The 57,671-nt window shown below is 40.0% G+C and carries 50 protein-coding genes and 1 tRNA gene (2 of these 51 cut by a window edge); 14 read left to right on the top strand and 37 right to left on the bottom strand.

Going from position 1 to position 57,671, the window contains the following annotated elements; translation table 11 throughout:
* From RT422_RS03545 to RT422_RS03630, 18 genes are all read right to left on the bottom strand, one after another.
* A protein-coding gene (locus RT422_RS03545; RefSeq protein WP_313421303.1) for a capsule assembly Wzi family protein crosses the window boundary here: on the bottom strand, window positions 1-1,212 show its 5' portion. It extends 225 nt beyond the left edge of the window; the window shows 1,212 of its 1,437 coding nt (coding positions 1-1,212); the start codon lies at window positions 1,210-1,212; the stop codon falls past the left edge of the window.
* A gap of 14 nt (window positions 1,213-1,226) precedes the next feature.
* Window positions 1,227-2,441, bottom strand: coding sequence for a DegT/DnrJ/EryC1/StrS aminotransferase family protein (locus RT422_RS03550; protein ID WP_313421304.1), 1,215 nt, complete (start codon window positions 2,439-2,441; stop codon window positions 1,227-1,229).
* A gap of 43 nt (window positions 2,442-2,484) precedes the next feature.
* Complete coding sequence (locus RT422_RS03555; RefSeq protein WP_313421305.1) at window positions 2,485-3,150, bottom strand: acetyltransferase; 666 nt, start codon at window positions 3,148-3,150, stop codon at window positions 2,485-2,487.
* Window positions 3,140-3,742 carry a sugar transferase gene (locus RT422_RS03560; protein WP_313421419.1) on the bottom strand — a complete coding sequence of 201 codons (603 nt, stop codon included), beginning with the start codon at window positions 3,740-3,742 and terminating at the stop codon, window positions 3,140-3,142. The genes RT422_RS03555 and RT422_RS03560 overlap by 11 nt, the downstream gene beginning before the upstream one ends.
* A gap of 51 nt (window positions 3,743-3,793) precedes the next feature.
* The gene (locus tag RT422_RS03565) at window positions 3,794-4,921 is read right to left on the bottom strand and encodes a glycosyltransferase family 4 protein (RefSeq protein WP_313421306.1); all 1,128 of its coding nucleotides are present in this window, start codon (window positions 4,919-4,921) and stop codon (window positions 3,794-3,796) included.
* Window positions 4,911-6,014: a glycosyltransferase gene (locus RT422_RS03570; protein ID WP_313421307.1), complete on the bottom strand. Its 1,104-nt coding sequence runs from the start codon at window positions 6,012-6,014 to the stop codon at window positions 4,911-4,913. The genes RT422_RS03565 and RT422_RS03570 overlap by 11 nt, the downstream gene beginning before the upstream one ends.
* Window positions 6,015-6,016: 2 nt before the next feature.
* Complete coding sequence (locus tag RT422_RS03575) at window positions 6,017-6,844, bottom strand: glycosyltransferase family 2 protein (RefSeq protein ID WP_313421308.1); 828 nt, start codon at window positions 6,842-6,844, stop codon at window positions 6,017-6,019.
* Window positions 6,834-7,868 carry an EpsG family protein gene (locus RT422_RS03580; protein ID WP_284034123.1) on the bottom strand — a complete coding sequence of 345 codons (1,035 nt, stop codon included), beginning with the start codon at window positions 7,866-7,868 and terminating at the stop codon, window positions 6,834-6,836. The genes RT422_RS03575 and RT422_RS03580 overlap by 11 nt, the downstream gene beginning before the upstream one ends.
* A gap of 79 nt (window positions 7,869-7,947) precedes the next feature.
* Complete coding sequence (locus RT422_RS03585; RefSeq protein ID WP_313421310.1) at window positions 7,948-9,045, bottom strand: glycosyltransferase; 1,098 nt, start codon at window positions 9,043-9,045, stop codon at window positions 7,948-7,950.
* A gap of 124 nt (window positions 9,046-9,169) precedes the next feature.
* On the bottom strand, window positions 9,170-10,174 hold the full coding sequence (locus RT422_RS03590) for a glycosyltransferase family 2 protein (protein WP_313421311.1): 1,005 nt from the start codon (window positions 10,172-10,174) through the stop codon (window positions 9,170-9,172).
* A 118-nt stretch (window positions 10,175-10,292) separates the two neighbouring features.
* Entirely contained in the window at window positions 10,293-11,285 is a 993-nt protein-coding gene (locus RT422_RS03595; RefSeq protein WP_313421313.1) for a glycosyltransferase, read from the bottom strand.
* A 227-nt stretch (window positions 11,286-11,512) separates the two neighbouring features.
* Window positions 11,513-12,799 (bottom strand): oligosaccharide flippase family protein, encoded by a 1,287-nt coding sequence (locus tag RT422_RS03600; RefSeq protein ID WP_313421314.1) that lies wholly within the window; start codon window positions 12,797-12,799, stop codon window positions 11,513-11,515.
* Complete coding sequence (locus RT422_RS03605; protein WP_313379376.1) at window positions 12,799-13,770, bottom strand: capsular polysaccharide synthesis protein; 972 nt, start codon at window positions 13,768-13,770, stop codon at window positions 12,799-12,801. Before RT422_RS03605 ends, RT422_RS03600 begins: the two co-directional genes overlap by 1 nt.
* 109 nt (window positions 13,771-13,879) lie before the next feature.
* Window positions 13,880-15,817, bottom strand: a complete 1,938-nt coding sequence (locus RT422_RS03610) for a nucleoside-diphosphate sugar epimerase/dehydratase (RefSeq protein WP_313421315.1) — start codon at window positions 15,815-15,817, stop codon at window positions 13,880-13,882.
* A gap of 44 nt (window positions 15,818-15,861) precedes the next feature.
* Window positions 15,862-18,030, bottom strand: coding sequence for a polysaccharide biosynthesis tyrosine autokinase (locus tag RT422_RS03615; protein WP_313421316.1), 2,169 nt, complete (start codon window positions 18,028-18,030; stop codon window positions 15,862-15,864).
* Between the two features lie 100 nt (window positions 18,031-18,130).
* Window positions 18,131-18,562 carry a low molecular weight protein-tyrosine-phosphatase gene (locus tag RT422_RS03620; protein WP_313421318.1) on the bottom strand — a complete coding sequence of 144 codons (432 nt, stop codon included), beginning with the start codon at window positions 18,560-18,562 and terminating at the stop codon, window positions 18,131-18,133.
* Between the two features lie 17 nt (window positions 18,563-18,579).
* Entirely contained in the window at window positions 18,580-19,611 is a 1,032-nt protein-coding gene (locus RT422_RS03625) for a polysaccharide biosynthesis/export family protein (RefSeq protein ID WP_313421319.1), read from the bottom strand.
* 394 nt (window positions 19,612-20,005) lie between these two features.
* Window positions 20,006-20,092: transfer RNA gene (locus RT422_RS03630), tRNA-Leu, on the bottom strand.
* A gap of 241 nt (window positions 20,093-20,333) precedes the next feature.
* On the opposite strand from RT422_RS03630, the gene modA reads away from it, so the two are divergent.
* On the top strand, window positions 20,334-21,275 hold the full coding sequence (gene modA / locus RT422_RS03635; protein WP_313421320.1) for a molybdate ABC transporter substrate-binding protein: 942 nt from the start codon (window positions 20,334-20,336) through the stop codon (window positions 21,273-21,275).
* A gap of 40 nt (window positions 21,276-21,315) precedes the next feature.
* Here the strand turns inward: modA and RT422_RS03640 are convergent, their stop codons facing one another.
* The 4 genes from RT422_RS03640 to RT422_RS03655 form a co-directional block, all read right to left on the bottom strand.
* Complete coding sequence (locus RT422_RS03640; RefSeq protein WP_309592663.1) at window positions 21,316-21,735, bottom strand: HIT family protein; 420 nt, start codon at window positions 21,733-21,735, stop codon at window positions 21,316-21,318.
* Between the two features lie 70 nt (window positions 21,736-21,805).
* Window positions 21,806-23,149, bottom strand: a complete 1,344-nt coding sequence (locus RT422_RS03645) for a serine hydrolase domain-containing protein (protein WP_313421321.1) — start codon at window positions 23,147-23,149, stop codon at window positions 21,806-21,808.
* Between the two features lie 114 nt (window positions 23,150-23,263).
* A complete protein-coding gene (locus RT422_RS03650) occupies window positions 23,264-24,160 on the bottom strand; it encodes a MaoC family dehydratase (RefSeq protein ID WP_313421322.1) in 897 nt (298 codons plus the stop codon).
* Between the two features lie 259 nt (window positions 24,161-24,419).
* A complete protein-coding gene (locus tag RT422_RS03655; RefSeq protein ID WP_313421323.1) occupies window positions 24,420-25,802 on the bottom strand; it encodes a 3-oxoacyl-ACP reductase in 1,383 nt (460 codons plus the stop codon).
* A gap of 362 nt (window positions 25,803-26,164) precedes the next feature.
* Here RT422_RS03655 and RT422_RS03660 point away from each other — a divergent pair, with 362 nt between their 5' ends.
* Window positions 26,165-27,478, top strand: a complete 1,314-nt coding sequence (locus RT422_RS03660; protein ID WP_282841174.1) for an acetyl-CoA C-acetyltransferase — start codon at window positions 26,165-26,167, stop codon at window positions 27,476-27,478.
* A 146-nt stretch (window positions 27,479-27,624) separates the two neighbouring features.
* Here the strand turns inward: RT422_RS03660 and RT422_RS03665 are convergent, their stop codons facing one another.
* Window positions 27,625-27,915 carry a YeaC family protein gene (locus tag RT422_RS03665; protein ID WP_036595824.1) on the bottom strand — a complete coding sequence of 97 codons (291 nt, stop codon included), beginning with the start codon at window positions 27,913-27,915 and terminating at the stop codon, window positions 27,625-27,627.
* A gap of 252 nt (window positions 27,916-28,167) precedes the next feature.
* On the opposite strand from RT422_RS03665, the gene RT422_RS03670 reads away from it, so the two are divergent.
* Window positions 28,168-30,204: a DUF4105 domain-containing protein gene (locus RT422_RS03670; RefSeq protein ID WP_313421324.1), complete on the top strand. Its 2,037-nt coding sequence runs from the start codon at window positions 28,168-28,170 to the stop codon at window positions 30,202-30,204.
* Between the two features lie 36 nt (window positions 30,205-30,240).
* Here RT422_RS03670 and RT422_RS03675 read toward each other — a convergent pair whose 3' ends face one another.
* The 4 genes from RT422_RS03675 to RT422_RS03690 all read right to left on the bottom strand — a co-directional run bounded on the left by RT422_RS03675 (window position 30,241) and on the right by RT422_RS03690 (window position 34,796).
* Window positions 30,241-31,197, bottom strand: coding sequence for an AEC family transporter (locus RT422_RS03675; RefSeq protein WP_313421326.1), 957 nt, complete (start codon window positions 31,195-31,197; stop codon window positions 30,241-30,243).
* An 83-nt stretch (window positions 31,198-31,280) separates the two neighbouring features.
* Window positions 31,281-33,167 carry a tRNA uridine-5-carboxymethylaminomethyl(34) synthesis enzyme MnmG gene (gene mnmG / locus RT422_RS03680; RefSeq protein WP_313421327.1) on the bottom strand — a complete coding sequence of 629 codons (1,887 nt, stop codon included), beginning with the start codon at window positions 33,165-33,167 and terminating at the stop codon, window positions 31,281-31,283.
* 221 nt (window positions 33,168-33,388) lie between these two features.
* Window positions 33,389-33,673 carry a hypothetical protein gene (locus tag RT422_RS03685; protein WP_313421328.1) on the bottom strand — a complete coding sequence of 95 codons (285 nt, stop codon included), beginning with the start codon at window positions 33,671-33,673 and terminating at the stop codon, window positions 33,389-33,391.
* 208 nt (window positions 33,674-33,881) lie between these two features.
* Window positions 33,882-34,796 (bottom strand): DUF3025 domain-containing protein, encoded by a 915-nt coding sequence (locus RT422_RS03690; RefSeq protein WP_313421329.1) that lies wholly within the window; start codon window positions 34,794-34,796, stop codon window positions 33,882-33,884.
* Between the two features lie 300 nt (window positions 34,797-35,096).
* Here RT422_RS03690 and RT422_RS03695 point away from each other — a divergent pair, with 300 nt between their 5' ends.
* The gene (locus RT422_RS03695; RefSeq protein WP_313421330.1) at window positions 35,097-36,041 is read left to right on the top strand and encodes an RDD family protein; all 945 of its coding nucleotides are present in this window, start codon (window positions 35,097-35,099) and stop codon (window positions 36,039-36,041) included.
* On the opposite strand, the gene RT422_RS03700 is transcribed toward RT422_RS03695, so the two are convergent.
* On the bottom strand, window positions 36,038-36,676 hold the full coding sequence (locus RT422_RS03700; RefSeq protein WP_313421332.1) for a methyltransferase domain-containing protein: 639 nt from the start codon (window positions 36,674-36,676) through the stop codon (window positions 36,038-36,040). The genes RT422_RS03695 and RT422_RS03700 overlap by 4 nt on opposite strands.
* Window positions 36,677-36,766: 90 nt before the next feature.
* Between RT422_RS03700 and RT422_RS03705 the strand changes: the two genes are divergently transcribed.
* Window positions 36,767-36,979: a DNA gyrase inhibitor YacG gene (locus RT422_RS03705; RefSeq protein WP_284034145.1), complete on the top strand. Its 213-nt coding sequence runs from the start codon at window positions 36,767-36,769 to the stop codon at window positions 36,977-36,979.
* An 82-nt stretch (window positions 36,980-37,061) separates the two neighbouring features.
* On the top strand, window positions 37,062-38,249 hold the full coding sequence (locus tag RT422_RS03710) for an aspartate aminotransferase family protein (protein WP_313421333.1): 1,188 nt from the start codon (window positions 37,062-37,064) through the stop codon (window positions 38,247-38,249).
* Window positions 38,250-38,377: 128 nt separating this feature from the next.
* Here RT422_RS03710 and RT422_RS03715 read toward each other — a convergent pair whose 3' ends face one another.
* Window positions 38,378-38,857 (bottom strand): YqhA family protein, encoded by a 480-nt coding sequence (locus tag RT422_RS03715; protein ID WP_313421334.1) that lies wholly within the window; start codon window positions 38,855-38,857, stop codon window positions 38,378-38,380.
* Window positions 38,858-38,952: 95 nt separating this feature from the next.
* The gene (locus tag RT422_RS03720; protein WP_313421335.1) at window positions 38,953-39,954 is read right to left on the bottom strand and encodes a TerC family protein; all 1,002 of its coding nucleotides are present in this window, start codon (window positions 39,952-39,954) and stop codon (window positions 38,953-38,955) included.
* Window positions 39,955-40,354: 400 nt separating this feature from the next.
* Here RT422_RS03720 and dinB point away from each other — a divergent pair, with 400 nt between their 5' ends.
* On the top strand, window positions 40,355-41,410 hold the full coding sequence (gene dinB / locus RT422_RS03725; RefSeq protein WP_313421336.1) for a DNA polymerase IV: 1,056 nt from the start codon (window positions 40,355-40,357) through the stop codon (window positions 41,408-41,410).
* Window positions 41,411-41,574: 164 nt separating this feature from the next.
* Here the strand turns inward: dinB and acnB are convergent, their stop codons facing one another.
* Window positions 41,575-44,175 carry a bifunctional aconitate hydratase 2/2-methylisocitrate dehydratase gene (gene acnB / locus RT422_RS03730; RefSeq protein WP_313421337.1) on the bottom strand — a complete coding sequence of 867 codons (2,601 nt, stop codon included), beginning with the start codon at window positions 44,173-44,175 and terminating at the stop codon, window positions 41,575-41,577.
* 390 nt (window positions 44,176-44,565) lie between these two features.
* Between acnB and lipA the strand changes: the two genes are divergently transcribed.
* The 5 genes from lipA (at window position 44,566) to RT422_RS03755 (ending at window position 49,157) form a co-directional block, all read left to right on the top strand.
* Entirely contained in the window at window positions 44,566-45,639 is a 1,074-nt protein-coding gene (lipA, locus tag RT422_RS03735) for a lipoyl synthase (protein WP_313421338.1), read from the top strand.
* Window positions 45,640-45,751: 112 nt separating this feature from the next.
* The gene (locus RT422_RS03740) at window positions 45,752-46,639 is read left to right on the top strand and encodes an alpha/beta hydrolase (RefSeq protein ID WP_313421339.1); all 888 of its coding nucleotides are present in this window, start codon (window positions 45,752-45,754) and stop codon (window positions 46,637-46,639) included.
* A 196-nt stretch (window positions 46,640-46,835) separates the two neighbouring features.
* Window positions 46,836-47,270 (top strand): RNA-binding S4 domain-containing protein, encoded by a 435-nt coding sequence (locus tag RT422_RS03745; protein WP_144917770.1) that lies wholly within the window; start codon window positions 46,836-46,838, stop codon window positions 47,268-47,270.
* 125 nt (window positions 47,271-47,395) lie between these two features.
* Complete coding sequence (gene murB / locus RT422_RS03750) at window positions 47,396-48,505, top strand: UDP-N-acetylmuramate dehydrogenase (protein WP_313421340.1); 1,110 nt, start codon at window positions 47,396-47,398, stop codon at window positions 48,503-48,505.
* The gene (locus RT422_RS03755; RefSeq protein WP_313421341.1) at window positions 48,480-49,157 is read left to right on the top strand and encodes a YdcF family protein; all 678 of its coding nucleotides are present in this window, start codon (window positions 48,480-48,482) and stop codon (window positions 49,155-49,157) included. Before murB ends, RT422_RS03755 begins: the two co-directional genes overlap by 26 nt.
* A 9-nt stretch (window positions 49,158-49,166) precedes the next feature.
* Here RT422_RS03755 and RT422_RS03760 read toward each other — a convergent pair whose 3' ends face one another.
* Window positions 49,167-49,490 carry a rhodanese-like domain-containing protein gene (locus tag RT422_RS03760; RefSeq protein WP_313421342.1) on the bottom strand — a complete coding sequence of 108 codons (324 nt, stop codon included), beginning with the start codon at window positions 49,488-49,490 and terminating at the stop codon, window positions 49,167-49,169.
* Window positions 49,491-49,775: 285 nt separating this feature from the next.
* Between RT422_RS03760 and ccoS the strand changes: the two genes are divergently transcribed.
* Both ccoS and RT422_RS03770 read left to right on the top strand, forming a co-directional pair.
* Window positions 49,776-50,006, top strand: coding sequence for a cbb3-type cytochrome oxidase assembly protein CcoS (gene ccoS, locus RT422_RS03765; protein WP_007117308.1), 231 nt, complete (start codon window positions 49,776-49,778; stop codon window positions 50,004-50,006).
* Between the two features lie 89 nt (window positions 50,007-50,095).
* On the top strand, window positions 50,096-51,034 hold the full coding sequence (locus RT422_RS03770) for a sulfite exporter TauE/SafE family protein (protein WP_313421343.1): 939 nt from the start codon (window positions 50,096-50,098) through the stop codon (window positions 51,032-51,034).
* A gap of 444 nt (window positions 51,035-51,478) precedes the next feature.
* Here RT422_RS03770 and RT422_RS03775 read toward each other — a convergent pair whose 3' ends face one another.
* From RT422_RS03775 to RT422_RS03795, 5 genes are all read right to left on the bottom strand, one after another.
* Complete coding sequence (locus RT422_RS03775) at window positions 51,479-51,658, bottom strand: oxidoreductase-like domain-containing protein (RefSeq protein ID WP_060994725.1); 180 nt, start codon at window positions 51,656-51,658, stop codon at window positions 51,479-51,481.
* Window positions 51,659-51,727: 69 nt separating this feature from the next.
* The gene (mfd, locus tag RT422_RS03780) at window positions 51,728-55,330 is read right to left on the bottom strand and encodes a transcription-repair coupling factor (RefSeq protein ID WP_313421344.1); all 3,603 of its coding nucleotides are present in this window, start codon (window positions 55,328-55,330) and stop codon (window positions 51,728-51,730) included.
* A gap of 223 nt (window positions 55,331-55,553) precedes the next feature.
* Window positions 55,554-56,810, bottom strand: coding sequence for an alanine racemase (alr, locus tag RT422_RS03785; protein ID WP_313421345.1), 1,257 nt, complete (start codon window positions 56,808-56,810; stop codon window positions 55,554-55,556).
* 166 nt (window positions 56,811-56,976) lie between these two features.
* Window positions 56,977-57,492 carry a ribonuclease E activity regulator RraA gene (gene rraA, locus RT422_RS03790; RefSeq protein WP_313421346.1) on the bottom strand — a complete coding sequence of 172 codons (516 nt, stop codon included), beginning with the start codon at window positions 57,490-57,492 and terminating at the stop codon, window positions 56,977-56,979.
* Window positions 57,493-57,536: 44 nt separating this feature from the next.
* Window positions 57,537-57,671, bottom strand: the 3' portion of a protein-coding gene (locus tag RT422_RS03795; RefSeq protein WP_313421347.1) for an NAD(P)H-binding protein. The gene runs 579 nt beyond the window's last position; only the last 135 of its 714 coding nucleotides appear in the window; the start codon falls outside the window, past its right edge; it ends in the stop codon at window positions 57,537-57,539.

Below are 57,671 nucleotides of genomic sequence, written 5' to 3' on the forward strand. Positions count from 1 at the left end.
AGCGTTAATATTACCTGATAGCCCCACACTAATGATTTCACCATCCCCACCAATCGGATGACCTAGCGGCAAGCCCTTTTGATAATAACCATCTTTATAAATGCTATGGGTGTAAATAGTATTGGTTTTATCAAGGTCATAGTAAGTATTCGCCCATTCTGCATGCCAGAGCCAAGGCTGTTGAAACAGCGGGATCGTACCTTTTAACCCCCCCAAATAAGCGTGTTTACTTGGCAAACCACCTGCTTCATCTTCCCCAATAAATTCACCATACACACTCACCGGCAAATTCACCAACGGTTTTAAATTTAGCTGTGCATCAATTCCTGCGATTTGGTTTGAAGGATCTTCATCTTCGCCGCCATTATCATATTTACCGATTAAAGCCTTACCTAAAGATTTTAGGCTTTCAGACTTATTATCGCCACCCCACATCAAGGAACGCGATGCGCCGATTTGAAACGCTTCATGCGGCTGAAAACTCGCTCGCATGCCAATCAATTTAGTGTGAGGCTCTGCCTTATAGTCTTGTAATTGACCGGCAGTAATCTGGTAATTAAAATTACCCAGTTTTGATAATACAGGAAAATTAATAGGGGTATTATTGGCGCGCTGCATTAAAAAGCCTGTGACAGGTTTAGCCGCATCACTGCGAATTAAACTGCCATCAACCCCGTTGCCCCACCATACAGGAATACTCCCAAAGGCAATGCGATGATTGCCTAATTTGGTACCGATGTAGCTGCCATCAAGATTCGATGACTTGCTAGGCTCATCATCTTCGACATTTAAGGTGCCTTGAATTTTATAATCAATGTTCTCACCTGCATGACTATGAGAAATACTAACACCCAAAGGCGTCACCGTATTGCCTTCTGTATTAAATCCGCTAAACACCGCGCGCTCGTCACCATTCACGTTGCTCACTATTTGTAGCTTGGATACATCGTTGGCTTCAAGCTTTTGCTTAACTTGACTAATTAACAGTTTATCATTGTCTGATTTGGGCTGCGCTTGACTCAAAGCTGTCTCTATAGCATCTGAACTAATCGGCCAAGTTGATATATCAACATTTACAACGCCGTTGATTTTTAAAATCTCAAGTGTTTGACGTAGATCACTATCAATTTGAACTAATTGACCTGCCTGACTAAATTGTGAGAGTCCAAGTAGTACACCCAATGAAAGATATTTAACCGTTTTATTTGTCATACGAGGCTCACAGTTTATTTATTGGCATTGAATAGAGTGGTTAGTACATCAACAGTGGTAGTTGCAATCGTTTGCATTTCAGTTACTGTCAATGTCGGGTGTATTAAAAACATCAAGCTTGTTTCCCCTAATTCTTTAGCAACTGTCAATCGCGCGTTAGGACGTGATGGATGATTGTCAAATGCTTTTTCTAAATAAATTTCTGAACAAGAGCCAGAGAAACAAGGAATTTTTTTCTCATTAAGCGCATTTAAAATACTATCTCGATTGATATTCTCTGGCAAGTTTTCTGGTCTGACATATACATAATATTTATAATACGCATGGACAGAATCGCCACCCATGACTTGGTGAAATTCTATATCGGGTATACGTAAAAATTGTCGCTCATCTGCAAACTGTGTTAGAGCTTCACGCAAAATTTTGGCGTTCTGTGTACGAATATTGGTCCACTCAGCCATTTTTTTAAGCTGAATACGACCAATCACCGCTTGCATTTCCATCATGCGCCAATTGGTACCAAAGCTGTCATGTAACCAGCGAAAACCCGGTGGATGTTGTTCATGATAAATACTATCGTAGTTTTTACCGTGGTCTTTATACTCCCACATTTTTTGCCATAATGCTTTGTCATTGGTCGTGACCATGCCACCTTCGCCACCTGTGGTCATGATTTTATCTTGACAAAAACTCCAAGCACCAATATGACCAATACTACCCACTGGTTTACCTTTGTACTTGGCGCCATGCGCTTGGGCACAGTCTTCGATGACCCATAGGTTATGCTGCTTGGCAAGTGCCATAATCTCATCCATATCGCAAGGCCAGCCAGCTAGATGCACGCAAATGATGGCTTTGGTTTTATCCGTGATTTTTGGTGCAATTGTCGTGGCAGAAATATTACCCGTATTGTTATCTACATCTGCAAACACCGGCATCGCGCCAGCATTGACGACGGTTGAAACACTGGCGATAAAACTACGGGGCGTGACAATCACTTCGTCACCCTCGCCAATACCCATGGCTTGTAACGCAACATCGAGTGCTAATGTACCATTTGCCAGCGCCACTGCGTAGTCTGTCCCTGCCCATGCGGCAAATTCTTTTTCAAACTCTCGACATTCTTTGCCCGTCCAGTAGTTGACTTTATTGGACAATAGCACCTGTGACACGGCATCGGCTTCTTCTTGGGTAAAGCTAGGCCAGGGTGAAAACTGGTTGTTTAACATGTTTTATATTCTCATATTTTTGAAAATGAAGTTAACGATTTTTTTAATTTTTAATCAAAGGTCTTGCGGGGTTGCCGACGACAGTTACGCCAGCAGGTACATCTTTAGTGACGACGGCACCCATGCCAACGATAGCGCCTTTACCAATTATTAACGGCTTATCTGGTGTACCTTGACGTAGCACCGCGCCTGTTCCAATATAAGCATGGTCTTCGATATGCACATTACCATTGCAACTAACGCGTGGCGCAAAAGTGACAAAATCACCAATCACACAATCATGGGCGATATAACTAAAATAATTAGCATGAAAATAATTACCAATCTGAATATTTGAGGTAAAGTGTACGTAGTTGCACAAAACTGCGCCTTCACCTATATTTACCTCATCCATCTTAATCATTGTGTCTGCATAAACAGACCAAGGTTTTATTCCTAGTAAATCGAGTTTCAACACAAGTTTTTCTCGAATTCTACTATTGGCTATTGCAACAGCAACATATTTATCTTGAGCTGCTAAATTTATAAATTCTTCAAAGTTATACACTTTATGACCATTAATTAAGGCACTGCTTGCTCCATCATCAATGAATACAAGTTCATAACCTGGTGCAGCAAGACAGCTTAATTGTTTTCTAGCTAAGGGCATAACACCACGGCCAAAGCCGCTTGCCCCATAAATAGCATACAATATTTTATTACTGCTCATTTTTTTTTCCAGTAAAACGAGTCATGGTAACTTCTTCAGACTGGTTAATACCGTCTTTGATAATGACTTTTATAACGGTTTTTAGCAATATTTTCATATCTAACAAAAATGTTTGATGCTCAACATACCAGGTGTCAAGCTTGAACTTATCTTCCCAACTTAAACTATTGCGACCATTGACTTGGGCGTAACCTGTTACCCCTGGACGCACGTTATGACGCTTGGCTTGTTCAGCGTTATATAAAGGTAAATATTCCATCAGTAGTGGTCTAGGACCAACCAAACTCATATCTCCTTTGAGGACATTCCAAAGCTCAGGCAACTCATCAAGGCTACTGGCACGCAGTTTTTTACCAAATTCAGTCAAGCGTTCGCTATTTGGCAGAGCGTTACCCTCTTTATCAGTCGCATCTTTCATGGTGCGAAACTTAACCATCTCAAACGGCTTTCCATGCAGGCCTGGGCGTACCTGACGAAATAGCACAGGCGAGCCCATCTCTTTTTTGACTTTATACGCCGTAATCGCAAGCACAGGCGATAGCACCACAAGGGCAGACGCAGAAGCAGCAATATCAAAGGCACGTTTTAGCATAATTTTCTCGGTATTAAGCATAATTAAACCTAAAATGAATATTCAAACTATTTAATTAAATTGGGAATAAAATAATATAGCTTGTTTTAGCACGTCATTGTGGTCATATTTCTTCATTACTTCCTCACGACAAGCATTTTTCATTTCAATTAGTTGCTCTTTGATAACTAACATATGATTCATTTTTTCTTGCAAATCCTGCACATTCTTTGGGTTAACAAAAAAACCATTTATACCCTGTGTTACTATCTCTGAATGACCTGTTATATTTGATACTAGAACAGGGACTTTCATCAAGTTAGCTTCTAGTACGGCAACCCCAAAACCTTCTCTATGAGAAGGCGAAACAAATAAGTCCATAATACTTAGAAATTTCTTTACATCTTTTTGAAAGCCCACTTCAATGATATTTGGATTACTTTTAATGATTTGAAGCGTTTTTTGGCTAAGCGGGTCTAAATCTGGCTCATATTTACCAACCAATATTAATTTTATATCCTTTTGCTCCAGTTGATTAAAAGCTCCTACTAATTCTTCTATCCCCTTGTCTTTGACTAATCTGCCAACAAAACCAAATACAAAGTCATTCTCACTGATTCCATATTCTTCACGAATAATTTTGGAATTATAATTATGGTTAGAGAATTCATTGATATCTAGCCCATTAGCACTACCATTATGAATTACTCTCACTGGCTTTTTAGTTAATTGTTGTTCAACTTTCTGTTTTATTCCATGACTAACCGCAACAATATCAGTTGCGCAAAAGCAATTAAGTTTTTCAAAGTTAACTAATAACTGCCTTTTTTTTCCTACTGCTCCTTCATAGCGCAAGCCATGAATATAATAAATGCGGGTTGGTACTCTAGTTAGATAACCACTGGTTAGACCCAGTAATGAAGCTTTTGGTGTATTACAGTGAATAATCTGCGGTCTCTCCTTAACAAATAGATATAAAAATTTTAACAAACCTGAAATATCATCTTTAAGTGAGATATCTCTTTTCATAGCGATAGTTTTATACTTAACGTTTTCACGTTGAGCTATTTTTTTAAGAACATTATCGGGAGAACTGATTAGCGTTACGTCAAATTCTTTTGAAAGCTCATTTATTTGTCCCTTAAAAAAATTGAGTGACATCGGAACAGTTGTCGTTAAAAAAAATTTTTTAGGCTTCATTCTTCTTCTCTAATACTTTTTTGTATTCACTAATATAATTATCAACCATTACATCTAAGCTATAGTTTTGTGCTCGTTGATAGCATCTTTGACTAATTTCTTCATAGTATTTTTCATCTGAACCAAGCTTCAGAATATATTCTGCTAACTTTTTATCATCACCAACTTCAAATAATATACCTGCACCTTCTATAACTTTATTCATACCCTCAACATCTGTAGCCACGACAGGCTTTTTCGCTGCCATAGCTTCAACAATCGATAAACCAAAACCCTCATAGTGCGAGCTTAGTACATTAATGTCTGAACACTTTATTACACTATAAATATCAGCCCTATTACCAAGAAAAAATGCTCTATTATCAAGCTTTAATGATTTCACTAATTCTTGGCAATTATTTTTTTCTACCCCATCGCCACACATAATTAATTTAAATTGGGTAGGTAAATGAATTAACGCTCTTATAAGCGTTTGATAATCTTTTTGTCGTGAAAATCTTGCTGCCATTAGAATAATAATATTAGTATCTGATAACCCAATTTCAGATCTGGGCAATGGGGTAGCTGAGGTTATTTTATTCAATTCTACGCCATTAATAATAATCTTGATTTTATTCTCATCTATATTTAAGTTGTTCAGTAAAAAATCTTTTACTTCGGGAGTAATGGCAAAAGCTTTGGTAAATCTTGAATATATAAAATTCTCTGCATATCTAAAGAAAAAGTTAACGGCTCTTCGATTAAATGCACTATGTTCCGTAAATACTATTGGTGCAGCCCTTTTATTAAATAGTGAAGCAAGTGCAACTATATAAGAAGTAGGAAAAATATGCACATGAACTAAATCATATTTATCTAAATAATTTGAAACAAGTTTTATATATTTTGGATAGTAACGGTTTATATCCACACCTAAGCTATGAACTTTTATATTTTCGTTCAATAGCTCATCCAAAAAATGGCTAGGTTTGCCATCTATTAATAATAATTCGACTTCAATACCTTTTTCTGATAATTTTCTGCATAGGTTGACAACAAACCTTGCACCTCCACTCGTTGCAGGTAAGCTATCAATAACTTGAAGTATCTTCATATTTAAATATATTCCCTGTAATGTTTTTTTTGCTTGAATAAGATTTTGTTCCTTCTTTCCTTTAAAGCCTCATTTTTTAAAATAACTTCAAAAAACCAATAAGTGGGTACAGCAATCGAAGAAGTAACTAATACCCTTATCCAAAACTTATTTAATGGGTATTTGTTATTTAAATAAATTAGGGAGGGTATTACCTTAATATATTTTGGGTAATAACAAGAGCCAAATTCTCTATAAAACAATAAGGGTTCACTTATCATCCTAAAATTGCTTTTTGATTTCGTTCTAAACCATAACTCAGCATCTTCAATACGTATTGCTTTTTCATCATATGGATTATCTAGAAACCATTGCTTTTTTGCCATAATTGTTGGATGGATAAAATGTTCAACTTTAGTCATCCCAGAATTTTCCCTATATCTCATTCCAAAGACCGAGTCATTTTCATCAATAACATAGGCATTCGTACCTAACACATCAATATTAGGATTATCTTTAAGTATCTGTAATTGCGTCTCTAACCTTTTTGGATGCATGATGTCATCCGCATCCATTCTGGCAATATACTCGCCATTGGATAACGTTGCCAACTCATTAAGTCTTGCTCCCAAGCCTTTATTTTTACCGTCAGAAAAAACTTTGATTCTATTATCCTGTTGCTCAAAACCTTTAGCTATTTTAAGCGATCCATCATTTGAACCATCATCTAACAGTAGTAATTCCCATTTGTCATAAGACTGACTAATCACAGACTCAATAGCCTTAGATAAGAACTTTTCAGCATTAAAAAAAGGAATGCCAACACTAATCAAATCTTTATCAGCTTGCATAAAATTTAAACCCTACGTAAATTAAAATAAGCATTAAAATATAATGAATTCTAATTTTAGCTTTTAAATATGGTGAATAAAACAAAGGTATGAGTAAAAAAGGGATAATCACCCAAGAGAATAACCCCCATCGGTCAGAGAAAGGCAATTGAAAAGCCAAAAATAGCAACCAACTGGCAATAATATAATATATTAAAATGACATTATATTGTTTTTTTAACTCTATCTCTGTAAGGTTTTTTCTAATATATAGCGCTATTAGTAGAAAAAAAGTATTAAATACAACGAACTGGGGTTTAAATCCAACGACATAATCATAAGTTTCACCATTAAGATAACTAGAACGTCCATCACTTCCTAATAATTGGCTCAAAGATGGTGCAATATTTAAAAACCCAATATTAAGAAATGCTAGCAGAATTACCGAAAAATACAGTAATACAAGGAAGTAAATCAATTTACCACTTTTGGTAGATAGATAATATGACAAAGCTACTAGTAGTATAGGAATAATAGAAGTTAAATGGAAAGCTACCGCAACTAAACTATATATTATGATTTTAATTTTATTATCTTTCTTAAGTAACAAGGTAAATGCATAAAGTAAAATAGCTAATGAAACTCCCTGTCTTATTACATTAATACTCATACTAGAAAAAAAGAAAAAAGACATAAAAGCAAATAAGGCCATTAAAAGATTAGCTTGATATAATAAACTATAATTTTTTAAAGCTTTATAAATAAAATAAAAAAATATTATAGAAACTGAAGATAAAAAATAAGTAAAATTTAAGTCAAAATGCTGAAGTAATAACGCTATTAACTGAAATAGAAATTCACTACTAAAATTCAATTCTGGTTTCTGCATCCATAACAAAAAAAGGTAATTTCCTGTATCGGTTCCCACATTATATGCTCTAAAACCTGTAATTAAAGTTAATACAATTACAGGCAACCACACTAAGTAATTTGATAACTTATTTTGTACTAAGATATCTTCCTTAATCTCAGAAGACAGAGCCATTAAAACACCTAGATAGGCAGTTAAAATGTAGATGGCATTATAGCACCATTGGTATGTAGCATTCTCTAGTAACATTACCTTATTTGGATTCCATATTTATATAAAGATTTAATAACTTTTCTGAATTTTTCTTTATATCAAAACCTTGTTTAGCTAACAAATCTATATAGCCTACTGGAGGTTTTAAAGAAAGGTTAAAACCTTTTATCTTATTTAGCCAATTATGCATTTTATTTAAGTTTTCGTATTCAATTAAGTCAATCCCCAAATCAACTTCTCTTGATATATTGATTGAAATTAATGACGGTAATCCTATCGCTTGACTTTCCACCAATACGACAGGAAAACCTTCATGGAGCGACGGCATCAACATTAACTCCGCTCCTGCCATTAACTCTGGCACATCATCTCTAACGCCTAGTAAATGTACTTGTTCTGATAACTCATATTCTATTATTAAATCTCGAATTTTACTTTCCAAACCGCCTTGCCCAACAATAAAAAAAGTAAATTCAAAACCTTGTTCTCTCAACGCTTTGGCAATTTTCAATGAAAATTCATGATTTTTTACTTCAGTTAATCTGCCAACTTGGATAAGTCTAAGCCCTTTATGTGGCAATACGTTATCCCAGTAACTTTTTTGAGTTGTTGCAACATCGGCATATTTTTTTAAATCTATCGCATTTTTTAATATCAAGACGTCATCTGCAGTGCCATACAGATATTGGGCAGCTTCAACCCCACAAGCTATTCGATAAGTTGCTAATTGTTGGATGGTTTTCTTTGCCCATCTTTCATATAGCTCTTTTATTTTTGAATTTTTCCCATTACTAGTATTATGAGAATGGGAAATTCTATGCTTGATTCCTGCACTTTTAGCAGCCATTAAGTGAAAGGCATTATTTAGCAGGACATGAGAATGTATTATTTGATATTCGGGATGGGTTTTTAAAAATTTCTGTAATTTAAACATGCGACTTATAGAGTCTTTAGCCACGATTGGAATAATCTTGCCACCCATTGCAATGATTTCATCATCATAATCACCCTTGTCATAAGTAAAAGTAACAAAGTCAAATTGTACTTTCGAACGGTCAATATGACGGTATAGATTCATGAGCATGGTCTCAGCCCCTGCTCTGTCCATTTTACCCATGATATGAAGAATACGTTTCATTTTATGACTCTATAATTAATTTTTTTATCTAAGCAAACTTGTGTACTAAAGATTTTAATTAGTGGATATAAAGGTTTCTAAATTGGTACATAAGTACTAATTCAAAATTATTTTAGTATACGATTTAACTTCTTAATTGAGCTAAAAGTGCGATTAAATATTTAGCTTTAAACTTGATTAAAATAAAATAAATTTTATCTTGAACAGTAAGAGGACTATAGAATTTGTAAAACTGCCTTAAGTCTTTGTCATTCAACATTTTGTCTATATATACAATTTTTTGAATAAAATTAAACTGGTTTTTAAACCTAAATAAGTTCAAGACACAGTATCTTAAGCCACTTACCAAGTCATTTGCTAATATCCCTTCCTTATTTTCAAAAGTCCACGCCTGAAGAAATTTAATTAATGCCGAATGCCTTAATTTTATCCAATCAAAACTTTTTTCATGAAATTGCTTAGTAAGCGTTATTACTGGACGTTGAACATAATGCACATAAGCTTTTTGATTAAATAAAATTCTATCTGAATGTTGGTACACCTTGGCATTAAATAGTATATCTTCAAATAATGATATTCCATTTATAAAGCTTATATTATTTTGGTTTAAGTACTGCTTACGATAAATTTTATTCCATGCATAACCTAGAATATTTAACATATAAGGTGATAGATGAATAGCTTCACCATTTAGCCAAATATTATCTTCAGGTAAATGTTTAACTTGTTTAATTAATTTTTCCTCTTCATCCACATTATCTTGATAAAATCCAAAAACCACGAAATCCAAATTATCTTGAATAATAATTTTTAAGTTTTCTTCTAATAATGATGGTACTATCCAATCATCTGAGTCTAAAAAATAAATAAAATCACCCGTTGCTATATTAAGTCCATAATTTCTAGCATCAGATATGCCCCCATTTGGCTTGGTATAAACCTTTACTCTACTATCTGCTTTTTCGAATTCTCTTGCAATAGCTTCGCTATTATCTTTTGAGCCATCAATCACAATGATTAACTCAAAGTTTTTATAGGTCTGATTAAGTACAGACTTAATAGAGGATACTATATAATTTTCTACATTATACACTGGCATTACAATTGAAACTTTCTGCTGTAAATGCATGATTGTTCTCACTAACTTCTATCTATCAATAATAATATTTTTCAATGAAGGTAAATTAATTTTTAAATAAAAATTCATTAAATAATACTTTATTATACAATTTAGATTACTTAGTACTTTAACTAGCCATTTTTTGCTTCTTTAGTTTATGATGTAGCCAAATCCACCCTATAAATATGAAACCATGTTGATAAAAGTTATGATAGCCTTGACGTTGTATCAAATTTAGATCAACCCTATTTTCCAAATCTCTTAATGGAAAATAATTTTTCATTACTTGTAAAGGTTTCATGTTGAATTTGTTAACACTGTCAGTAATATAATCAGCTAAACAATATATATAAGTTATTGCATACAGCTTATTACTCAGTATTTTTTCATAGGAGTAGTTAATCACAAATTCATAACTTAATTTCTGTTTCTTTATATTACTTAGATTTACAGCTCTGAGACTACTTTCAGCATTACTTCGATAATAATAACTTACCATTTTAGAAAAATATAAGTTACGAGCTCTAATAATTACATCCGTCATAAATATAATATCTTCAAAATAAATACCTGGGATAAATCTTTTATCTGCAAATACTTCTCTTTTGAAAATATATAACCATGGGTACCAATTATGCTGATTAAAAATTCTTTGTTTTACTTCTTGAGTATTTTCAACATAACCCTCTTGATCAGATAAATAAATTCTAAAATTAGTATCGTTAGGTTTCCTTAGAAAACGCTCTGCTTCACAGCATATTACATCAGGTTGATAAGTATCAATTATTTCTACGACCTGTTTAAAATAATTTTCAGGTAAAATATCATCAGAATCTACGAAAGCCACGTAACTACCGATAGCAATATCTAAGGCGGTATTTCTGGCGACACTCTGCCCTTGATTTTTTTGACTAAGAACTTTAAATTGATTAGATTTAATTTTTGGCAAGTTTAAAATAATATCATCAAGTACTTTTTTTGAATTATCCGTTGACCCATCATCAACAATAATTACCTCAACTTCCTCAGTAATCTGACTTTTTATACTATTAATACACTCTACAATATAATTTTCAACATTGTACATTGGTATTACTAAACTTAATTTAATCCGTGACATCTTCCTACCTTATCTGTCATTATATTTTACTAGATTTCTAAAACCCTTTTTAACACTATTAATTAAAAATGTTTTATATTTCTTATTTAGACCAAATATACATGATATAAAAGTGTAATCATTTTTCTTAAGTAGAATTCATACTCATTCTCTATAATTAATTTAAAAATTTTTAAAGTTTTTTGAATAAGTACGTTATCGTACGCAGTAAAATTTTAATCATTAAGTTATTTAGCGCTCCTAAATCCAATTGTTTGCAATAGTATTTCTTTTGCCCTCAAAGGTTTATAAAATAGATTAATTATAAAGCTTGAAATAAACTCAGTGATAATAATTGCGTAAGCGCCGCCAATAACGCCATAAAGTCTTACGAAAATATATGTAAGTGGTACATTAATTACACAGGAAAATACCATCTTATTAGCTAAGAATTTATAACCCCCATATTTTAATGTCAATCTAAAGAAGAAAAAACCCATCACCGAAAAATAGTTTGCTAACAGTAGATAATAAAATATTTTAATTGAAGGTATAAACGGATCACCATATAATTTAGTAATAATGAATTTGCCAAAAAAGCTCAATATTATAATAATAAAAATACAAAAAATACTAATACTTCTAAATAATTTTACTGATTTTTGTATTGATTTTTCCTCATCCCTTTCATTATAGATGCCTGATAGATAGGACATCATTAGTGTAACAGGCACAAAATACCAACAACCTGCTAAAGTTGAGGCAACTGCATAATACCCGACTTCTTTGGTACTTTCAAATGTAGCTAAAATTAAATTGGAGCATTGCGTATAAATTGTAACTGATAAGCTTGATAACACTAAAGGTGCACCAACCTTTAAAAAATATTTATAATAACTCACGAAATGGATACGCTTAAAGTTGCTACTTTGCAGTTTAATTTTAGAATTAAAAATTGCCTGTCTTAATAAAAAAGGAATAAAAGCAGAAAGAATTATTGGAATTGATAATAATTCAATAGGTAAGTCAAAATACACTAATAGGTATCTTAGAATCAAACTAATTAAGATACCAACTAAGTTTGCGATCACATTATACTTAGAAAGCAAAATCGCATCTAAATGAATAGCCCTAATATCGATTACGCCAATATAAACCGCTAAACACGTGGCAACAAAAAACACTGTATGTTGACCACTACCAAACAAATAAAACCAGCTTAGCGTTAAAATTGAGAGAGGGATATAAATACTGCTTATAATATAGATTGCATTTATAATCAATTGATCATTTTGATAAGATTTCTTGCTTGCCTGCTTAAAATAAATTTGATCGATGCCTAATATTGCTACCGCTCTTACAATAGCAAAAATAGTACCTGCAAGTGCTAGCTCTCCATATACCGAAGGCCCTATATATTTTGCCACTAAGGAAGTGACAAATATTAAGCCAAAAAAACTTATACCTTTTTCACTTACCATCCATAAAGAATTTTTTAATCGTCCATTTAATATCTTCTTTAGACTATTTTTCATTAGCGTTTCTTATCTTTATATAACGAGCCGTAAATACTATTTGCATTAATTAATTTACTTTGTAGTAAATACTTTAAGAACGTACGTTCAATGGACGTAATCTTGACAATTGGTAATCCATTGGTCTTCTCTTTATCTTTAAAAGCTAAATAACTATTAATCTTGATAGCCTTCCATTTCACATTTTCATGAATCAAAAAAGCATTATTTTCGCACTTTCGAAGATAAAAATTGTATTGAGTGGGATGGTTTAATAACACTAATTGGGCAGCTAAATAAGCCAAGAGATAATCAGGTCTATCTATAGATTGTGAAATCTGAGTATAATTTGAATTTTCCTTTAATTTAAAAAAATATTTTTTTGCGCCCATAGTCAATAAAGGCGCTAATGCCTCATACCATTTTTTTATAAATTCACTATTTGGCGGGGCAGCCAAAAACCAATTTTCTATAATCGGTCGAGAAAAATCAGTCGTTGATTTTTCACGATAAAAAGCAATCAAATCAAAATTATTAATATTATCAATTTGTAAAAACCAGGAAAGCGGTTTTAATAATATCGTAGTAATATCTAGCCAAATACCCCCATACTTATAAAGCAGCGCCAATCTAATTAAATCACTTTTATTGGCAATAGGGATTTCAATATTTTCATCAAATACCAACTCATCTAAATATAAATTTAAATTCTTAAAAGTTACTAAATTTAATTGATATTCAGGATTATCAATTTCTATACGTTCTTTAAATAGATTAACCTCTGCAGGAATATTTTCACTATCCCAAAACATCCAGATTATTTTTGGTATATCAGGATTTTTTTTATTATGATTTTTGATAACAATATCTTTTTCTAATTGTTCTTGATAAGCTAGATGAGAAAAATCCTTAAAGTTAAATGTTATCTTTTCTTTTAAAAAGATTACGTATTCATAAAGACCTAATTTTTTTAACAGTTGAGCCTTATTCATTGCAGTTAAACCATATTAAATATATAAAATTTTAGATTTGAATATAGATTTTATTAAATTAAATAAGCTAAAATTATTACTAATTTTCTATATTATAGATGCTTATTAGCTAAGGATTACTTCTATTCCTATATCCCTCAACAAAATATTCAAATTCTTGCCTTAGCCAATATAAATCTTTTTCATTATTATATTGTTCGATAATATGGTCTATGAAATTATCAAGTTCAATCTTAGCAAAACTACGTTCTCGAGCTCGCATGATTAATGGATGCTGGGTGGATTCGATATTATCACCATCAATAATAAGCTCTTCATACAGTTTTTCACCCGGTCTCAGGCCTGCAATGACTATTTCAATATCACCATTGGGGTTATGTTGGTCTTTAACTTTAAGTCCACTCAACGTAATCATACGCTTGGCCAAGTCCATAATCTTGACTGGCTCACCCATATCCAGCACAAACACCTCGCCACCATGCGCCATCGCCCCTGCTTGGATAACCAGCTGGGCAGCCTCAGGAATCGTCATAAAATACCTTGTCACGTCTGGATGCGTCAGGGTGATAGGCCCGCCTGCGGCAATTTGCTTATTAAACAGCGGTACGACAGAACCTGATGAACCTAACACGTTACCAAATCTTACCATACTGATAGTGGTTGTTGATTGGTCTGCAGCCATCGCTTGACACGCCAACTCTGCCATGCGTTTGGTCGCGCCCATGACATTGGTTGGTCGGACGGCTTTATCCGTTGAAATTGCAACAAAGGTTTCGACACCCGCGCTGACTGCGCCTTGTAGCGTATTAAACGTACCAACAAAATTATTGATTACACCCTCGTATTCGTTACTTTCGACGATAGGGACATGTTTATAAGCGGCTGCATGGTAGATGGTTTGAACGTGGTACTGGTTGCATAGCAGTTCAATAAGTTTTTGATTGGTAACACTGCCTAGATGAACATGAAGTGGCGTCACAGTTGGTAGTTGTCTTTCCTGCTGCATATTTTTGGCAAGTTTTTGCAATTCACTATGTATGGCATAAAGCGCATATTCAGATAACTCAAACAATACCAGTGCTTTGGGTTGCTGCTTTAAAATTTGGCGACATAATTCACTGCCGATTGAACCGCCCGCTCCTGTCACCATCACAACTTTATCTTTGATGTTCTTGGCAAGCAGCGATGTGTCCGGTTTAACCGTATTTCGTTGTAGCACATCTAGCACATCAACCGGTTTAATATCTGATAATTTAATTCGACCACTGGTGATTTCTTCCAAACTTGGAATTTCACTAATTTTAACTGGCACGTTTTCTAGTTGCTTGACAATACGCTCTTGGATATGACGCTGATGGCTGGGTAATACAAAGAACACATGATTAACCTCTAAGTCTGTAATTAAAGACTCAAGGTCATCTTTTGGATACACCTTAACCCCTAATACCCTAGCCCCAATAAAATTATCATTGACATCGATAATCCCAACTATTTTAAATTGGTGCGTTTGATGCAGCACATGCATCAAATCTTTGGTGATATGACCCACACCGTAAATCAATACATTTTCTTTTTTTTGTGTATAAAATTCAGGATGCAATGTTCTTGAAATAATAAATTGCAAAACAATTCGGCTATTCCATATCCATAAATAAAACAAAAAAACATGAATAGCGGTCGCCGCTCTCGGAATCTCAGGGGTTACTCCTAAAAAAATCAGTATTTGACTAATTAATAGATAACCTAGCAAAACTAGCAGCGCCCAGCGCATACGCTCATCTTGAAAAACTCGGATAACATGCGAGTAAAACTTGGTAACCGCTAAAAAGATAACAGGTAAAGCACCAAGTAGCATAATTGACAAGATATTGGTATGAAAATCAAATTTTGCATAGCGTAGGGCAATCGCTAAAACCAACGTAATAATAGATGCAATATAATCTATCACAAACAGACTTACTACTTTTAGCCAGCGAGGCTGCTCAATCGCATTAGATAATACGGTAAAAGCTAAAGGCGTTTTAGTAGCGTTAGTTGTATTACTCATATAAAACCTAGTAGATGATATGGTTATGCTTGATTGTTATATCATTAGTTCTTTGATTTGTATTCATAACCATAGTGATAATTATAGGCACCAATTAAAGACTGCTTGGCATCATTAAAGATAATACCTTCAACATTCACGTTGGACTTGTTCAATCTTTCAATCGCATAATTAACCTGTCTAACAGTGGAAACCTCATAACGAGTGACGAATAAGACTGAATCAACTAACTGTCCTATGGATAACGTATCTGAAGTGCCCAATACTGGAGAGGTATCAATAATAATATAATCATAGAACTGTCGATAAAAATTGAGTAATGCTTCCATTTTTCCATTTAAGAACAATTCTGAAGCGTGGCTATGCCCTTTGCCTCTAGGTATAAAATGCAGATTTTCATATAGCGTGGTTTGAATCATATAACTGCTATTAGCCGCATCAATCGTATCATCAACCAAATAATCGACCAATCCATTAATATTTGGCAAATTAAATCTATCTTGTAGATGACCTAACCTTGCATCTGCGTCTATCAACAAGACTTTCTTATTTGCCATAGCCATAGCGACCGCAAGATTGGCAGAAATAAATGATTTACCAATATCAGGTCCCGCACCCGTAATTAATAGAATATCACAATCAGTTTTTTTAGCATTGAATATCAGATGAGTTCTGAGTGATTTAAAACCTTCACTGACAACTCCCTCAGGTTCAATTTGCTCAACTAATGGAAACTTTCTAGCCTTGTTCTTTAATTGTCGTGTTAAACGCGATGAATGAGGAATGACACCAATAACCGGAATATCCGTATTGTTCTCTAGTTCTTCTAAATTTTTCACGCCCGCAAATAGCAATGATTTTAAGAATGCTAGTCCGATGCCTAGCATTAACCCTAAAAGGGTCGCGATTAGAACAATTTGCGCTTTTTTTGGTGCAATAGGTTCATAGGTGTTAATAGGTAAATCTATGATGCGTACATTACCCAATTGTCCAGATTTGACAATTTGTAATTGCTCGTAATTTTTGAGCATATTTAAATAAATCTCATTGCTAATCTTAACGTCACTCGATAATTCTAAAAACTGACGTTGAACCTCTGGAATACGCGTAATATTTTGCTGAAGTGAATTTCCCTTATCTTTTAATTCCTGAATCTGCATATTTAATTGCTTTAATACCGGATATTCATCCGTATAGCGCTCGGATAATTCTGCTCGTTTTAGCTCAAGTTCACGAAGATTGGTTTCAATCTCAGATCTTACTTTGATAGCTAGTTCAGCTTCTTTATCAATATCAACTGTCGCATTTTGTTCGCGGAAATTATTAAATTTTGCTTCAGCTTCGGCAAGTTTTGATTTGAGTTTAGGCAGTTGCTCTTGCATAAACGCGAGAGTTTTAGTCGTTTCCGCGCTACTTTTATCAAGATTTTGCGTTTCATACATTTTAACGATGCGCGTTAAAGTATGGGTGATTTCATCTTGATTAGCGCCTGTAAGAGAAGCGTCTAAAATGCCTGTTTGTTTACCTTTTTCAGCCACCGCAAGATTTGCTCTAAGGTTTTCTATCGCCTTAGCCGGTGTAAGTTTACTCAAGTTATAAGAATAACCGGGGGCTAATGAGGTGACTTGAATATCAATGTTACCCGCACTCGTTTTAAAACGTGATGCCGTTGCAACTTTACCGGTAAACTCTGCGCCATCAGGAGAGATCAGTTTAAAATTTTGGCTGTCAATTGCTGTCAACACGAAACTCTTGTTTTGATAAGCTAATGGTACATTAAATTCAGCTATCCACAATCCAACCTTTAAATTACCCACCCCATTGTCTGTATGACTAACTAGAACACTTTTCTTGGTAAGTAATTTGTCTAAAAAACTGTCTTTTACTTGATTGACATTTAAATCCAAATGCAATTGGTTAATGACAGGCCACAGAATCATGCGAGAATTGATGATTTCTACTTCTGTTTGCGCAGAGCCATCTTGAGCGTTTAGAAGACCTACAACGTCCTCCCCTAAAGCAGATACGCCTGAAGATTTTTTGTCAACTTGGATCAATGAGTTTGTTTTATAGATAGGCGTTGCCGATTGAGCATAATAGAGACCGCCTAATAAACCAAGTAACAGCATTGATAAAATTAATTTCCAATGATTTAATAAGACCGCGATTAACGCTCTTAAATCAATTTCATCATCATTTACTTTCTGATCCATGCTCACTCACTTGATTCTAAACTACGATAAAATACATTTTAATTGTTACAGAATAAATAAATCTTTCTTATAATTTCGAAAAACTCGCTAGCGTCAAAATTTACGCTAATTTATCCTTCCAACTTTCTACGGCTTTATTGAGCAATTCGCGGCTTTCATAAAATTTCTCAATAGGTAGCTTATAAGGATCGGCTACATTTTCATTTATCCAATGACCAATCCGATATACTTTTCCACGTTGGCTTGAGTAATTTTGTTTCATCCAATTCTCTTGATCTTTGGACATACACAGTACTAAATCAAAGGTTTGCATCAATTCTTGGGTAAGCTGCTGGGCGCGATGATTACGAATGTCAACATGCCATTCATCCATCACTTGAATGGCTTTGTCATCTGCCCCTTCGCCCACTAGTGCACTTAAGCCTGCTGATTTAACGACTAGACTAGGATGTTGTTTCTGTAATAGCGCTTCACCGATAGGGCTGCGGCATATATTACCGACGCATACCACTAAAATTTTTTTAAATGACATCGTTAATTTCCATTCGTTTAAAAGGTTCTAGCAATATTTGCAATTGAAGAGGTTGGCAATATTTGACTAATTACACGATTCCAACGTGTCAGACCAGTTGGGTCGACATACACGACATCACCCGGCTGCATTTTGAATCGATTTGCAACCGAAAAATTTGTAATGGAAGTTAAATCAATATGATAGATATTTGACTCGTTTTGGTAGCTATTTTCTCTTAGTACGTATACCTTTTTGGCATTTGCAGAGGTAGGCACCATACCGTTGGCTTCCCCAATCGCGCTAATCAAACTCAACCCATTATCAGGAATTTGGATGGTACTGGGTTTAGTAAACTCACCCATTACCGTGACTTTATGATTGGTAATATCACCGACTTTGATGGTATCACCATTTCTCAAATATAGCGAATTTGGGGAATACCCAGCGTTTTGTAGTGATTTAAAACCAAAGTTATATCTTCTACCGTCGCGTATCAGCTGAATGTTATTGGTATCTGAGGTATTAATGGTGCCGCCTGCCATACTGATTGCGGTATAGAGATTGACTGGCTGATCCGCGATATCATATTGTCCAGGCGATTTTACCTGCCCATCAACATAGAACTTATGCCCACGATAGGAAATAACCCGTACTTGCGGGTCTGGGTGTTTAAGATAGCGAGATAAACGGCTTGCTATTTGGTTGGTAAGTTGTGACACTGTTAACCCTTCAGCTTTCACTCGCCCTATCATTGGAAACTGCAAAAAACCACTCTGGTCGACCAGGTAGCCGTTGGCATAAATATTATTCCCTGTGGATTGCACGACAGGTGTGATTTCAGGATATGCTGGTAAGGATATTGCAACCACATCGCCTTTTGCAATTGTACTATAGGTTGCAGCGGATTTTGAGACAGGCGGAAATGAGATTGTTCTCTGCCCTAATAGATTAGGTGCTGGAATGTTATTTGCGGTTAATTCGGTTACATTAAAACGAATGCCATTATCTGCTACAAATGACACGGGTTGGTCGGGTATTGTCGATTCAGGCAATTTACCAACATTCATACCGCTAGTAATCGCTGTCTTAGAGCTGCATCCAGCAAGTGAAAGTGCAAAGATGATAGGAGATAATTTTATAAGCTTTGCTAACATGTGACAATCTCGTAAAATAAAAAGCAAAATCTAACAGTTCTAATAGATATGGTGCGTAATTGTAATAAAAGTTGAATGCTACAAGCTTGTAAATTTTGTAAATTTAAGTAAGTGATATAGCCATCATGACCTATCACTTTATCATGTTAACTATTGAGAAAAGCGTTAACTCTTATTTTCAATAATATTTAATCCATTATAGCATTATAGATTTGCTTGATAAACAATTAAAAATAATACCTTAATCATTCTTTTATGAAGCAATTTTAGTTCAAAAAAAAAGCCCCTGTTATCAGGAGCTTTAATTTGGTACCAGTGGTCGGACTCGAACCGACACGCTTTTAAAGGCAACGGATTTTGAATCCGTCGTGTCTACCAATTTCACCACACTGGCATGGATGGCTATAGCTTTTTAGCTTATCTCTAATCGGCTATGTGGGGTGGTATTTTAGCAACTTTATTTTTTTTTGCAACAACTTTTTCAATTATTTCTCCCTCAAAACAAAAAATACGTAAAAAATAATTTTTCAATAAAATCGATACGTTTTTTACACACTCACTTACTACTTTGTATAGTATTCTTGCCCGCCACTTAATCATAATATCGCTAAAACTAGGGTAAAATTTGTTAATTTATGACTTTTAATCAACCTGCCTCGAACTTTTTCAATAGGATGCTATTTATTGTCACAGCATTAATGGCGGGTTGTAATTCTTCAAATAACAATCAAAATTCAACGGCGGCCAATAACCAATCTCGCAAAGAACCTGCCAAAGCTATTTCAACCAATGCGCCTGTTGCCTCTTCACCCAAAGCGACTGAAACTCTACGTATTGCCGCTTTTTCCAATCTTCGCATGGTATTGCCTATCTTGGTATCAGATTTTAACCATAATTACCCGAATATAAAGATTCAAATTACTTTTGCGCCTAATACTGCGCTTTATAATACGGTAAATGCCAATCCACAAAACTTTGATATTTATTTATCGGGTAACCAGACTTACCCAAAGCGAATGCTTGCCAATGTTAAGGGCGTTAAATCTTCGCCTTTTACTTATACCCGTGGTCAGTTAGTGCTTTATAGTCATAAATACCCTATGGACATTAGCCCTACTACCACGCTCGATCAGTTGATGCTCGACAATAAACCCTTTAGTTTAGCGATAGCTAATCCAGAGAATTTAGCTTATGGGGTGGCAGCAGAAGCCTGGTTGGTCAATCAAAACCTTTATAATAATATCAAGCCCAAGATTATTTATACCAATACCCTAGATGAAACTTTTGCGTTAACGGATAGTGGGAAAGCAGATTTTGGATTTGTAAGCCTCTCGCAAGTATTGAATAAACCCAATAACATTGCTCTGCAAAATGTGAATACGCTAAGCAATAACTACTTGATACTGCCTAAAAATAGTTATCCGCCAATTCTGCAAGATGGCATTATTTTGAATCAACCTGACACCAGTCAAATTTTTGTGGATTATCTAAAGTCGGTAAAAGCACAAGATGTTTTAACCGATGCGGGGTTTTTGCCGATTTGTACCTCCACCACTATCTTACCTGCTTGCAAATAGGGGGTTGGGTGTTAATTATCCGCTACTTGCAAGTCGCGAATTAATTTGCAATCGCTGATTTTAATTGATTAGCCAGCGCTGCTAGACGCTCATGATCGCCTTGACGATTTTCATGCAATCCAAGATGATAAATACTGCTTGGAATCAAATGAACGTGGTAATGAAATACCGATTGTCCTGCCTCAGCATTATTTAACTGCATCTGCACAATACCTTGGCGATTAAATACCTTGCGCTGCGCTGCCATGACTTTTTGCGCGGTGCTGAAAACTGCCGCTATATAATCGGTTGGCATATCCGACAATTCAACGGCCTCACATTTTGGAATCACTAAAACATGCCCTTCTGCCATCGGCATGATATCCATGAAGGCAAGCGTTTTGTCATCTTCATAAACTTTATGGCTAGGAATCTCACCACGAAGAATTTTGGCAAAAATATTTTGAGTGTCATACGGCATTGATTACATTCCTTTTACTGTTTAAATGGGGCTAAGAAACAAGACTAAGAAAAAAGCCTTAGCAATTAGGCTAAGCAAAAAAATCTAATATGGTTTCATTCAAGATAAATTGGCGATCATCACCCAGCATAGTGACATCATAATTATGTACAAAGCTCACTGCTAATGCGCGACTGGGATCACACCAGGCCATAGACCCATTATACCCCATATGTCCAAATGCATCAGACACATCATGGAACAGACTAAACACACGATGATAACCGAGTCGCCACGCCATTACCGCTGGCATGATTTTGTCAAATTGCTCATTGTGAATGGTTGAAAGCGCCTTAAAAACAGCAGAATTGATTAGCGTTTTACCTTGCCAAATACCGCGATTTGCAAGCATAGCATAGACTGTTGCCAGTGCTATCGCACTGGCTACTCCATTTGCGGCAGGAATTTTCGCCTGCAGTGTGACAGGGTGATAGTAATTAAATTGTCTGCTACCGATGGGTACCAGCGCAGATTTATAGTCTTCGATATTGATATTAGCAGGTTGAAAATACAGCGCGTTAATGGCCTGCGTTGTCAAAGGAGAGCCCGATTGAGACAATGTTAACCACTCGGGGTAAAAAGGCAAGGATTGATAAAATTGTAGCGTTGAGTCAGCATCTTGAGTGAGTAAAGGTTTAGCTTGAGTCTCTTTGGCACGTATTTGACCTGCCACCTGTTCAACTTTGTCTTTGGGTACCCCAAAGTAAGCTTGACCGATCAAATCGAGCGGTTCCAATAAATAATATTCTAGGGCTTGCTGCAGGGGCAATTGGGTTACTTTTTCAATCAGCCCACCCAATACCCAGCCTGATACCAAGGCACTATAAGCGGCGCTAGAATCCGCACTGGATTGAGTCGACTGATTAACAGAATCTTTATTAACTGAACCACTACCTGAACTATGCGTATTAGTTGGACTATTTAATGCCATTTGCTCAACATTACTGAGCATCAGTTGCCAATTTAGCATGTCTTTGGCGTGTTCGGTAATACTGACAATATTAAATAATCCTGACTCGTGCGTTAGCATATCACGCAAAGTGACGCTATCTTTGCCATTTTGGGCAAATGCTGGCCAATAACTAGCCAGAGTTTTGTCATAGGCTAAAAGGTTTTGACTCACCAAAATATGAATCAACGTAACCAGTATCCCCTTACCTGTCGAAAAATTCAGCGACAATGTGGATGGCTGCCAAGGGGTAATTCGCTGGTTAGTTTTATCAATATTTGCGATACCGTGAGCCAGTTGAGTAACCGCTTTACCTTCATGAAAAATAACCAGACTGCAGCCACCTACCTTTTGATTAAGATCAAATTGTGATAACAGTTGTGCTAGGTGTTGATTGAGCGCTTGATAATCCATTAAATCCTTCATTGCTTCAATAGCATCCTAAAAAACCATTTCCTAAAAACCATTGTGCTAAAAAACACCTTGCTAAAAAAATAGCCGCTTAACATTGAACCCTTATTGACCTTCTTTTTATCGCTATTATTTAGCCTGCGCTTGGGTGATTTTCCCTATCAAATTGGCTTTTGGTGTAGTGGCATCATACACACCAAAATCCACCTGCTCGTCACGATTATCAAATTTTGCGATAAACTCCACTTCAGAGGGCAAAAAAATCGGCAATTTAAACGTCACATCACAGGTAAAGCTCTCTGGCAAATCACCTAATGCACCCAAGCATTTGGCTTTTGTCCACATACCATGGGCAATGGCTTTTGGAAAACCAAATGCTTTGGCGGATAAAGGATGCAAATGAATCAGATTAAAATCCCCAGAGATAAACGCATAGCGACGCCCAATATCTTCGGGAATTTCCCAAAATTCATGCATATCATTACTATCAATTGTGGGCTTGGGTTCTACTTGCGTCGTCGATGCTTTGTGAGTCGTTTTTTTGCTTTTTTGGCGTGATAAATACGTCGAAGTCCCTTCCCACACCAGCTCGTCTTTTTCAAAAACTTTAGTCACAAAATCAAATTGCTTACCACGATCGTGGTCGCGCAGGTTAGCAAAGCTTACTGCCATTTTAAAAATTGCGCTATCTTTAATGCGCCGATATTGGGTAACAGTATTTTGCACATGAATCAAGCCTAGCATGGCAAAGGGAAATGGCTCTTTGACCATCATGTTCATCTGTAACGACTGTGATAGCACCGCAAAATACGTCGGCGGCACGTAGCTATTATTTTCAAAACCACAAATCCTGCGGTAATCGGCTAAGTTATCATGGTCGATTTCAAGCGTATTGACGCTATAAGTAGCGCTAGGCAGCACGGCCTCGGTCGATTTGTCTTGGTCGCCAATGGGTAAAAAACTTTTGATAATATTGGCATAGGTGGTGTGCGGTTTTGGCAAACGACTAAAATTTTGGTCTGACATACAGACTGTCCTTACTTTTTTACTTTTTAAGCTTGAGCCAACAAATGGCTATTTGATTAGATAGTATTCGGGGTATATTCCATTACTTTTCATTACCGTCAGATCTCAAAATCTGAGAACTTAGTTTATTATAATCGAATGTCACAATCTAATTGTTGATTTTTTGCATAAAGCTTAGTTTAAGTTTGACTTAGAAAAAATGATTAAAAAAAATCAGTAGCGATATTCTCGATACTGATTTTTTTCAGCCCGTCAATAATTACGCACCCAACACACTTTGACCACAGACGCGGACAATGTTGCCATTGACGCCGCCCGATGCGGGGCAAGCCAGCCAAGCAATGGTCTCAGCCACATCAATCGGCAAACCGCCCTGGCTCATTGAGTTCATCCTGCGACCGGCTTCTCGAATCGCAAAAGGTATGGCAGCGGTCATTTGGGTTTCGATAAACCCTGGCGCTACCGCGTTGATGGTAATACCGTTCTTTAATGTAGGCGCAGTCGCTTGTACCGCACCAATCACGCCAGCTTTGCTCATGGCATAATTGGTCTGTCCCAAATTGCCCGCAATACCGCTAATGGATGATACACAGACGATTCTGGCGTTTTCATTGAAACTACCATGACTGAGTAAATAATCATCGATTTTTTCTTCTGCATTGAGATTGACGTTCATGACGGCATCCCACATGCTATCATCCATTTTTGCCAATGTCTTATCACGCGTTATGCCTGCATTGTGCACAATACCATCTAAGCCGCCACGTTTGGCTGCCGCTGCGGCTATTTTTTCACCGGCATCGTCGGCTGTGATATCTAATGTTAAGGTAGAGCCGCCTATCTCACCTGCCACTTTTTGCAAGTCCGATTGCTGGGCAGCCACATCAACACAAATGACATGTGCGCCATCACGCGATAATACCTTTGCGATGGCTTCGCCAATACCTCGGCTCGCGCCAGTCACTACCAGTGTTTTATCTTTTAAAGGTTTTTGCCAATCAACCATGACTGGGTTGCCTTCGCCAACTCTCACTACTTGACCTGACACATAAGCAGAACGTGGTGAGGCAAAAAAACGTAAAGTAGATTCAAGGTTTTGCGCCGCATTTGGGTCTACATAGATAAGTTGGCTTGTGATACCGCGCTTAAATTCTTTACCGACGGATTTAACAAATCCTTCTAAAGCACGCTGGGCTGCTGCCTGTGCAATACTGGTGCATTTTTCAGGTGGCAAGCCAATGACGATAACGCGACCTGAGCGGTCAATCGAACGCGCAATCGGATGAAAGAAGTTGTAAACTTGTTTAAGCTCATGGGTTGTGTTGATACCTGAAGCATCAAAAACAGCCACTTTAAAATACTGATTCGCGCCAAACTGCTCGGCTTCAATCTGCGCATTCTGTAAAGCATCACGCGCTGACTCATTGGCGTCTAGATAGACATCCGCTTGCACATTGGCTAATACTTTGGCAATGTCATTTGCCAGGACAGCGTTTTCACTGACCCCAAAAATGACACTGCCGGTAATAGGTGCTTGACCTTCTTTATAACGCTCAAGGTTGATTGGTATCGGTAAACCCAAATTTTGGGCAATCTTACGTCCCAATGGATTTTGAACGAATTGGGAATAATGGTCTGACATAAGGACTCCTTTGAATAGTTAGTTTTGCTTAGGCTATTAGATAAGGCTCAATTAAAAAGTAAGTTAAACACTCAATTAAACACAGCTGCTAAACATAGATACTGTACATAGATACTGTGTAAATTTTATACCAATCAAACAACCTTGAACAGTCATATCAAATAAAATTTTATTGGTTTTATTAATTTATATAAATTATTGTTATATATATACCTTTAATGGATATTTTTGTCTGCGTTTTATGGTAACATCACTGCAACTTAAAAAGTTTAGTTATTTTTAAAAAATTTAGTTATTTTTAAAAAGTTATTTGGTTTAGGCTTATCCAATTTTTTTAATTGATTGCTCAAAAGGACTTTTCTATGGACAATTTTCAACACCCCACTCATCAGCCTGCTGGCAAAAAGGTCGCTATTTTAGGTGGCAACCGTATTCCGTTCGCCCGCTCAAATGGCCAATACGCCAATGTCAGCAACTCTGAAATGTTGACAGCTGCGCTTAACGGCTTGGTGGAACGCTATAACTTACAAGATAAACGCTTGGGTGAAGTTGTGGCGGGCGCGGTCATTAAATTAAGCCGTGATATCAATCTCACCCGTGAATGTGTGTTAAGTACGGCGTTAAGTCCGCAAACGCCTGCTTATGATGTGTCACAGGCATGTGGTACGGGACTACAAGCCGCTTTCGCGGTAAGCAATAAAATCGCCTTGGGACTCATTGATTCGGGGATTGCAGGCGGTGTCGACACCACTTCTGATGCCCCTTTAGGCATTGGTGATGGGCTGCGTAAAGCGCTGTTAAAACTTAATAATGCCAAAACCAATAAAGATCGCTTGCAAGCGTTATTAAGCATTAATCCAAAAGACTTGATTGATGCACCGCAAAATGGTGAACCTCGTACCAAATTATCGATGGGTGAGCACCAAGCCATCACCGCACTTGAATGGGCGATCACCCGTGAAGCACAAGATGAGTTTACCTTTAATAGCCATAAAAACTTGGCGCGTGCGTATGATGAGGGATTTTTTGATGATTTAATCACCCCATTTAAGGGTTTGACACGCGACAATAATCTACGTCCTGATATTTCCTTAGAAAAATTGGCGTCATTAAAACCTGTATTTGGTAAGAAAAATGCCAACCCGACTATGACGGCAGGTAACTCAACACCGTTGACCGATGGCGCATCTTGTGTGTTATTAGGCACAGATGAGTGGGCTGCAGCGAATGGATTAAAACCGCTTGCTTATCTCACTTACCAAGAAACCGCTGCGGTTGATTTTACAGGTAAAAAAGGTGTTAAAGAAGGCCTCTTGATGGCACCTGCGTATGCTGTCCCACGTATGTTGGAACGTGCAGGATTAACGCTGCAAGACTTTGATTATTATGAAATTCATGAAGCATTTGCCTCACAGGTATTATCTACGCTTGCTGCGTGGGAAGACGAAAGTTTTTGCAAAGAGCGCTTAGGTCTTGATAAACCACTAGGCGCAATTGACCGCAGTAAACTTAACGTAAATGGCTCATCACTTGCTGCAGGGCATCCGTTTGCCGCAACCGGTGGTCGCATTCTTGCCAGCACCGCTAAACTATTGGATCAAAAAGGATCGGGTCGTGCGCTGATTTCTATCTGTGCTGCAGGCGGACAAGGTGTAGTCGCTATTTTAGAAAAATAATCAAGTAGCTAATACCAAGTACTTATACTTAAGTACTTATACTTAAGTACTTATACTTAAGTACTTAGTATTCAAGTAACTGATAAATAAGTACTTAAAAAAATAGTGTAAAAAAGGCGAGATAATGAACTCGCCTTTTTTATCGCCTAACTAAATTTAATCGGTTTTTCACCGTCCTCGTCCTGCGGTTTATTTGGGTAGTGATGATCATGACCGATATCACAGTCTTCTGCCGCTTTTTTTGGGCGATGAATATAGCCAGTGCGCTCTTCGACGCCCAAAAATTCATGCTCCCACACCATCACCGCTTGCATACAAGTTTGACGCTGTTCTTCCGTCAACTTTCGACCATCTTCCCATTTGCCAAGCGAAATCGCTTGACGAAATTTTTCAACAATTTCAGGCGTTAACGCTGATAAAATCGCTTGTTTATCCATGACTGAATTGTCCTTATACCCTTCAATAAATCAGAATAGTTTAAAAAAATTTTGCTAAATAATTAAAAAATTATAGCAAATTAAGCGGATAAAATCTATTTGGCAAGTTGTCTTACAGTCGGCTAGCTGCCTACAATGATGTGATTACAAATTGGGCAATGTTAATTTTCACACAGATATTATATGCTTTGCTTATCAAAAGTTGTGAAAACTTACCTTATAAAAATTTACCTTATAAAATAGAGCAATGATATGAACTCTCTCAAATACAGCTATCATCAACACGCTGTAACCCGTGTTTTTAATCAAAAGAAAACAGCTTTTACTCAAAAGCAGTTGGCTCAAGCAGTCTTTGTATTAAGCCTAATATCTGCTCAACATTATGCTTTAGCAGCGCCTGTGTCACATGTATCACCTGCGCCAGCTCAGCAATTTTTGTCACATACAGCCCTATCTACGCCGACGCCTATTGCCACTACCCAAACGCTGCAAACGGCATTAGCATCAGCCCATAAGCAAAACTTAGCTGCGCAAAAAGCGTGGCTGCGATTATTGTATTATCCTGAAACAGTCACCACAAAACAGCCCTTTGAAAGTCGGGTCAACAATCGTTTTAACTCACAAGCGAGCCAACGACAATTTTTTGCCAGCGCGCAAGGCGCCAAAAATCCCCAAGCAGAACTTGATGAAATCCTCACACAGTTATTTCACCCTACCAAAAAAAATAATGCCTCTGTCCAATGTCGCTTTCCCGCTCGTACACAGTGGCTCATTGAAAACTTAGCCATCGATACCTCAAGCCTACCCCATCAACATTGTGATGCGCTCGATTCATGGCTACAAAAAATCAATCCCCAATCCGTCTCATTAATTTTTGCCAGTGAGTATTTAGATAGTCCACCGTCTGCGTTTGCCCATAGTTTTTTGCGATTTGATAATGCCGACCTTAGCAATCAATACTATTTAAACTTCACCCCAAAAGTCACCGACGGTGAGCATTTTTTAAAATTTGCTTACAAATCTACTATCGGTGGCAATGCGGGCGAATTTACCATGACCAATTATCAGCAAGGTATCAAAGAATATTTGCAAGATGATGGGCGCAATGTATGGCAATATCAGCTCAATCTTACTGATAAACAGGTTAAACAACTTGCCTATCGAACTTGGGAAATCAAAGACCAAAATTTGCCCTATTACCTGTTATCCGATAACTGCGCCTCTGAAATTTTGGTGTTACTAAATTCTATTTTTCCTGATAAAAATTTTTTAGTCACTGACTCCCCGATGGTTTCCCCTGCCCAAGTGGTACGGATGTTAAACCATGAAAATTTGATTCGCTCTACCAATTTTAGTCCTTCAACACCGACTGTTGTGCAAGCGCAATTAAACGCCCCCAACGCGGCAAATCATCCCAAGGCTTTTAACAATCCCCATCAAGATATAGCGTTAAGTTCTCAGATATTGCCTAGCCGCGACAATCCTGAACTGGCTAATCCTTTAAGTCGATTTGATATTGGGGTCAGTCAGCAGTCGTTTGATAGGGTCAGTGGACGACCTAAGTTAGACAGCAACCAGGCTATCACTTTAAATTACCGCATGGTGTATCGTGATGCATTGGATAAAATTGATGGCTATCCCTTAGGCTCACAACTGACGGCATTGAGTATGGGTCTTAGCATCAATGACAACGCCGACCACCAAGATACCGTGCAACTTGAGCAGCTAGGATTATTTGATGTGCGTTCATTGCATCCGATTAATAGCGCAAAAAAAGGTATTTCATGGGGTGGCAATATTGGTTTGCAGCGAGTCTTTGACGGTATCAAGGGTACTAGCAGTAGCAACAAAGATGACCACAGCACTACAGACAATCATTTGGTCGCAAATATCAGCGGTGAATTTGGTAAAAGCGTGGCACTAGGTAGCGCTGCCCCAAACACAGGCGATATGCCCGCCAATATTTGCTATGGCTTGGGTACTATTGCAGCCCAGTTTGGTAAGGGCTTATATCATGGTTATCGTGCTGGGCTTGGCGTCAATATTGGGTGCAATGCAGAATTGCGTCCAAATTGGCGCGCGATATCGGAATTAACACTGCCATTTTGGATAAGTGGCGATAGTGATAATGAAAGCTATTGGCAGCCTAAAATCAGTATTGGTAGTCAATATGATATCAATCAAACCAATGCGATTCGGGTCACCGCTAGCCGTGAATGGCTGCCGAAGTCCGACATTATCGATAACGTTGATGAAGTTGCGCTAAAATGGCTACACTATTTTGAATAATCTACTTCGAATAATCTACGCCTAGCCAATTTTGTGCTAAGCCAAGCCAAAATGGCGTAACAATGCCATGCCGATGGCTAGACTAAACATGGAAAACACGGTGGTAAATCCTAAAATATTGGCCGCTAATATTTCATTGCCGCCCATGCTGCGAGCCATCACATAACTGGCAGCAGCAACAGGCGATGTCACCATAATAAACATCACGCCCATTTGTATCGGTGATAACTGCATTAAGCTACCTACCACGACCGCGGTGATAGGCGCCACGATAATTCGACCGATGCTTGCCTGCATAGACACACCTGTCATATTGAGCATCGACTTGATATCGAGTGTCGCGCCTGCACAAATCAAAGCCAACGGTAACGCTACCGCCGCCAATAACTCGCCTGTTTTGATGATAAATTCAGGCGGCATCGGCAGCTGCAATAACTTATAAGCAAACGCTGATACCAATGCGATAATTAACGGATTTTGCCCGATTTTTTTGGTCATGGTGATGGCCTTTTTAACCACGCCTTGGCTGCTGTTGTCATTTCTGCTTAGGCTAATCACAGACAACACATTATACACAATGGTTAACAGACCCATATAAACCGCACCGATACTCACGCCTTGACTACCATAGGCGTTGGTCACAGTCGCCAGCCCCATAATCGCCATGTTACTGCGAAAGACACCTTGCACAAACACACCTTTATCGCGGCTATCTTTGACAAAAAAATAGGCGAATAGCTCACCGAGAAAAAACAGTCCAAAAGTGACCATCAATCCCGATTTAATCAAATCGACCTGCTCCGCAAAATGAATGTCACTTTTTAGAATACTAAAAAACAGTAAACATGGCAGGCAATAGTTAAAAACCATATCAGAGGCGATTTCAACAAACGACTGGTTGATGGTTTGTTTTTTTTGCATCATCACCCCCAATAACATCAGCAAGATGTTGGGCAAGGTAATTTTTAGCGCAAAGAGGAAGGCAGTTAGCATAATAATTTTTTTGAGTAGAAAATAAAAAAGTCCCAAGTTTGGCACATACCAATACCATGGGACTTATGTAGCATGGTCTAAAGTTAAGAGCTTAGCACTTCACGCGCTTTTTTGCTTTTTTTAATCATCATTGCCAAAAGCTGTACCGCAGCTGGCGTGACGCCGCTAATGCGACTGGCTTGGGCAAGCGTGGTTGGGCGCACTTTTTCAAGTTTTTGCACGATTTCATTGGAAAGCCCAGAGATATCATGATAAGTAAAATCGTCTGGAATCAGCGTGTGTTCAAGTTTTTTCATCTGACCGATTTCAACTTGCTGACGATCGATATAACCGGCGTATTTGACACCAATTTCTATTTGCTCACCCACTTCGGCAGACACGGGCGATTGGGTCAATTCGCTAATATCATCAAATGACACGTTCGGGCGTTTTAACAAATCAAGCGCGTTATTCTCTTTGGTCAGTACTTCGCCGGTTTTATCGATAAATGATTGACCCAGTGTATTAGTGGGCGTTGCCCAAAGCGAGCGTAAACGTGCAGTTTCTTGCTCAATCGCTGTCATTTTATCGCTATACACTTGCCAGCGCGCATCGTCCACCAGTCCTAAATCACGACCAATTTCTGTCAAGCGTTGATCGGCATTGTCTTCACGCAGTAGCAGACGGTATTCGGCACGACTGGTAAACATACGATACGGCTCTTTGGTGCCATTGGTGATGAGATCATCTACCAACACACCGATATAGGCTTGGTCGCGGCGCGGTGTCCAAGCATCCAGTCCTTGGGTGCGACGTGCGGCATTTAAGCCAGCTAAGATACCTTGCGCAGCGGCTTCTTCATACCCTGTCGTTCCATTGATTTGACCGGCAAAAAATAGGTTATCAATCGATTTGGTCTCAAGGCTTGGTTTAAGATTTTGTGGGTCAAAATAATCGTATTCAATCGCGTAGCCAGGACGCAAGATGTGCGCGTTTTCCAGTCCTTTCATCGAGCGGACTAAAGCCAACTGAATATCAAATGGTAAACTCGTTGAAATCCCATTGGGATAAAGCTCATGGGTGGTCAACCCTTCAGGCTCAATAAAAATCTGATGGCTGTCTTTATCAGCAAATCGATGAATTTTATCTTCAATCGATGGGCAATAACGGGGACCAATGCCTTCAATCACGCCTGAATACATGGGTGAGCGGTCCAGCCCACTGCGGATAATGTCATGGGTGCGTTCATTGGTATGGGTGATGTAGCAGTTGATTTGGCGCGGATGCATGGACACATCACCCAAATACGACATGACGGGCAGTGGTGTATCCCCTGGCTGCACGGTCATGACACTAAAATCTACCGTGCGCGCATCAATGCGTGGTGGCGTGCCTGTTTTTAAACGTCCAACCGGCAGCTTGAGTTCACGCAATCTATCTGCCAAACGGATAGAAGGCGGATCGCCTGCACGTCCCCCTTTGTGGTTTTCTAGTCCAATATGAATAGTACCACCTAAAAAAGTGCCAGAGGTCAACACCACTGCCCCGCAAGCAAATTCAATCCCTGATTGGGTAACAACAGCTACCGCTTTGCCAGTTTCAACCAAAATATCATCCGCCGCTTGTTGGAAAATATCCAAGTTTGGCTGATTCTCTAAGGTATGGCGAATCGCCGCTTTATATAAAATACGGTCTGCTTGCGCACGTGTAGCACGGACAGCGGCACCTTTACGGCTATTTAACACACGAAACTGAATCCCTGCTTTGTCGGTGGCAAGCGCCATAGCGCCGCCCAACGCATCGACTTCACGCACCAAATGTGACTTGCCAATCCCGCCAATCGCAGGATTACAGCTCATCTGTCCCAAGGTTTCAATATTATGCGTCAATAACAGCGTCTGTTGACCCATGCGTGCAGCAGCTAGCGCCGCTTCTGTGCCAGCATGACCGCCACCAATCACAATTACGTCGTAGATTTTAGGGTATTTCATCGTGTCACCCATCATTCGCTTGTCAATAAAAACTGACAATTATACCATGCTTAGACGGCTATCGATTATTTTTTTATCAATGCCAATCATTGAGCGTTTAAGGCGATAAGTTTGCTTCAACAATCACTAACCACATGACGAAAAAATCTAACTCATAAAAAAATCCAAGTCATTCGGCTTGGATTTTGATTGATTCGCGGATGCATAGTCATTGTGAATCGTTATTGTGAATCGATTTGGCTATCGCGGATGATTAGTAATTCGTCTTTTAAACTCGCGACTTTGAGTTCGTTGGCATCATTAAACACTTGGATATTAGCGCCTTTGCTATCTTTATAATCTTTATGACGACGAAAGTTGTGCTCAATTTCAAAACGAACCACCGTTTCAAGCAATGCTTGTAATTCTGCTAAGGTATAATGTTCCCACTGAATTTCAAGATGAGGGGCTAATTTACCTGTAATCATACGAACTTTACTGTCGATTTTGACAACTTTGGTGGTCATGCCGATGCTCCAATATTTTTATTAGTAATTATGAGTTTCATCAATAAATGCGACTGGATGAACTAGAGATTGCTTTAATGCTAACGGATTAACCGGCTTTTATCAAGCAAGATTCATAGACTGGGTAATCACCAACACCCCTATTTAAATGTCGATTAAATGAACTTGCCATGCGCCTCTATAGCTAATGCTATAAATTGTCTGTTCACTAGTGTAACCAGTCATTTAATGAAAAAATAGGCGCGCTAAACGCTCTTGGACCCCTAAAAACAGCCTCATCTTGATAAAATGCTGGTATCACATTGTCATCACTATAGCCAGGGATACCCATCACAGGTAACGGCTGAAAGCTTTTGGATGATAGCTTAACTGCATTATCCGCCAAATTTGGCATTGCCATTTGGTGGAATAGCTTAGCGATTGCCGTATCAAGCTGGTTTCTCTGACTGTCTATAGATTGCTCAAACCAACCCTCATCTACTAAAATCAGCAAGGTATGACTGGTGATATTTTTTCTTGGGTTAACCAATTTTTCAAGCAGGGCATGACCAAATGGAAAAAAGGCAATGGTACGATGTTGACCCAACCAATTTGTTCTATGCGTGACCAAAGCCGTTTTCCATTTAAATGCTTGTAACTGTTCAAGCAATAGTCTATCTGAACTCACCACAATGCCGCCATTTTCATCAAATACCGTTAACGCATTACGCAGCGCTGTTCTGGCGTTATGAATACCATGTCGCAAAATATCTTTGGCATGGCGTTCGTTAAATACCGCTTTGGACTGCGGAAAGTTTAGCCAAATTAAACCGTTCAGCAAATCATGGTGATTGTCACGGGTTGGAATTTTACCTGTGTTGGCAATAAAACTCTCATAAGCCTCACCCTCAGGCAGACACGCTTGCTCAACAAAGCGAATGGGTAATTTTTCAAAATTGCCTATACGGCTGTCGTTTACATGCTCATATCTATCCAAACCAGCATTCAATTTTTCAACAATATTGATAGCAGGGGCATGAGTATGTTTTGCGTCAAGCTTGGGAAAATTCGGAAAATAAGTCAAATAGTGATACCAAGGTTTATCAAAATCAATGCTGGCGTTGGTGGGATGAGTTGCTGACATAAATACAATCTGACAATATAAGAATAAGAAAAATAAGCGTAGGCTAAACCAAAAATATTAGCACACTTTTGGTTAACCCTATAATAGATAATTACCACCTACCAATCATTACCACCCAATCATAGCTAATGGTTTAGATACTGTTGACCTCAATCCATAAGGATATCGCAATTTTTTGAATAGCATGCCTTGTATAACCTGTTTTGCATAATAAGCGATTTTTAGCACGATGTTGCAAAACATCATATAATAAGATACAGTCATTCAAATTTTACCACCCAGTAGAAGTAGAGTTATTACATGCATATTTTTCTAGCTCGCAATAATGTGCAAGCCGGCCCTTATACCCTTGAACAACTCAATCAAATGCTTGCGACAGGGCAAGTGTTACTCACTGATTTGATGTGGCATCAAGGGATGGATAACTGGAACACAGTCAATGCGATGACGGATGGGCAATTTTTTTACCGTCCAACGATGGATGAAAGCTTGCCAGTCGATACCCACCAACGCGAGCAGCCCGCCTCTGATGAAGCAGATTATATTATTAACAACACGCCTAATCCTATATCGCCTTCAGAAGACGCTGAGAATGTTTGGGATCGGTATTCAGCGAATAACCCGCACAAATCTCCTAACCCTACCAAGGTCACATTGACCAAAAAACTTAGCTCAAACCAAGACATTGCTCATGCCAAAAAACAATTAGACCTTGCCAGCATCGGTAGTCGTATCGCAGCAAAATTGGTAGATACCCTGCTTATGGTATTGGCGTCGTCGCCCCTGTTCATCTCCCTGTATAACAGCCCAAATTTTGATAAGTTACTCAAATGGGCAGAAGCAGGACAAACCCGATTGACATCTGCCCAGCAGATGGAACTCATGTCAGCATTACCTGAGCACATATTGTTGTTGACCAATATTTTGGTATGGGGCTTAATGATTGCGCAAGTCCTATTATTGATGCGCCGTGGTCAGACTATCGGTAAGATGATAATGGGCATACGTATTTTGGATCGCCAATCCAATGCCATTCCTGGATTTTTTAACTTAATCATTATGCGTGGGTTATTTACCACATTGGCTTACTCTTTATCCATCTTTGGTTTGGTTGTGTTAGTCGTTGATTTGGTCATGATGCTCACCAGCAAAGAGCGATTAAGCTTACATGATAAAATCGCCAAAACTTATGTGGTACGTGCCGATGACACCCAAACCACGCCCCTTGCGTTAAAACCTGACTAAAGTGAATTAAAATCATCAAACCGTGTGGTATAACCATGCGGTTTTTTTAGGGTCAGTTGCCAACACGCCTCGCCACGCGCTAGGTATTTCACCTCAAAATGGGTGCGTTCACTATCATTGGGTACTTGGGTTTTCTCCACCGGTACTTGCCAAACCGTCTGTGCTTTATGCTCGGCTTCATCAATATAGCTTTCAATATTACTGGCAAGTATAAGCTCGCCACCTGGTTTTAACCGAGACAGCAACCACTCAAAAAACGGCATGTTGAGCCAGCGTTGGTTGGGATTATGCGGTTCTGGATTGGGATAAAGAATAAACACCCCTGACAAGCTTTGCGCGGGTACAGCATGGGTGACCCAAGCAATGGCATCGGCATGAATAGTGGTTAAATTAGACAACTTTGCTTGATTCGCCATTTTTTGCATGGCTTGATATTTTTCTGCCGTACGTTCAATCGCGATGAGATGGGCATTGGCATTATCACTGGCAAAACTCAAGGCATGCTTGCCTTTCCCTGCACCGATTTCAAGAAAAATGGCGGGTTGCTGCCAAAATGTTGCGGCAAGTGGCTGAAAATCTCTAGGATGACGGATACGATCGGGTTGAAACGGTCTGGTAAATTGATGACTTAGCATGAACAGTTGCTTGATTCGCCCAAAAAAAAGGATTTATAGTATACTATGGCAAATAATCCGATACACTATTTTTAAGAATACCTTTTGTTTATGTCTAAAACCGAGCACACCCCATCAAATGCACCTGTCAAAACTTACCCCTGTCCGCGCTGCGGCAAACCCACCGTTTGGGCAGATAATCCTACCAAGCCATTTTGCAGTGCACGCTGTAAGCTCATTGACTTAGGCGCTTGGGCGAATGAGGACTATAAAGTCGGTGGAGAAGACACCCCGTTTAGTGACGAATTAGACGCTTTTAAATAACGTAGATTTGATTGGTTAGTGATTTTTGCGCTAGCTATGATTTGCTAACTATGATTCGCTAACTATGATTAAAGGAATCCCCATGAGCTCTTATTTACTCCCCACCTATAAACGCCAGCCCATTAGCTTTGTCAAAGGTCAAGGTAGTTACCTTTATACCGCTGACGGAACGCCGTATTTGGATGCGTTAACAGGGATTGCTGTCTGTGGCCTGGGGCATTGTCATCCGCGTATCACTGCTGCGATTGCCGATCAAGCCGCAACGCTTGTGCATACTAGCAATCTTTTTGGTATTGATTGGCAAGAGCGCGCGGGTGAAAAGTTATGCCAAGTCGCAGGCATGGATAAAGTGTTTTTTGCCAATAGCGGTGCTGAGGCCAATGAAGCAGCATTAAAAATGGCGCGACTGTTTGCATCAAATCGTGGGCAAACCCAAGCCAAAGTGATTGTGATGGAAAAATCCTTTCATGGACGTACCCTACTGACGGTATCCGCCACCGCAAATCCAATGGCTAGAGCTGGATTTTTTACCTTAGATGATGATTTTATTCGTGTGCCTTTTGGGGATATTGAAGCGATTAGCCAAGCGATTGCCGATAACGACAATGTTTGCGCTGTGATGCTTGAGCCTATCCAAGGTGAAAGTGGCGTCAATACCGCTGCCAATGGCTTTGATTTTTTAACCCAAGTTCGCAAAGTTTGCGATGACCATGACTTATTAATGATTTTAGATGAGGTGCAAACAGGCAATGGTCGTACGGGGCGATACTTTGCTTATCAATATTCATCCATCAAACCTGATATTTTAACCACAGCAAAAGGGTTGGGGAATGGTTTTCCTGTGGGTGCTTGCATGACCAGCGCAAAAGCCAATGATATTTTTAGTTATGGCTCGCACGGCTCAACGTATGGTGGTACGCCGCTTGCTTGCCGTGTGGTTAGTGAAGTGATTGATGTCATTGATGATGAAAATGTGATGGCAACTACTCTTAGCAATAGCGCAGCGTTGATTGAGCAAATCACCAGTGAGCTGGGCAGCCAAGGGGTTACTGTACGCGGAACAGGCATGATGCTAGGGGTGGTGATGCCACAGGATCGCGGCATTGCATTTGATACCTTGGTCGATAAAGCGCGTGACAATCATCATCTAATCATCAATGTGGCAGGCGGTAATGCCATTCGTTTATTGCCACCGCTCAACATGAGTGCCGATGAAACCGCCCAAATCGGCGAGCGCCTCATTCACCTTATCCAATCAGCCCTGTATTAGACTCACCCATCAGTGAGTCTTTTGATTTTAGAAAAATAAGCTTGCACCGCCAAAGACCGTTTGATGGCATCTTAATTGGCAAGCCCACTATTGGCAAAGAAGTTGGCAACCAATCATAGATTTGCCGATTAATGTCGCAAGCTTTTAATCGCCCATACCATCGCAATGACAACCATCGCAATGGATGCACCATATAAAAAGGTATTGATATTTGCGCCACCTTCAACCGCTTGCTCCAAAAACAAAATCACTAAAATAATCATCGATACTTGCATCAAGTTAATCTTTAAGTCATGAAAATCTTTGATGCCTAACACGGTGAGAAAACGCGATTCTTGGGCAGGTTTATTGGAAATAAATAAACGATAATTGGCGATGGCAATCATTTGAAAACTCAATGCAATGAGTAAAATATCCAATGTTTTTAATAGATTGACCGCCAAAATTTGCCCATCTAATGGTTTGACGGTGGGATTGGTAAAAAAGTCAGAGAGTATATGAAAGATAATATTTAAGGACGCCATATAAAGCGTGACCGAAGATACTAAACTGACCATAATGGTTAGAAACACCAAATAACGGCTATTTTTAAACAGTTTTTCAATCATAAAAAATAAGCCTTTATCAAAAAGGCTTATTTTATCACACTCAAATTTTAGTATGGGGATTTTGTAATTGCCACAGGGGCTATCTTTTACCCAGATTATGCTTTACCTAAATTCGGAAATTTTACCGATAAAATCGCTGTCACTGTTAGCACAGCGGCAATAAAGCCTAACGAGATAGCCATCGGCACATGGAACACATCAAGCAGTAGCATTTTTGCGCCAATAAACACCAAGATGACACTAAGCGCATAAGGCAATAAATGGAATTTATCCGCCAAACCCGATAACAAGAAGAACATCGCCCGTAGACCCAAAATAGCCAGCAAGTTTGCCGTCAAAACAATAAACGGGTCGGTAGTGACCGCAAAAATTGCAGGAATCGAATCCACCGCAAAAATCACATCGGACAATTCAACCAAAATCAGCACCACCGCTAACGGGGTAAAATATTTAACGCCATTTTTCACCAACACAAACCGCTCTTGACCTGACGCATCATGACTGTCATCGCTGATTTTCAGATGTTTTTGTAAAAACTTATATAAGCCTGATTGCTTCGGGTCTTCTTGCTCATCGTGGTTTTGCCACATTTTTACACCCGTGTACAGCAAAAACGCACCGAAAATATATAAAATCCAGCTAAACTCCGTGACAAGCCAAGCCCCTGCAAAAATCATCACCGTCCGCATGACAATCGCACCAATCACCCCGTACAGTAAAATCTTCCGTTGCATCGCAGGCGACACCGCAAACGCCGCAAAAATCATCAACCATACAAAGACGTTATCAATGGCGAGCGATTTTTCCAGTAGATATCCTGTAAAAAACTCGCCCACTTTTTGAGTGGCGATAGCACCGCCAAAATTTTGTGATAGATACCACCATAGAGCGCCTGCAAACAGCACAGACACGCCCACCCAAATGGCACTCCAAATACCCGCTTGTTTCATCGAAACCGCTTCGCCATTTTTTGGGGTTTTAAAGGTAAAAAAATCAACCAATAACAGTATCGCTACGATAGCAAAGAACACAGCATATAGCATGGGACTGCCAATGCTCACGGGTTCTGTCATTTGATTCACTGCTGCAAGTAACATTATCGCTCCTTAGTGTGTATTTACAAACTATGGTTGGCAATAAGTCAAAGGATTTTGGAAAAACGCTAAGCACAAAAAAACCTTGACTCACACCGACCAAATATGTGGTTGTGTTAAGTCAAGGTCTGGCTTACTATTTGATAATTAGCTCAATATATGGCTAAAAAATAGCTGATTTACCGGTAAGCGGCTACTTACGTAATGACGATAAATCACAAACTGGTGAAGTGAGAAGTTACTCCCCTTGATAGCGATAATGTAGCAGATTAACGACGACTTATCAATTGAATTTATCAATCAGTACGTTTTGAATTTATTGTTTAAATTAGCTAGCGTATTAAGCGTTTAGACAGTTAATTAAATACTTCCCCCATACAGTTAGGATGGTAAACTAACAACCATGCGTAAAATTATTCATATCGATATGGATGCGTTCTTTGCCAGTGTTGAGCAACGGGATAATCCTGAGTTACAAGGTAAACCATTGGTGGTTGGCGGTGATCCCAATGGGCGCGGTGTCGTCGCAGCAGCAAGTTATGAGATACGCAAGTTTGGTGTGCATTCTGCCATGTCATGCTATCGAGCCCGCCAACTGTGCCCCCAAGCAATTTTTGTCAAACCACGCTTTGAGGTGTATCGTGAAGTTAGTGAGCAAATTCGTGCCATCATGCACCAATATACGCTACTGGTCGAACCTTTATCACTCGATGAGGCGTATCTGGATGTGACCGATAGCCCGTATGAAAAAAATTCTGCGACGCTAATCGCCAATCGCATTCGCCAACAGATTTTGCGACAAACGCAATTGACCGCTTCAGCAGGCGTGTCTTATAACAAAATGCTTGCCAAAATCGCGTCAGATTTAAATAAACCCAACGGTATCGCGGTGATTACACCCGAGCAAGGATTGGACTTTATCGCCAATTTACCGGTAAAAAAATTTCACGGGATTGGCAAAGCCACCGTCAAAATGTTGCATGACATGGGTATATTTACAGGATTGGATTTACGCAATACCCCAGCGGACGTATTAAAACAACGCTTTGGCAAACGGGGTGATTTCTTTCACCAGATTGCCCACGGTATTGATAATCGAGAGGTTAAAGCTGAGCGCAACCATAAATCTGTCGGTTCTGAGACAACGTTTGTCCACAATACCATGGATGATAAAGTCATTGTGGCTGCCCTATATCGCGAAAATAGCCAAGCGTTTAAAGATTTACAAAAAAAGCAGCGTAAAGCCCGCACCATCACCATTAAAATCAAATACAGCGATTTTAGTGTGACTACCCGCTCTCATAGTATTTCCTCCCACTTTGAGCAGGAATCTGATGCCCATTATTGGATTCAATGGCTATACGACCATACCCCAAAACTTTTACCCGTGCGTTTGGTTGGGGTAACTTATTCAAATTTGCTGCAAGCTGAAGCCCCAACACAGATGCCATTATTGTAAGCCACTATAAACCAAATTTTGCCAAGATATTTTTGTATGTGACCGTTTAAATAATTTTTATATAAAACCTAACAACAGCAAAACCCTGCTATATTGCAGGGTCTTACTTTATTGTTATCCTACTTAATTAAAATTAGATGAGTCTAACTTTAATCTAACGATGGTTAGGTAAGCTGTGCTACGTTAATTTTATTTGCTTCTTCAGTATACTCGCTCATACGGTCGAAGTTTAAGTATTTGTAGATATCGGCTGACATGCTGTTGAGCTTACCAGCATATTGTTGATATTCTTCGTTGGTAGGTAGCTTACCAAGTACCGCAGCCACCGACGCCAACTCGGCAGAAGCCAAGTACACGTTGGCACCTTGACCTAAACGGTTCGGGAAGTTACGGGTCGAAGTTGATACAGCCGTTGATTTTGGTGCGATACGCGCTTGGTTACCCATACACAGTGAACAACCTGGCATTTCAGTACGTGCGCCCGCTTGTGCATAGACATTGTATAGACCTTCATCCATCAATTGGCGTGCATCCATTTTAGTGGGTGGTGCAATCCATAGACGTGTGCTTAAGCTACCCGCAGGTACTTCTTTGAGCAACGCGCCCGCTGCACGGAAGTGACCGATGTTGGTCATACATGAACCGATGAATACTTCATCAATCATGTCGCCGGCAACGTCAGCCAAAGTTTTGGCGTCATCTGGGTCGTTTGGACAGCAAAGAATTGGTTCTTTGATGGCGCTCATATCGATAGTGATGTCAGCAGCATATTCTGCATCTGCATCAGCACGTAATAATGTTGGGTTGGCAAGCCAGCTTTCCATACCTTTGATACGGCGTGCAATCGTACGCGCATCGCCATAACCTTCAGAAATCATCCATTTGAGTAGGGTGATGTTTGACGTTAGGTATTCTTTTACTGACTCTTCAGACAAGGTAATAGTACAACCTGCGGCTGAACGTTCGGCAGAGGCATCTGATAATTCGAATGCTTGTTCAACGGTTAAGTCTTCTAAACCTTCGATTTCTAGGATACGGCCATTAAATACGTTTTTCTTACCGGCTTTCTCAACGGTCAATAACCCTTCTTTGATAGCTTGGTAAGGAATCGCATGTACCAAGTCACGCAAGGTGATACCAGGCTGCATTTCACCGACAAAACGTACACGAACTGATTCTGGCATATCTAATGGCATCACACCGGTTGCTGCAGCAAACGCCACTAGACCTGAACCTGCTGGGAATGAAATACCCATTGGGAAGCGAGTATGTGAGTCACCACCCGTACCAACGGTATCAGGCAATAGCATACGGTTGAGCCATGAGTGAATAATACCATCACCTGGACGTAATGATACACCGCCACGATTCATGATGAAGTCAGGGAGTGTGTGCTGAGTTTCTACATCGATTGGTTTTGGATAGGCTGCCGTATGACAGAATGATTGCATGACCAAATCTGCAGAGAAGCCTAAACAAGCCAAGTCTTTTAATTCGTCACGGGTCATAGGACCTGTGGTATCTTGCGAACCCACGGTGGTCATTTTTGGTTCACAGTAGGCACCAGGACGAATACCTTCTACGCCACAGGCTTTACCGACCATTTTTTGCGCTAAAGTATAGCCTTTACCGGTGTCTGCAGGTTGTTCTGGTTTTGCAAAAATGTCAGACGCGCCCAAACCTAAATATTCACGGGCTTTGTTGGTCAAGCCACGACCTACAATCAATGGAATACGACCACCGGCACGCACTTCATCGAGGAGCGTTGGTGATTTTAATTCAAAAGTTGCGAGCACTTCGTCAGAATCATGTTTGGTAATTTTGCCGTCATGTGGGTAGATATCAAATACATCACCCATGTTAAGTTTGCTAACATCCACTTCGATAGGTAATGAGCCCGCATCTTCCATGGTGTTGAAGAAAATCGGTGCGATTTTACCACCCAATACCAGGCCGCCGGCACGTTTGTTTGGCACGCCTTGGATATCATCACCCATTAACCACAATACCGAGTTAGTCGCTGATTTACGGCTTGAACCGGTACCGACCACATCACCCACATATGCCAATGGAATACCGTCTTTTTTCATCTCTTCGATTTGTTTCATCGGGCCAATCACGCCGTCTTGGTCTGGCACAATACCTTCACGCGCATTTTTTAGCATGGCTAATGCGTGCAGTGGGATGTCTGGACGTGACCATGCATCTTGGGCAGGTGACAAATCATCGGTATTGGTTTCACCGGTGACTTTGAAGGTTTTGTAAGTGGCTTTTTTTGGCACTTCTGGACGGCTGGTGAACCATTCGGCGTTTGCCCAAGATTGTAACACTTCTTTGGCCACTTCATTGCCCGCTTCCGCTTTTTCAGTGACATCATTAAAGGCATCAAATACCAGTAAGGTTTTTTTCAGCGCGTCGCCCGCAGCTTTCGCCAATTCTTTGTCGTCTAATGCTTGGATTAATGGTTCAACGTTGTAGCCACCTTGCATATGACCCAATAATTCAATCGCTTTTAGTTTTGAAATCAGGGGAGAAGTGGTTTCGCCTTTAACGATGGCTGCTAGAAATGCCGCTTTAACATACGCTGCTTGGTCAACCCCAGGTGGAATACGGTTTTCTAATAAGTCTATAAGTGTCGCTTCTTCACCCGCTGGTGGATTTTTTAATAATTCGACCAAATCAGCCGTTTGCTGTTCGTTAAGTGGCTGTGGCACAATACCCTGTGCCGCACGATTTTCGACGTGTTTACGATAGTTCTCTAGCATGAATCGTCCTCATAGTCATGTAAGATTATTGTGTTAACCATGCGTCTGCAAGCCCTCTTCACAACACAGTTGAATTTTGAAATGGCTACTAGCCAGCATGGCTTTGGCTAAAAAATTTAACCCTTCTAATATACTTGAAATGTGATGAAATGTTAATGAGAAAATACGTTTTTGTTAACATAGCCATTATTTTTTAAAAAAATAGCCCAATAATTTTTAATAAATGCGTTTTAGCCGATTATCGCTTTTTTTACTAGGATGAAAAATAACTTTGGCTCTGTACTTTAAACAACAAAGCTTATCCCAAAATAGTTTAAATTCGTCAGCCTAGATTTCTGTTATAATAACCCCCTAAAATCTGCTAAATGAATTCAAGGATTAATCATAGCAATGACCGACACTGTACAAACTTTTGCCCCTTCAACGCCGCGCACCGATAGACCCATCGCTCGTGAAAAGCCAAAACGTCCTGAAGTGGGTGAAAAACTACGTGGCCATGATAAAGTTGCCCGTATTCCGATTAAAATCATCCCAACGGTAGAAACCCCAAAAAAACCTGACTGGATTCGCGTCAAGCTGTCCTCGCCGAGTGAAGTGGCGCGCATTAAATCAACCTTGCGTGAACAAAAGCTGTATACGGTGTGTGAAGAAGCGGCTTGCCCTAACCTTCCCCAATGTTTTGGTGATGGCACCGCGACCTTTATGATTATGGGAGATATTTGTACCCGTCGCTGCCCATTTTGCGATGTGGCGCATGGTCGCCCCAATGCGCTCGATGAGCTTGAGCCGATTCACACGGCTGAGACCATTGCCGGTTTAGGGTTAAAATATGCGGTGATTACCTCGGTTGACCGAGATGATTTGCGTGACGGCGGCGCGGAACATTTTGCCAATGTCATTAAAGAATCTCGTCAGTTAAGCCCTAATTGTTTGATTGAGATTTTAGTCCCTGATTTTCGCGGTCGTGAGCAAGTGGCACTTGATATCTTGAGTGACACAGCGCCTGACGTATTTAACCATAATATCGAAACCGTGCCACGTTTGTATAAAGCGTTTCGCCCAGGGTCGGATTATCAGCACTCATTACAGCTGTTAAAAGATTACAAAGCGCGTCGCCCTGATATCGTCACCAAATGTGGTTTTATGGTGGGTCTTGGCGAGACCGAAGAAGAAGTTTATGCCTTACTCGATGATTTAAAGGCGCATGATGTCGATTTAATTACCATCGGTCAATATTTGCAGCCAAGCAAATCGCACGCCCCAGTTGATAGATTTGTGCATCCTGATGAATTCGACCGTTATACTGCACACGGTAAAAAATTGGGCTTTGCAAATATTTGGGCAGGCCCGATGGTGCGCTCAAGCTATTTTGCCGATCGTCAATACTATGGTGAGCCTTGCCCGCGCCCTACCCGTGGTGCCAATCCGTTATCAGAAGCGGATATGAAAAAATCAGGCTGTTGATTTGTGCGTTGATATGTACATTGATTTGTGAATTTGTGCGTTGATTTAAAGCCGTCTGATGACGGCTTTTTTATGCTACTCTAATCATAAAATAACTCACAGGAAATTTGCGATGAATAACAACTACACATTCTATCTGCCTAAGGTGACGCCCGTTGCCACTTTACTAATCGTGCATGGCATGGCAGAACACCAAGGGCGCTACCAACCCTTTGCGCAATTCTTAGCAAATCATGATATTGCGGTGTTAACGTTTGACCATTTAGGTCATGGACAGCAAGCCTATGACAATGGTTGCTTAGGCTATATGGGCAACCCCAATCCTGCAGAGTTGATGATTGACAATGTAATGGCGCATGCAGAGTTAATCGCTGGAAAATACCCCGACCTCCCCCATTTTATCTTGGGTCACAGTATGGGGTCATTTATCGTTCGCTGTATTCTGCAGCGCTATGGTGAGCGATTTGCGGGCGCAATAATTATGGGTACCTCAGATTTTAATCCATTGGCAAACTTGTTTGTCCCTGTAACCAAAAACCTTAATCACTTTACCACGCGCCGCACCAATCCGGTACTGGATAAGATTTTAAACCAATTTAATAATCTACCCTTTAGAAAAGAACCCGATTTACAAGGGTTTAATTGGCTCAATTCAGATCCTAAGCAAGTAAAAGCCTACCTTGATGACAAGCTTTGCGGCTTTCAGTTTACCAACAATGGCTATTTTGCCCTCATGTCGTTGATGCAAGCAGGCACCAATAAGCATTGGTATCAACAAGTACCCCGGCAGTTACCGCTGCTATTTGTCAGCGGAAAAGATGACCCTGTTGGGCAGATGGGAAAAGGCATTCCGCGTATTGTCAAACGTTTGCAAAAAAATAACTTTCCCTCGGTTAGCATGCAGCAATATGCAACGATGCGCCACGAAATCTTGCTAGAGCCTAATCACCAACAAGTGTATGACGATATTTTGACTTGGCTCACTCACCATATCAATTAGCTTAAAATCCCTGAGCCTTACTAATGAGTCTGACTTTTCAGTGTTTAAGCAGCGTTTTATAACTGTCATGACGAATAGACTATTAGCCTCGTTTTGACACGCCAGTTGCTTGTTAGAAATATCGATGTGACATATTGAAAGATTTGAAAAAACAACCATTTAATCTAAAGTTATTCATGGAGTTAAGCTATAGGAAATGTCATTGAGTACAACTGATAAAATTAAAGTGCGTTTAGATAAATGGCTATGGGCAGCAAGGTTTTATAAAACCCGCACCCTAGCCAAGGAAGCGATTGAATCGGGACGGGTACACCATTTTGGCAATCGCGTCAAGGTTAGTAAAGAAATAGCGGTGGGCGATGAATTGACCATTCGCCAAGGGTCAGCCAATCATTACACCCAAAAGACGGTTAATGTGCTGGCGCTGTCTGAAGTGCGTGGCAATGCCACTGCCGCCAGTGTGCTTTATCAAGAGACCGATGCCAGTATCAGTCAACGAGAATTTTTCACCGAACAAAAAAAACTTGCCAATCTTGCCCGCCCCGATCATCGCCCAAATAAAAAACAGCGTCGTCAGCTAAGCCGTTTTAGGGATATTAACCATTTTGGCAGTGATGAAGAAGGTTTTTAATTGGCTGTCATGGGGTCATAAAAATCCCGATTTTCCCTTTGAGATTTCGTTATAATAAGCACTTTATCATTGCACTAGTCATTGCACTGGCGATGAGCAACTCTGCCGATTATTAACGATATTTTATGACCAATTTTTTTGAACCTAACCCTGTGCAGGCTAATGCTAGCTATGTGGATATTAGCGCATACAATACCATGGCATTAGCCTGTCAAGCCAAACAATTTATTCGTTTAACTCATCTGTCTGATATTGAGCCGACTTTTAAACAACTGGTAGCCCATCAACAAGCATTTGTTGTGCTATCTAATGGCAGTAATATCATTTTGCCCGAAGTGTTGGACGCGGTTGTCGTGTCACCCAGTCTTAAAGGTAAGACTATCCTGTCTGAAGATAGCCAAACAATAACCCTTGAGGTGATGGCTGGCGAGGATTGGCATAAACTCGTGGTAGACACGGTCCATCAAGGTTGGTATGGACTAGAAAATTTGGCGTTAATCCCAAGCTGGGTCGGTGGTAGTCCCGTACAAAACATCGGTGCGTACGGGGTACAAGCTGAAGATATGATACACAGTGTAAAAGCGTTTCATATACCGAGTTTAACGTGGCATCATCTAAGCAACGCTGATTGCCAATTTAGCTACCGTGACAGCCTGTTTAAACAGCAAGCAGGACAGTGGCTTATTACCAGCGTCATTTTTACCCTCAGTAAAACTGCTAAACCCAATACCCAGTATGGGGATGTGGCAAAAGTTGCACAGCATTATGCAAGCCTAGCAGGTCGCGATGAAGTCACACCCGTGGATACCATGAACGCCATCATCGACATTCGTCAAAGTAAACTGCCCGATACCAATGACTTGCCCAACTGTGGTAGCTTTTTTAAAAACCCCATTGTCGCCAAATCTCAAGTTGACCAGTTACTTCAGAGCTATCCCAATCTGGTGCATTATCCTATCAAAGATGCCCAAGGCAATTTGACCGATTACTGTAAAGTTGCAGCGGGCTGGCTTATTGACCAATCAGGGCTTAAGGGTAAAGGCATTGCACCGATTTTAACTCATGTAAAACAAGCCCTAGTATTGACTAATCATGCGCCAAAAGTTGCGACGCAGCGTGATGTTGCCAAAAGTATGCAATTTATACAGCAGACTGTATTGGATAAATTTGGGATAAAATTGGAAGCTGAACCGGTTTGGATTGAATCTGATGGTAGCATTCGCCAAGCTCATTAATTACCTTGAGCGATTTTTTTCAACCATTAAACGAATTTTGACCGTTGTTGTATTGGTGGGGTGTTTAATCACACTCAGTTTTTTCACACCCCTGTTTTCTAGCATCGTATTGTTTATCTTAGATTGCTATCGCCTGCCAGAATCGGCGGTGAGCGTCAATCCTGCAACGGCGATTGTGGTGTTAGGTGGCGGATTAACCAATAACCAGCAAAATGAGATTGTGATTAATCAATTTACCGAAAGTCGATTGATTAAAGCCAGCCAAGTATATCAGCAGACTGGCTTACCCACCATCGTCAGTGGTAAGGAGGCGCCATGGATGGCAAAATGGCTACAAAAAAAAGGCATTATGTGGGTCGTGGCAGAAAAAAACAGCTTTAACACCTGTCAAAATGCAAAATACACCGCAGAAATGGTCAATGTCAAACAGGTAATTTTGGTGACCGATGCGTATCACATGAACCGCTCAAGACGGCAGTTTGCCATTAATGGTATGGCTACTGTCCCAAGTATCGCCCCATTACCAAAGGCAAATGATTGGCAGCATTTTGATCAGAATTTGCAGCACTCAAGACGCGCCTTGTATGAATTGTTGGCATTCGCTCGCGATCTTGTCAAACCCCAATACGACTGCCAACCGACCAATACATAAATAAATAACTTATTTTTGAATCTCGACATTGGTGTAGCCAGCTGATTGCAAAGCAGATTTGGCTTGTTGGGCACGACCGCCACCACGGCTATACACTTTAATGGTATCTGATTTGGCAATGCCTTGCGCCGTTATTTTGGCAAGTAATTCACTGTGTGGAATATTAATGGCACCTGCGGGATGATTTACAGAATACTCCTCTGGGGTACGCACATCAATAACTACTGTCGCCGCGTTTGCTGTTGGCATCAATAATGCGCCAACCATGACAGCCGCGCCTAAGGCAAGCAACTGTTTCTTTGAAAGCTTAAAGATTTTAGGCATCAACATCATAATTTCCTTGTAGAATTTTGAGTTTTAAAACCAAGTTAAACCTCAATGTTTAACCTGTTATCATTATAGCATCCATTATTCGCACTCAAATCACTGAGTTGCTTTGATTTGCAACCCATGTGTTTGTTTTGTAAGCATACATTCGGCTACTGGATGACTCTTTGATTACTCATGAATTACTCAGGCAACGCTGCGACATTTTGCCGCATTTATTTATGCCAAAATAAGCGTATAATGGTTTTTTTAACTTAATTCGTTTGTTACGCCAAGTAATGGGGATGCCCGATGCAAAGCATGTATTTTTTGATTCCTATTAGTCTAGTGCTATTTGTATTGGGTATTTTTGCGATTTATTACGCCATCAAATCACGCCAATTTGACGATTTGGACAATGAATCTCAGCGGGTCATTTTGGATGACAGACAATTTCGCCGCGAACAATTGGGGCAAAATCCCGCCAAGCCTTCATCTTCTCATCCCCCAAAAATACAAGACCCTACTGACGAGCAAAAATAACGCGTGGGTGTTATCTTTCTTCCTGCTGATTTCTTTCTATTGATTAATTTACGTTTTTCAAAAATTTTTAGACTTTTTTGGAGCATTTTATGACATGGGCATTATTTTTGGCAGCCTTTAGCATGGGGCTGTTTGGCTCACCGCACTGTCTGGGTATGTGCGGTGGCATTGTGACGGCGTTTGGGCTGTCTATGCAGCATGTATCTGATAGCAAAAAAAATGGCTTGATTTTGACTTATCATTTGGGACGCCTCATCAGTTATGCCTTGCTTGGATTGATTGCCAGCGTTGTTGGGGTGGCAATCTTTCAGTCCATTATGAGTAATAGTGCGCCAAGAATTGTACTGGGTGCGGTATTGGTGTTGATTGGGCTTGCGATGCTTGGGTTACCGCTGTTTAATCAGTTAGAAAAGTTCGGGATGCGCTTTTGGCAATCGCTTGCCCCGATACGCAAAAAAGTGTTTCCGATTGATAGCTTTGGTAAAGCCTTGTTTGCTGGCTTGCTTTGGGGATTTTTGCCGTGTGGATTGGTGTATGGTGCGCTCATGATGGCGATTGCTGGCAACAACATCGCTACAGGGGCGGCTCTGATGTTTGTATTTGGGCTGGGTACGATGCCGATGTTGATTGCCACGCAAAAAACTGTGGGGATGCTACAGTCAAGTATTAAAAATTTTCGCCTTCGCCAAATTAATGGGGTGATTATGATGTTGTCTGGGCTTGCGGTGATTTTTATTCCGATGATGATGCACCATAACCATAACCATGGTTCACATAATCAAAGTTCACACAGTCATGCCATGAATGAGACGAGTATGAACCACGATATGTCGACAATGAATCATTCTGCGTCTCATCCTGCTTCTGTGACAGCTTCGACTAGTATGCCTATGAACCATAATAATATGAATGATGATATGAACCATAATATGAGCCATAACATGAATCACGACATGCACAATATGCAGGATATGAACGATAAGCACCATGAGGTGGCGATGCCTGCCAGTACCAGTCATAATCACTAGTCAGTAATCATTCATTTATATTGCCCAAAAAAACAAACCTCTTAATCAGTATATTAAGAGGTTATCGGTTGCGAATTTTTACGTTTTACGCTTAACTTGCAGTTTAGTTTACATTTCTACCGCATCATCGCCTTCGTCAAGGTAGATGATATCGGTTTCATATTCAAACGCTTCATTTAACATATCTAACATTGTTTACTCCTATCCTTCTTTATCCAATATCCCATAGTGGTGGATTTTTTATTAATTTTAAGGCTTCTGCCATTTTTTAGTTGTTTACTTACTATTTACTATTTTACGTTATCAATGCAACTTCATAACGTTATGATATTTAACGTGAGTTTGATGACATTAGCATGAAATTCATGTGACAGGAATATGAATTTACAAAAAATTACTTTTATTGAAGAATAATCCATCTACTGTGAAGGTTTGTCAGTGTCGCTAAGTAGTTTTAGGCACGCTTTTGAGTCGCTGTTGCTGTTCTTCATAGGCTTGTTTTTGAACGCGGTAAATTTCATACACGCACAGTTCTTCGCAGCCATTGTTGCAACATTCCCAATCTTCAGGATAAGTAGGTTCTTCAATCAGGCGCTCGCCATTAGGTAATTGATTTTCCATCATTTTATAAATCTTCTTTTTCGCTATAACACGCTTATGATGAGTCAATAATTATTTATTATCAGGTCATCATCACGCTTTTAAAGATAATTTCTCTATGAGATTTTTCACCGCGTCAATCCGTCCTTCTGCTGTAGCAAGGGCTTTGTCATCCATCATTTTTAGCCCTGTCGCGCCATTCATTTTGAATTTTTTCGGATTCGACTGAATAAGCCCAATAATGGTAATGGCTTCCACAGGGGTGCTGGGTGAAAACTCAAAGGTGACTTGCCGCTCATTGCCATCAATCTTGCTTATCTCCAGCGCTTCAGCCATTAAGCGGATTTGGTGAATAGCAAATAAATTTTTGGTCGGCTCCGGCAAACTGCCAAAACGGTCTAGCATTTCGCTGCGAATGCTAATTAGGCTGTCATAGTCTTCAGCATTGGCGATTTTTTTATAAAACAATAGCCGCTGATGCACATCACCCAGATAATCTTCGGGAATAAGTGCCGATAAATGCAGATTAATGTCACTGGTTAGCGATAATGGGGTGTTCAAATCAGGTTGTTTGCCTGCTTTGATGGCTTTGGTGGCACGGTTTAGCATATCCATATACAGGTTAAAACCAACCGCTTGCATATTGCCGCTTTGGTTTTTGCCCAGCAGCTCGCCCGCCCCACGAATCTCAAGGTCTTCACTGGCAAGCATAAAGCCTGCCCCCAAGGTATTGGCACGGCTAATGGCATCTAGGCGCTTTTGGGCGTCGCTGGTCAAGCCTTTAATAGACGGCACAAGCAGATAACAATAAGCTTGGTGGTGACTACGCCCGACTCGACCCCGCAGTTGATGAAGCTGGGCTAGCCCAAATTTATCGGCACGGTTGATGATAATGGTGTTGGCATTGGGGATATCAATGCCTGTTTCGATAATGGTGGTACACACCAACACATTGTGTCTTTTGTGATAAAACGATTGCATGATTTGCTCAAGCTCTCGTTCTTTCATTTGACCGTGAGCCACTGCCACCCGAGATTCGGGCACAAGCTCTCGCACGGTTTCTGCCATGCGCTCAATGCTTGCCACATCGTTATGCAGTAAAAACACCTGTCCGCCACGCAATAATTCACGCAAAATCGCTTCTTTGAGTAAGTTATCAGACTTTTGCATGACAAAGGTTTTAATTGCCAACCGTCTTGCCGGGGGCGTGGCAATAATCGACATGTTTCGCATACCCGATAACGCCATGTTCAGCGTGCGCGGAATGGGTGTTGCGGTCATCGATAGTACGTCAACATCCGATTGCATGGCTTTGATACGCTCTTTATCTCGGACGCCAAAACGGTGCTCTTCATCGACAATCATCAGACCTAAGTTGGCAAACTTGACATCTTCTTGCAAAATACGGTGGGTACCGATGACGATATCCACTTGCCCATTTGCCAAATCTGCTAAAATTTTGTCGTGTTGTTTTTTGGTGCCAAAGCGAGACAGGCTTTCAATACGAATGGGCCAATCAGCAAATCGATCCAAAAAGTTGTCTTCGTGTTGCCCAGCAAGCAGCGTCGTCGGTACTAGCACTGCCACTTGATACCCTGCTTGCACTGCAATAAAAGCGGCACGCATTGCCACTTCGGTTTTACCAAAACCGACATCACCGCACACCAGCCTGTCCATGGGTTTATTTTGCTTCATATCAAACTTAACCGCTTCAATGGCATTGGCTTGGTCGGGCGTTTCTTCAAACGCAAATTGACTGGCAAATAGGTCATACTGGATTTGGTCAATTGGGAAGTTAATGCCTACTTTGGCATCACGGCGGGCTTGCACGTTGAGCAGTTCCGCCGCCACATCATGAATTTGGCTGAGTGCCTTGGCTTTGGCTTTATCCCATTTACCGCTACCTATGGTATGAAGCGGTGCGGTTGCCGAGTCGCCACCCGCATAACGGCTGATAAGCTGCAGATTTGCGACAGGCACATACACACTGGCATCATCTGCATAGGTAAGATGGATGAACTCTTGCAGTTGTCTATCAATCTCAAGGGTAATCAAGCCTTGATAACGCCCAATGCCAAAATCAATATGCACCACAGGGTCGCCGATATTGAGCTCACTAACCGATTTAACCAAAAACTCATCAGACACATCGCTTTGGCGACGGCGGCGAGTCTGTAATACCTGCCGTCCAAACAACTGGGTTTCTGAGACAATCGCAAACTTATCGGGGAGTAACGCACCTCGTTCAATCGGTGCAATGGTCAAGGCAATCGCAGTGCTATGTGCCTCATCCATGTTTGCAAGAAAATCGGTCAATCCTGAAACACTTTGTAAATTAAAACGTTTTTGCAACAGCTCCGATAAAATCTCGCGGCGACCCGCAGTTTCGGCAACCAATAATATCGGTTTAGCAAACTGCTCGCGAAATGCCATCAGTCTTTGCAGTGGCTCAGCAAGTTTATGGTCAACGGTTAAATCAGGTGGTGTGTCAACCAATGCATTGATCACCCCTGCTCTGGTCTCATCGATTGGTTGTTCGCTGGTGATAATGCGAGGATATTGGGCAATTTTTTCGTTAAAGATATGTTCTGCCAGATACAAATCTTGCGGTGCCACAATCGGTTTTTCGATATCGTGCCTGCGGTCATTGTAGCGAGTTTGGATTTGTTGCCAAAAATTTTGGTAAGCCGTCTCTAGTTGATTATCGACGATAAACAAGCTATCTTTGGGCAAATAACTAAAAAAATCCGAGCCATTTTGCCAAGTATCCGTGTCAAAAAATAATGGCTGATAATACTCCACTCCCGCTGGTGCAATGCCGTTCATCACATCGTTAAACAGCTCAAAACGGCGGGCAGATGTGTTAGCAAAGGTGCTGGCAAAATTGGCGCGAAACGTTTCTTTACCTTCATCTAGGGGAAATTCTCGCGCCGGTAAAATCTGAAAACTGGTGATTTTACCGATGGTTCCACCCGATTTTTTTTGACTATTCATAAACTTGACATATTGATGGGGGTCACTGTCTTTTAATTCGTCCAAATCCGCTTGGGTCAAGCTACGCTGGGTCTGTGGGTTAAAAAAACGGATACTCTCAATCTCATCATCAAACAAATCAATGCGCACTGGGAATGGCTGACCAATGGCAAACAAATCAATCACGCTACCACGCACAGCAAATTCTCCAGGCTCAAAAACATTATCTACCGCATGATAGCCCGCGGTTGCCAGTTTTCGACGTTCGGTTGCCACATCAAAGGTGTCACCCACTGACAAATCAAAGTGTTGCCCCAATAGCCATGATGCAGGGGCGACACGGTGCATTAAGGTCTGCACTGAAATCAGTAAAATACCATCCGTTGGCATATGGGTAAGCAAATGAATCCGCTCAGAGACAATATCATGGTGCGGTGACAGTTCATCATAGGTAAGCGTTTCCCAATCAGGAAACACATGGGCATCGACTCCACTAAATGCCAACTCTGTTTCAAGCTGATTGAGCTGATTTTGGTCACGGGTCACGACCACTTTTAGGCGGTTTTGCTGACCGCTATCAATGCTAGTCAGACTGGCAAGCCATAGCGCTTGGGCCATGCCTTGTAAATTGCCTAGCCATTTTTTATCATGTTTAGCATTGTCAAACAACGATTGGTTAAGGCGAAAGGAAAGATGGGACAGGGGGTGTGTAACATTCGTCATTGTTATCGGTCTTTTGGTTATAAGTCTTTTGATTAAGAAAGGCGAAAAATAATGACGTTATTGTGGGGGTTTTTGCTGAAAAATTAAAGCTGAAATAGCAGTGTTTTAGCAGACTTTTTGGCAATAACACTTTATCCTTGCGATGCAGCAATCTAGCGTTTTTACCAAAGTGATATGCAAAAAAACACCGCCAATTTGACGGTGCTTTTTTGTCAAGCTGACGTTATTTTTTGAGCGATTTAGTGATTTGGGCTTTGACAAATTTAGGATTTGAGTTACCCCAGTTGGCGTAGATTTCGGTAAAGAGTGTACCTGTAATATCTTCGATTTCCGACTGGGTGATTTCGGCACTACCTTGTTTACCAAAGATAACCACCTCATCGCCTGCTTTGACATCGGGGTAATCGGTGACATCGACCATAGTGGTATTCATCGAGATTTTGCCCAATGCAGGGACTTTATGACCATTAATTAAGACATGACCTTTGTTGGTAAAGGCGCGACGGTAGCCGTCTGAATAACCAAATGGTAAATTTGCCAAATAGCTATCTCGTGTCAAGGTATAAGTACGGTCATAGCCAACAGTTGAGCCTTTAGGATAGAAATTGACGCTAGCCACACGGCTTTTGAACGACATGATATAGTTAAAATCTGGACGTTCATAGTAAGGCTCGCCAAACAAAATCGCCCCAGGACGCACCATATCAAACCAACCTTCTGGCACGTTCAGCGAAACAAACGAATTCGCCGCATGGATGGTGAGTTTTTTACGGTCGAGTTTGGCGGTTTTAATCAGCCAATCGGTGTTTTGTTTAAAACTAGCCAACCCTTTTTGTACATCGGCTTTATCTTCAACAGGAAAATGGGTCATGATACCGACGATGTGGAGATTTTTAAGCTTAGTAATTGCCAAAGCGTCTTGTTTAGATTTCTCAACGCTCAAATCTAAGCCGTTACGGTCCATGCCACCGTCGTTGAGTGCCATATGAAAATTAATGACCACGCCCGCTGCTCGTGCGATATCACTGGCAGTTTGGGCTTGTTTAAGGGTACCAAATAACTCTTCGACATTGTATTTTAAGCCGTCTTCAATTTCTTGGTTGGTCGCCGTACGCACCCGCATCACTCGTCCTTTATAGCCGTGCTTGCGGGCGATACGGGCTTCTTCGTTACTGGCAATACCAATACAAGGCACTTGATGTGCAATCACGGTAGGCATCAAATTATCAATGCCAAAGCCATAAGCATCGGCTTTTAAAATTGCACAGATTTGGGATTTACCGCCTAAATGCGCGCGCATCGCTTCAATATTATGCCCGTACGCCTTAGTATCTATTTCAAGCCAAGCGTTGGTATTGGCAAGATTAACGATATGAGGATTATCGCCAGCATACGTTAGCGCGGGCGCGGCTTGCGCGGGCGCAGCGTGATACATGACGGTGGCGATGGCAAGCGATAGCAGAGTTTGATGTAGTTTCATAATAATTCCCAAAATGATATGACAATAAAAAAATCAGAAAAAGCACGCGCTTTCATGCGCTGATGTTAACGCAGTCAAGCCATATAACCAGTTAATATATTAACAATTGATGCAGTTTTTTAACCAACATAGATTACTTTTAAGTTTAGTAGCTTAAGTTAGCTCATTAAAGCAATGATGTCGTACTCACAATCATGCCATTGTTATCAGCATACACAAAGTCGCCATTATTTATCGTGATTCCGCCAAAATTGAGCGTCACGCCCACATCGCCCACCCCTTTGCGATTGGATTTGCGGGGAATGGCGCCGAGCGCTTGTACGCCGATTGGCATTTTGCTCATATCATCCACATCTCGCACACAGCCATACACAATCACGCCAGCCCAGCCATTATCAACGCCGCTTTGTGCAATCATATCACCCAGCAAGGCACAGCGCATTGATGCACCACCGTCTACCACCAAAACCTTGCCATTGCCTTTCTCATCTTTGCCATGCGTGGCTAACAGCTCTTTAACCCGGCTATTGTCTTCAAAGCATTTGACGGTTACCACTTCACCGCCAAATTTTGTGTTACCGCCATAACTAAAAAAGCGTTTGCCTTCCATATTGGGTGCACAAACCTGACATTCTGGATTATCATCTAATAAATCACAGGTAATAAAATTTTGTAACGTCATGTCGCTCATCATCGTTCCTTAAGTCAATGGTTTTTTTGGGAAAGTTAGTTTCTAAACCGCGTCATCGCTAGCATTTCACCGTTACTGATAACTTGGGTTTTCTTGACGGTATCGACGCGATTGGCGCATTTTTCATAAGTATGTTTGATGTGCCAATTGTTGCTCACCAGCGCCATTGC

It is taken from the genome of Moraxella sp. CTOTU49803, assembly GCF_032097965.1.
In the GTDB taxonomy this organism is placed as follows: domain Bacteria; phylum Pseudomonadota; class Gammaproteobacteria; order Pseudomonadales; family Moraxellaceae; genus Faucicola; species Faucicola tetraodonis.

What these genes read in the sequence shown, in the direction of transcription:
- RT422_RS03720 (WP_313421335.1), bottom strand. Translation starts at nt 39,954, where the DNA reads ATGTTACTTGCAGCAGTGAATCAAATGACAGAACCCGTGAGCATTGGC.
- modA (WP_313421320.1), top strand. Translation starts at nt 20,334, where the DNA reads ATGACTTTTAATCAACCTGCCTCGAACTTTTTCAATAGGATGCTATTT.
- RT422_RS03670 (WP_313421324.1), top strand. Translation starts at nt 28,168, where the DNA reads ATGAACTCTCTCAAATACAGCTATCATCAACACGCTGTAACCCGTGTT.
- RT422_RS03770 (WP_313421343.1), top strand. Translation starts at nt 50,096, where the DNA reads ATGACATGGGCATTATTTTTGGCAGCCTTTAGCATGGGGCTGTTTGGC.
- RT422_RS03675 (WP_313421326.1), bottom strand. Translation starts at nt 31,197, where the DNA reads ATGCTAACTGCCTTCCTCTTTGCGCTAAAAATTACCTTGCCCAACATC.
- RT422_RS03655 (WP_313421323.1), bottom strand. Translation starts at nt 25,802, where the DNA reads ATGTCAGACCATTATTCCCAATTCGTTCAAAATCCATTGGGACGTAAG.
- RT422_RS03620 (WP_313421318.1), bottom strand. Translation starts at nt 18,562, where the DNA reads ATGTCATTTAAAAAAATTTTAGTGGTATGCGTCGGTAATATATGCCGC.
- RT422_RS03580 (WP_284034123.1), bottom strand. Translation starts at nt 7,868, where the DNA reads ATGGCTCTGTCTTCTGAGATTAAGGAAGATATCTTAGTACAAAATAAG.
- RT422_RS03560 (WP_313421419.1), bottom strand. Translation starts at nt 3,742, where the DNA reads ATGCTAAAACGTGCCTTTGATATTGCTGCTTCTGCGTCTGCCCTTGTG.
- murB (WP_313421340.1), top strand. Translation starts at nt 47,396, where the DNA reads ATGACCAATTTTTTTGAACCTAACCCTGTGCAGGCTAATGCTAGCTAT.
- RT422_RS03565 (WP_313421306.1), bottom strand. Translation starts at nt 4,921, where the DNA reads ATGAAGCCTAAAAAATTTTTTTTAACGACAACTGTTCCGATGTCACTC.
- RT422_RS03590 (WP_313421311.1), bottom strand. Translation starts at nt 10,174, where the DNA reads ATGCATTTACAGCAGAAAGTTTCAATTGTAATGCCAGTGTATAATGTA.
- RT422_RS03695 (WP_313421330.1), top strand. Translation starts at nt 35,097, where the DNA reads ATGCATATTTTTCTAGCTCGCAATAATGTGCAAGCCGGCCCTTATACC.
- RT422_RS03715 (WP_313421334.1), bottom strand. Translation starts at nt 38,857, where the DNA reads ATGATTGAAAAACTGTTTAAAAATAGCCGTTATTTGGTGTTTCTAACC.
- RT422_RS03555 (WP_313421305.1), bottom strand. Translation starts at nt 3,150, where the DNA reads ATGAGCAGTAATAAAATATTGTATGCTATTTATGGGGCAAGCGGCTTT.
- RT422_RS03600 (WP_313421314.1), bottom strand. Translation starts at nt 12,799, where the DNA reads ATGAAAAATAGTCTAAAGAAGATATTAAATGGACGATTAAAAAATTCT.
- mfd (WP_313421344.1), bottom strand. Translation starts at nt 55,330, where the DNA reads ATGACGAATGTTACACACCCCCTGTCCCATCTTTCCTTTCGCCTTAAC.
- RT422_RS03610 (WP_313421315.1), bottom strand. Translation starts at nt 15,817, where the DNA reads ATGAGTAATACAACTAACGCTACTAAAACGCCTTTAGCTTTTACCGTA.
- RT422_RS03775 (WP_060994725.1), bottom strand. Translation starts at nt 51,658, where the DNA reads ATGATGGAAAATCAATTACCTAATGGCGAGCGCCTGATTGAAGAACCT.
- RT422_RS03705 (WP_284034145.1), top strand. Translation starts at nt 36,767, where the DNA reads ATGTCTAAAACCGAGCACACCCCATCAAATGCACCTGTCAAAACTTAC.
- RT422_RS03615 (WP_313421316.1), bottom strand. Translation starts at nt 18,030, where the DNA reads ATGGATCAGAAAGTAAATGATGATGAAATTGATTTAAGAGCGTTAATC.
- RT422_RS03595 (WP_313421313.1), bottom strand. Translation starts at nt 11,285, where the DNA reads ATGTCACGGATTAAATTAAGTTTAGTAATACCAATGTACAATGTTGAA.
- alr (WP_313421345.1), bottom strand. Translation starts at nt 56,810, where the DNA reads ATGAAACTACATCAAACTCTGCTATCGCTTGCCATCGCCACCGTCATG.
- RT422_RS03685 (WP_313421328.1), bottom strand. Translation starts at nt 33,673, where the DNA reads ATGACCACCAAAGTTGTCAAAATCGACAGTAAAGTTCGTATGATTACA.
- RT422_RS03585 (WP_313421310.1), bottom strand. Translation starts at nt 9,045, where the DNA reads ATGAAACGTATTCTTCATATCATGGGTAAAATGGACAGAGCAGGGGCT.
- RT422_RS03710 (WP_313421333.1), top strand. Translation starts at nt 37,062, where the DNA reads ATGAGCTCTTATTTACTCCCCACCTATAAACGCCAGCCCATTAGCTTT.
- ccoS (WP_007117308.1), top strand. Translation starts at nt 49,776, where the DNA reads ATGCAAAGCATGTATTTTTTGATTCCTATTAGTCTAGTGCTATTTGTA.
- RT422_RS03575 (WP_313421308.1), bottom strand. Translation starts at nt 6,844, where the DNA reads ATGCAAGCTGATAAAGATTTGATTAGTGTTGGCATTCCTTTTTTTAAT.
- rraA (WP_313421346.1), bottom strand. Translation starts at nt 57,492, where the DNA reads ATGACGTTACAAAATTTTATTACCTGTGATTTATTAGATGATAATCCA.
- mnmG (WP_313421327.1), bottom strand. Translation starts at nt 33,167, where the DNA reads ATGAAATACCCTAAAATCTACGACGTAATTGTGATTGGTGGCGGTCAT.
- RT422_RS03550 (WP_313421304.1), bottom strand. Translation starts at nt 2,441, where the DNA reads ATGTTAAACAACCAGTTTTCACCCTGGCCTAGCTTTACCCAAGAAGAA.
- RT422_RS03740 (WP_313421339.1), top strand. Translation starts at nt 45,752, where the DNA reads ATGAATAACAACTACACATTCTATCTGCCTAAGGTGACGCCCGTTGCC.
- RT422_RS03745 (WP_144917770.1), top strand. Translation starts at nt 46,836, where the DNA reads ATGTCATTGAGTACAACTGATAAAATTAAAGTGCGTTTAGATAAATGG.
- RT422_RS03605 (WP_313379376.1), bottom strand. Translation starts at nt 13,770, where the DNA reads ATGAATAAGGCTCAACTGTTAAAAAAATTAGGTCTTTATGAATACGTA.
- lipA (WP_313421338.1), top strand. Translation starts at nt 44,566, where the DNA reads ATGACCGACACTGTACAAACTTTTGCCCCTTCAACGCCGCGCACCGAT.
- RT422_RS03755 (WP_313421341.1), top strand. Translation starts at nt 48,480, where the DNA reads ATGGTAGCATTCGCCAAGCTCATTAATTACCTTGAGCGATTTTTTTCA.
- RT422_RS03650 (WP_313421322.1), bottom strand. Translation starts at nt 24,160, where the DNA reads ATGTCAGACCAAAATTTTAGTCGTTTGCCAAAACCGCACACCACCTAT.
- RT422_RS03660 (WP_282841174.1), top strand. Translation starts at nt 26,165, where the DNA reads ATGGACAATTTTCAACACCCCACTCATCAGCCTGCTGGCAAAAAGGTC.
- dinB (WP_313421336.1), top strand. Translation starts at nt 40,355, where the DNA reads ATGCGTAAAATTATTCATATCGATATGGATGCGTTCTTTGCCAGTGTT.
- RT422_RS03665 (WP_036595824.1), bottom strand. Translation starts at nt 27,915, where the DNA reads ATGGATAAACAAGCGATTTTATCAGCGTTAACGCCTGAAATTGTTGAA.
- RT422_RS03570 (WP_313421307.1), bottom strand. Translation starts at nt 6,014, where the DNA reads ATGAAGATACTTCAAGTTATTGATAGCTTACCTGCAACGAGTGGAGGT.
- RT422_RS03640 (WP_309592663.1), bottom strand. Translation starts at nt 21,735, where the DNA reads ATGCCGTATGACACTCAAAATATTTTTGCCAAAATTCTTCGTGGTGAG.
- acnB (WP_313421337.1), bottom strand. Translation starts at nt 44,175, where the DNA reads ATGCTAGAGAACTATCGTAAACACGTCGAAAATCGTGCGGCACAGGGT.
- RT422_RS03645 (WP_313421321.1), bottom strand. Translation starts at nt 23,149, where the DNA reads ATGAAGGATTTAATGGATTATCAAGCGCTCAATCAACACCTAGCACAA.
- RT422_RS03625 (WP_313421319.1), bottom strand. Translation starts at nt 19,611, where the DNA reads ATGAATGTTGGTAAATTGCCTGAATCGACAATACCCGACCAACCCGTG.
- RT422_RS03700 (WP_313421332.1), bottom strand. Translation starts at nt 36,676, where the DNA reads ATGCTAAGTCATCAATTTACCAGACCGTTTCAACCCGATCGTATCCGT.
- RT422_RS03690 (WP_313421329.1), bottom strand. Translation starts at nt 34,796, where the DNA reads ATGTCAGCAACTCATCCCACCAACGCCAGCATTGATTTTGATAAACCT.
- RT422_RS03760 (WP_313421342.1), bottom strand. Translation starts at nt 49,490, where the DNA reads ATGATGTTGATGCCTAAAATCTTTAAGCTTTCAAAGAAACAGTTGCTT.